The organism is Eisenbergiella sp. OF01-20 (assembly GCF_003478085.1).
Lineage (GTDB): Bacteria > Bacillota > Clostridia > Lachnospirales > Lachnospiraceae > Eisenbergiella.
Genome location: NZ_QUES01000040.1, coordinates 1 through 53,832, shown reverse-complemented (window position 1 = coordinate 53,832; position 53,832 = coordinate 1). Strand labels below are relative to the sequence as shown.

The window sequence follows — 53,832 nt, the reverse complement described above, 5'->3', positions numbered from 1 at the left end:
AATGTGTCAGCCTCATCTGACACATTTGACGCCCCTGGGCTCATCGGAATGCCCGGTCTGATGGACCTGCGAAAATCCTTTTCCGTCCCGGGAGAGGGGCGCCGACAGCGGGCGGAGGGCCGTCTGGTACCTGCGAAGTTAGAATTAATACTATAAGCCCCCTGCCAATACCCTTACCCGAATTTTTCCACCGTATTCATAGCCAGTGCCGCCCACTTTTCCAGCCGCTCCGGTTCATAACGGACTGTGGAGATATCTTTCAGGATCAGTTCCAGGGACACCCCGTTTTTCTGCGCGGCCCTGCAGGTTCTCTCCAGATCACCCGAAACCACATCCGCATCCATGCTTTCCCCTGCCAGAAAAGCAGGGGAAGGCTTGGCTGACATCACGATATCCCCGGGCAGCCTTTCCGCGAACGCCTCCCGGTGGCTCCAGGGGCTGCAGGATATTTTTTTCACATGGGGGATCCTGCTGATAAGGGAAAGACGGTCATCCAGCCTGTCGCAGCAGCCATAATAAATCATGCCGTATTCTTCGGCCAGCCGGGATATATACGGCACCTCAAATTCCTCCGTCACCGCAGGAGATACGGATGTAAAAAGCTGGGCCAGCCCGAAATTCCATGCATTTTTCGTATCTGTCCCCTTTCCCGCTCCGAAATCCGGCAGCTGGCTGTCATTGTAGATAACGGAACAATGACACATATTGGCCGACGTATCCACCAGGCCCATTTCGTTTACCTGACGGATTCCCTCCAACGCGGAATGCGTCATCTTCTCCAGAATGCGGTGGATAAAATCCGGCCGGTCTATCAAATCATAATAAATGGCTTCCACTCCCATCAGCTCCGCCAGCTCATCCCATATCCCGAGACGGATAAAGACACCTCCGGCCTGCCGCACCGGAAGGATGCCGCCAAACACATATTCCGCGGCTTCCCGCCACTCCCGCGAACGGGCTTTATCATGGGTAATGACCATATCCCGTATTTTATCCAAATCCTCTTCCCCGGCCAGCTGATTCCGGAAGGCATGGGAAACCACGGCGTTGTCTTTATCCGTAACCGCGGTCGTTTCCATGACCTTCAGGCCGTATCCGCTGTTTTGTGCCGCAAACGGAATGGTGAGGAAGGGTTCCACCACCATATCCACAGGAAAATGGTTCCACTTATATATGGTGCTGCGCAGGGTAAACTCTATCTCCCGGAAAAAAGGATCCTGCGCCACACAGGCCAATTCCCCGCCTCTGTCCAATTCATTCCAGGGAAGCTGATCGATCAGCACCATAGGACGGGTATTGTCATGTCGGTTAAACGCCTTCCACAGTTCCATTTTTTTCCGCTGCACCGGCAGGGATGCGATTTCCATATAGGTATCTGCCAGTGTCCGCAGCACTTCTGCCTCTTCTTTTTTCAATTCCATTACACCTTGCCCTCCCTTCTCCTTCTGTGCTTATTATACTACGCCGTTTTCCCGTTTCTTCCTATGGCAGATAGCATGGAAAACTTCTCAAAAAGCAACTTTAGCAATTGCCAGGCCGGGCAGCAAAACCTATAATAAAATAAAAAGGCAACCGTTTCATCAAGACGGAACGGTTACACGGAAAGAGGCTTACAAATATGCTTTTACTATATGGCTATGAAACCGTCCCGCAGGACTGGCAGGTAAAAGAAAGCCGCCCGCCTTCTTATTCCAGGGTATATTATGTGCTGTCCGGAGAGGTTCTTTATACGGATGAACACCAGTCCCGTAGGCTCCGTGCCGGTTATCTGTATGTTTTCCCTTCCGCCCTTCCCTACCAAATGTCACAAAACCCGGAAAATCCGCTGTGCTGCCTGTTTCTCCACATCGATATTTTCCCCCATATCCTTCACGAACTCCTGGAAATTCCCATTAAAGAGGATACCTTCCCTGCCCATCTGCTCGCCGCCATGCGTTCCTGGTGTCAGGACAATCCGGCGCATAAAGCCTGCCCGGTCATGGAATCCCTCTCCGGCGCCCTGGAAGCCTTCCTGGACAGCCGCGGACTGCTGCCTTCCGTTCCCCGCAGGCTTGCCTGCACCCTTCAATATATAGCGGATCATGTACAGGAAAAGATCACCGTGGAAATGCTGAGCCGTCTCTGCGGATACCACCCCCAGTATTACATCCGCCTGTTTACCTCTTGTATGGGAATCCCTCCGCACCAGTATCTTATCCATTACCGCATGAAGCTGGGCCTTTCTTCTCTGTTATCCGGGCGAAGCGTTGCGGAAACGGCGGAGCATGTGGGATATCCGGAGGTACGCAATTTTATCCGTGCCTTCCATAAACACTATGGGTATTCTCCTCTTCAGCTGAAAAAGATGATCCATATTCTGCCCTGAATAAGAGACCTGTTCCTGTCATCCTATCCACGGTTTCTCATTTTTCCCGCTATGCTAAACCGGGTCCGGGTTACCGCCAGATCCCTTTAATGATTAGCCAGATTACCAGCAGCCATATAGCGACAACCGGAATGGCATAATACCATTTCTCAGGTTTCCCATCCTTCCACACATCGGCAGATTTCACACGATTCCGTTCCCATACCTCCCCGGGTATGAGTTTTATAGTCAGTGCTATCAGCGCCGGAAGCAGGATTACATCATCCAGATAACCCAAAACAGGTATGAAATCCGGTATCAGGTCAACCGGAGATAATGCATAGCCGACAGTAATGCCGGCTATTATCTTTGCCAAAACCGGCGTATCTTTATCTTTCAATGAAAAAAAGACCGTCGGAATATCCTGTTTCAATTTCTTTGCGCGTTCTTTCAGCTTCACAGCAAGTCCTCTCTTTCACCCATCTATTTCCGCATTTACCATACATCCATAGTCTAAATACAAACCTGGTAAAAGTCAAACTACATAAAAATAAAGCCGTCAAAGCCGCAGAGCTGACCTTTTTCTTCTACACACACATCCCAAAGCTCACCGCAAGAGCCTTGTCCACCTCATACAGAAAACGGTTATCCACTTTTCCTATGTATTCCTTAAGCCTTGTCCGATCAATGGTGCGTATCTGTTCCATCAGGATTATGGAATCCTTACGAAGGCCGTATTTTGATTCCCCAAGGGGTATATGTGTGGGCAGCGGATGTTTGCCGGTCTGGCTGGTAATCGCCGCTATGATTACGGTTGGGCTGTAGCGGTTCCCCGTATCATTCTGTATGACCAGAACCGGACGGATACCTCCCTGTTCCGAACCTACCACGGGACGCAGGTCTGCATAGTACAGATCGCCTTTATTAATATTCATTGTGTTTCCTCCTTACAAGACTGTTTCTTATAGGAGGAGTGTTGACCGGCTTTTTCCCCTTTATTCAATATAATTATACTTTCCGATAAAAATGGCGTTTACCGGGCTGCCGGACCATGATCCTCTTCCGGAACCTTCTTCACCGTCCTGCGGTATTCCACAGGCGTCACACCGAACTTTTCTTTAAACAGCCTGGAAAAATACTGGCTTTTCCGGTAGCCGATGAGTTCCATCACCTCATGGATTTTCAGTTCGGTCTGCTCCAGAAGTTCCGCCGCCTTCTGCATCCTGATATCCGTGATATAACCGGATACATTCCTGTCCGTTACCTCTTTAAATACTTTGGACAGATAAGCCGGATGGAGATGGACGGCTTCCCCCAGCACATCCAGGGAAAGCGGCTGATCGAAGTTTTCATATATGTAATTTTTCACATAGGATATCAGCGCGTTTTTATCACCCGCCAGGCAGATTTTGTCCTCCCCTTTTTTCTTCTCCTTCACAAAATTCTTCTGCAGGATGCGTTCCAGGGTTTCCTCCAGGTCGCCCTTCAGGACGGGTTTTACCAGATATTCCGACACCCCGTAACGCAGCGCCTGTTTGGCATATTCGAATTCACTGTAACCGGATATAATAATCACCTTTGTCGGGTATTTCTTCTCCTCAATGAATGCGGACAAATCAAGCCCTGATATGCGCGGCATTTTAATATCGGTTATCAGAAGCTCCGGCACAAATTCCTGAAGGATATCCCTGGCCATGGAACCGCCGTTTGCGGTGAAAACCTGATCAAATCCGTATTCCTTCCAATCCAACAGCTTTTGTATATATTCCGCCATATATAATTCATCATCAGCAATCAACAGCTTCATTATCCGCCCTCTTCGGTAAAATGGTAAAGGAAACCAGCAGGCCTCCCCAAATGCTCCTGCCGAACCGCAGTCCCGCAGAACCATCATAATAATTAATCAGCCTTTGGTTTACATTCCACAGCCCGACGCTTTCTTCCTCATCCCGGTTCTTTTTATTCAGGTTTTCCAGCAGATGTCCTATCTCCTTTTCGGACATCCCGTCCCCGTCATCTGAAATCTCAAATCGGACGGAGCCGTCCGGCAGCTTATAGATTTTAACAAACAGATACTTGGCATGTTCCCTTTCTTCTATAGCATGTTCGATGGCATTTTCGATGATGGGCTGCAGAATCAGGGGAATGATCGGTGTATCATACAGGGACTCGGAGACATTTATGTTATAGGTTATGCTTTTACGCATAGCCATAATGGACAAATAGGCTTTTGCATAGGAAACCTCTTCCCCGATGCTTGTAATTGCCTTCTTTTTGGTACAGTACCTGTAATAGCCGGCCAGATGGACTGCCATTTCCGTTACGGCCTCCGGTTTATCCGCCACTGTCACGATATAGGAAAGACTGTTATAGAGAAAATGGGGATGGATCTGAAGCTGCAGCTGGCGCAGCTCCGCCTGGTTCCTGAGCTGCTGTTCTTTAATCGTGGATAACACCAAATCGCCGATCCGGGATACCATCTGATTGAATTGCTGGAAAACATAAGAGAATTCATTATCCGGCAGCTCCTCAATCTGGGAGGTGAAGTCGCCGTCCTCCACCTGCCTGAGCTTTTCCGTAATTATTTTGAGCTGCAGCAGGATATTTTTGTAGTATAATACCATAAAAACAAACCCGATAGCAAGAATTACCCCCAGAAGCCTTGCTGTTATCCCCATCATATCCATGATAGGTTTTCTCATTTCATTCAGGGGATAATAGGCGATGAGCTCCAGCCCGTTCCGTACGGCTCCTGATTTGATAATCTGGTACTTTTCGTTGGCAGCAGCCAGTTCAAAGGCTTCCTTATCCTGTTTTTCCGCCAGCCCTGTCAGCAGGGCCTGTTCCATACCGTCGGCGGAAAAAAGGCTTTGCCTGTCGGGAAACACAAGAAGAGTCCCTCCGGTTCCCATGCCTGATGCCATGTTTTTTATCTTATAGAGGTGATCACGCTCCATTTTGATGAAGAGATAGGGTTGTTCTTCCGCCGGTACCCAGTCTGCCGAATAGCGCCTTACGAAATATACCTCTTTTTCCCAGTAAAACCACTTGTTATCCTCCGCCCTGTCCAGCATATTCCGGCTTACATCCGATTTATTCAATGTGGAGATGAGGTAGTTTGGTTCCGGCCAGTACAATATGAATTCCGACATGCCCACATTGCTCCTCTGGCGTCTGTTCAGGTATTCTTTGATATTTTTTACGCCCATGACATAGTCATAGGGATCGTACTCCTCCATGACCATAAGCTGCAGCTCTTTAAAATCATTGCTGTTTAGGATGCCATCCGCTTCTATCTCTATTTCATTGATTTTCTGTTCCAGAAGGGCCCTGGCATATTCCATCTGGATCTGCGCCACGCGCATAAGGGATTCCCTGAGGCTGACGGCACTATACTGGTATAAAATCAAAAAGCTCGCAATTATCATAATGAGAAAAAAACCAAATATAATAAAAATTGACTTTATTTTTTTCATACCCCACCCTATTACCGGATCCTCCGTCCGCCTTCGTCTTATCCCAAAGAATTATACCAGGAATTCCTTATTTTTACTATAGATGCAGGGACTGTCAGCTTCTGACAGTCCCGCGTATAACCAACTATTTAACGGATTGATACCATTCATTCACTTCCTGGGTTATCTGGTCGCCGCCCTGGTTTTTCCATTCTTCCACAAATTTGTCGAAGGCGTCCACAGGCTCCTTCCCATAGATAATGTTGGTATAGATTTGTTTTTCCATGGTCTGCAGCTGTTCCCATTTTTTCTTCATGGTTGCCGTAGGCTCCCCGTTAAACAGGTTCGGGAACAGCTCGTCCTTATGTTCACCTGCCACCACATATCCTTCGGCCATATCCGGCGAAGCCTTAAAATCGGCCGCGGCCTTGATCTGGGCGCTGGTTTCCGGTGTCATTCCCGTACTGACATCCATATAGGGCTGCATGGTATCGATAGAAGGCGTATTTTTGAGAACGGTTGATTTTCCCGGCATAAACGGATCGGTTACCGGGGGATCAAACAATTGGGAATCATAAACAACGGTGTCCCCTACAATATCATAATCGTACCCCTCCAGATAGCCGTATTTGAAGTCTCCTGTCCCGAATGCCGCGTCATAAATCCAGTCATAATAGGTAAAGAAGGCCTCCATATTATTGAAATCCTTATTGAACATCAGCCAGCCGTCGTTGATCTGGGCCGACTGGTAAGATGGCTCCCCGTTATCCTGCAGAATATTGGGATATGCTTTGATCACCGCTTCCGGACAAACCGTTTCCACATCTCTGACCGAACCGATCGCCCATGGCCTTCCGATAAAAATTCCCGCTTTCCCTTCGGTAAACTGCATCATGGCATCCCATGCGCCGGTTGCTGCGGCTTCCTGGAACATCCATCCGTTTGCGTGCCACTGCGCCATCCGTTCCAGCGTCTTTTTGTTTCCTTCATGTATGGAGCCGTATACCAGCTGACCGTTTTCATCCTCCTGCCAGCTTCCCGGAAAATGCTTTCCCGCATTCGCGGAGAAAAGGATAACGGGATCCGCAACCCACCCGGTATTGTAGATACTGTCGCCTGCATAAGTAAAACCATAGGTATCCTTTTTCCCGTTCCCGTCCGGATCCTGCTCCGTAAATGCCCTGATAACCTCTTCGAATTCATCCATTGTGGCAGGCGCCTTCAGGCCCAGCTTATCCAGCCAGTCCTGCCGGATTATCATGACCTGGCCTTCTGTCAGAAAAGGGGTACAGGCAATGCCGTAGGTCTTTCCATCTTTGATGACCGGATAAAAGGTCTGGGGGTACTTATCATAGATTTCCTTCAGCCTGTCCGGCATGTACTTCTCGATATCCTCATCAATTGCTTTCACTTTCCCGGACTCAATCATATCGGCTATCATCTGTGTCCCGTAAACCGGGAAAACATCCGGAAGCTCTTCTGAACCGGTAAGCGCCAGGCGGAGCTTTGTATCATAATTGCCCGCATCTCCTCCAAGTAAAATAGTTTCCATCTTAATTCCCAGCTTTTCCGCCGCCAGATCCACCATGGAGTTTTTGTTGATGTCCTCCCCCTCCCCATATCTTCCTGTGTTTTCGTCCAGCTGCTTTGCGATGCGGATTGTCAGGACCGGATCGTACCTGCCTTCCGCATTTTTTGTGCTGACCGCCTCCGTCCCTGTGCTGTCCTTTCCGCATCCTGTAAGGACAGCCGCCGCCATCAGGGCCAGGGAAATCGCTTTTACCATTTTCTTCATTAATACCTTCCTCCTTCTGAAATTATTATCCTATGCTTTTCAGTCCGGGCAAGCCCGACCGCCGGCATAAGCCTTCTTACCAAACTATTTTCTATGTTTCCTGTCCTTTATTCCTTAACCGCCCCCATAACAATACCCTTTACAAAATATTTCTGCAGGAACGGATACACCATCAATATGGGAAGCGCCCCTATAAATACCTGCGCCGCCTTGATGGTTCGTTCCGACATGGCTGCCGCCGACGTGGGATCCAGCGCCAAATCCTGCTGGTTTCCCTGTACAACGATAACCTGCAGAAAGGAAGCGAGAGGATAATTTTTGGTATCCGACATATAAAGAATCCCGGTAAACCATTCATTCCAGTTTCCCACCATAATAAAAAGTGCCACCGTGGCAAGCCCTGCCTTGGACAGGGGAAGATAAATCTTCCTCAATACCGTAAAGAAGCCCGCTCCGTCAATCAATGCCGCTTCCTCCAGGGATTTGGGGATGGAACGGAAAAAATTCATAATCAGTATCAGATTATAACAGCTGAATGCGCCCGGCAGCACATAGATAAGGAAATTATTTTTCAGCCCCAGGGTGGAATTGACCAGATAGGAGGGGATCAAACCTCCGCTGAAGAGCATGGTAAATACAAAAAACCACATAAGAGGCGTTCTCCCTTTGAAATCCTTGGAAAGTGCATAGCCGGCCGTAGTGATTACACACATGCTGAGAGCCGTACCGATGCCTGTCCTGAGAAAGGAGATCAGGAGGGAACGGATAAAATTGTTATTCTGAAAGGTTTTCTCATAGGCAAGCAAGGTAAAATCTACCGGCCAGAAGGTAACGGCACCGCTGTTTGCCGCACTTTTTCCGCTGAGCGACAAGGCGAACAGATTCACAAGCGGCAGTAAGCACAGCAGGGCTACGGAAACCAAAAAAACCGTATTTACGAGCAGAAATATCTTTCTGCTGACAGATGTCCGACGCATATTCCTCTCCCTCCCTTTCTAAAAAATCCGGTAGCCCGCAAACCGGTAGGCTATCTTGTAGGCGGCCACGGTAAGGACCAGCCCGATCCCGGATTTAAACAGCCCTACCGCTGTACCGAAGCTGTACTGTCCGTTCACAAGCGATTGCCTGTATACATAAGTGTCGATAATATCGCCCGTGCTGTAGGTAAGGGGGGAATACAGATTGAATATCTGGTCGAAGCCCGCATTCAGTACATTTCCAAGGCTGAGCGTCGCCATGACAATTACCATGGGCATAATACCCGGCAGCGTGATATAAAGCGTCTGCTGCCACTTATTTGCGCCGTCCATTTCCGCGGCTTCATACAGGTTCTGGTCAATATTGGAAATCGCTGCCAGATATACTATCATCCCGAAGCCAAACCCTTTCCAGAGATCCGACAGTACGGCAATCTGGCGGAACAGCCCCGCTTCTCCCAGAAAAAAAACCGGTTTCATACCGATTTTCTGCAGAAAAGCATTGACAATACCGTCAAGTCCCAGAATGTCCCGCAACATGCCCGCTACGGTAACCCAGGAAAGGAAATGGGGCAGGTAAACCAGTGTCTGGATGCTTTTTTTCAATCCCAGCTGCTTTACCTCATTTAACAGCAAAGCCATAATAACCGGTACAATCAGGCCCAATATAATCTTGCTCACAGCAATAATGAGCGTATTGATAATCGCCTGATAGGATTCCCGAAATTCAAAAATCTGCCGGAAATTATCCAGCCCTGCAAATTCCGAACCAAAGATCCCCAGCCAGGGCTTATAATTCTGAAAAGCCATGATAAGCCCTGCCATGGGGATGTAGCAAAAGATTACGGCAAGTATGACCGCCGGCAGCACAAGCATGTACAGAGGCCAGCTACGGCTGAATTCTCGTTTCCAGCTTATCCCGGCGCCGCCCGCAACCCCCCGGGGTTTTTCCGTCTTGTTTATCCGCTTCAAATCCCTATCACCTCGTTTTCGTATTTATGGATTTATTATATATGATTGAATATCCACAAAAAACACCTCGATTTTAAGATCATGTACCCAATTTTAACCATTTTCCCGCCGGGATTCAGGAGAGAGCCGGGAATGAAAGGGGATGCATTCCGATCAAAAAAAGAAAATCCTTTTTATCGGATTTTCCCTTTACATGCCCTGACGGGCCGTTCATGTATGCTCTTCCCGGTACCGTTTCCTTTTTACTTAATAACTACTTTACACAGTTTCTTAAAAAAGGCAATTCCATATACATAGAACGTATGATATCCTTCCAACCTTAATTCCATATCATATTTTTTTTCCTCAATCTGTCTCAATGCCTTTTGTGCTGCCTTTTCCAGCTCTGCATATGTGTCTGCCACTTTTATTTCAATAATAATTGCAATACCGTCATAAGGCGCCGAAAGCAGCAGCAGATCGCTTCGTCCCAACCCGCTTTCCCGGTTAGACTTAACCGTGAAGTCTTTATTTGTTTTTAACAAACCTCCAAGGAACCCGTGGTAGTAAGCTTCTTTGTAATCATAGAAACTGATAGTTTCCATAAGGTTCTCAGAAATCTGTCTTTCCAAAGAATCCGTATTTTTTTCCAATAATGCCTTAAACAGATCTGTAAAATTCTTTTTTTCGTTTCTCTGATCAAACCATGTCAGAATAGTATTTTGATAAATACTGGTCACTTCTTCGTTTGGTATCGCCAGTGTCACATATATGGTGCGATTTTCAAACCGCTCACTCACTTTCTTCAGATACCCCGTGAAAAACAAGAAATTCCACAGATTATCTCTGGTCTTATGAACCTCATCATAAGTGATTTCTTCGTGTACCGGTTTTTCTGTGGTACCGCCTGCTATCAGTGTTTCTATCTCCTGTTTTACACTGCTGTCCGCCTGTTCAATCAGCTCACGGACAATTGTATTGGAGGAAGTGTTGGCCCAATATGGCTTGGGGAAAGCCCCGTTTTCTGCTGCTTTTGTATAATTGAGCAGACTCCAGGGATTATAGACCTCCGTGTTTCCAAAAAGATATCCGTCATACCACCGTTTGACTTCCTCCCGTTTTTCTGTAATTCCGTAATCACTAAGCAAGCTTTCCACCTCCGGCTGTGTAAAGCCGAAGTGTTCCGCATAGGTCTGGTCAAGTATGCTTATCATATCCAGATTGTTCAGACCGGTGAAGATACTCTCTTTTGAAATTCGCAGACAGCCTGTCACCACCGCAAACTCCAGATTTGGGTTCGTCTTCATTGCCGACTCAAACAGAGAACGGATAAAGTCTGTCATCTGCTCATAAAATCCCCTGAAATGTGCATTCTCCAATGGTACATCATATTCATCTATGAGAATAATAACCGGTTTTCCCGATGTTTCTTTCAAGATTCGGGACAGGAATGTGAGTGCATCCAAATACTGCCCTTCTTCTCCTGTTTCATTGATGATAGACAGATATCTGGCCCGATCGCCTTCATCCATAATGCTGTCTATAACAAAACGATGTCTGCGGAACTCGTCAGCAATCTGACGTTTTATCATAACAAAGGCTTTATCAAAATCCGGCTGTTTTGCCGACTTTAAAGAAAGACTTATAACCGGATACTGTCCCATATGCGCAGTATAAGTCTTTCCTGCTTCCATAATTTTTAAGTTTTCAAAGAGATATCTGTTATCAATCCGGCAGCCGTTCTGGTCACAGGTTCTTTCAAAAAAGTATTTTAACATGCTTAAACCAAGCGTTTTCCCAAACCGGCGCGGTCTCATAAATAAGCTCACTTCACTTCTGTTGTCGATCAGTTCTTTGATAAAAAGTGACTTATCTACATAATAGTATCCATTTTCCCTGATTTTTTTAAAATCATCGACACCAATCGGCAACGGTCTCATGCTACACCTCATTTTCTTACCCTTCTGTATCACGCTAACTATAGTAAGATTATACCCTTTTTATTTCATTTAAGCAATGAACAGCAGTTTCTGTCATGTATGCTCTTCCCGGTACTGCCCCGGCGTTTTGCCCGTATATTTCTTAAATCTCCTGGTAAACACATGATCGTCCTCATACCCCACCGACCTGCTGATTTCCCGTATCAGCATATCGGTGGATACCAGAAGCTCCCTTGCCCGCTCCATGCGCAGGTTCGCCAGATAGTCCGACGGACGGATCCCCATTTTATTCTTGAACTCCACCGCCAGGGTAACCGAACTGATATGCAGGTAGTCCGCCAGCGAACTCATGGTCAGCTCCGATTTGGAGAAATTCTCCTTCATATACAGAACCGCTTCCTCCACCACCCGGGAACGGTCCACGTTTTCTTCCGGTTTTGTTTCAATGATGAGACTGCAGGCTTCACACAGCAGATCATTAAAGTCCTGGATCGTGAGGCACTGGGACAGGGTAAATACGTTATAGATGCTTTCCAGGCCCGTATTTTCCGCCTTCCATTCGGATATCAGCACATGGATGATATCATTGTACAGAAGCCGGAACATGGGAAGGGAAGGGCTTTTTTGGGTCATCCGCATACAGATATCCTCCACCGCCTGCTCCACAGCCGCCTTATCCCGGCTCCGCAGGGCCTGCCGCAGCTTCTGCAGATACGAATCCGGCAGCACGTTTCCCACATCCCCAAGGGATACCTCCTCAAACCGGAGGATTTTATTGTTGTCCTGCAGAAACCGGTTGTCAAAGGCGGTATCCGCTTCCAGATACGCAGCGGAACCTTCCGTAAGGTCACTGTGGTAACCGCTCACCGACATAACAAATTCCTCATAGCAGTCCTTGCCGATGGAAAAAAGCATGTCCAGTGTCTCTTCTATCCGTTCTCTGGCTTCGGAAAAAAGAACGAACAGGCTCTGGCTGCTGCTGACCAGATGGATGCCATAGCCGTCCAGCTGCGTTTCTTTGGCGATCACCTCCAGCATTTCCGTATGCGCCCTGTTTTCATTGCTGTCGCTGCGTTCTCCCAATAAAACCGCCACATACATGCCGTTCCCGATTTCCAGGGAAGCCGTTTTCGACGCCTGAAGCACCTCTTCCGGATCTTTGAAGTCATTGCGGACAAAATTCCGGATAAAACGTGTTTTTTTCAGCTGGAGATTTTCCTTTTCCTTCAGTTCATTGGCCTCCACCAGCAGTTGGATCCCGCTTTCGATACTGTTCAGGTTATAATTGGTTTCTTCCTGGGAATCCAGCAGCTGGTTCATTTTCCGCACCTTGGCCGCCATCCTTCTGGAAAGCACCATAATAAACAGGGCCGTGGGAATGGCGCAGACGATAAGCAGGCCGATAATTCCCCACTGTCCGGTTACAATTTTGTTATAAAAAATATCCATGGACTGCAGGGAGCAGTAGGTCAGCCCGCTCGTTCCCTGCAAAACGCTCAGCAGATACTTTTCCCCGTCCAGCCTGACCTGCCTCTGCGCCTGTGTCCCCTTTACCAGCTCCAGCAGCGCGGCAGGATCCGTTTCCCGGCTTTCTCTGGAAACGATGACCTGATCTTTGTACAGTATAAAATCCGAGCGCATATCCTCCGCATCGTTCCTCAGAAGGGAATCATAGTAGGAATCGGGTACAAAAAACAAAAGAGTTTCCTGAAATCCGGGAGGGATCGCCTGCATATACAGCACCACCCTGGAAACACCGATATAACTCTGCACCCAAAGGCCGGTAACAGACTGCTCCGGAAACACGCGCAGTTCTTTTGCAGGGGCATACAGCTCCTCCAATACCGTCTGTGCGTCCATACTCTCCAACACACAGCCCTGTCTGGCAAAATAATCGGAAGAGACGGAGGTCGTGCTGCTGTAGAGGTAGTCATCCTCATGATACTGATAAAGCAGAAGCTGGAAAAACTGGCTTACCGTAGTATATTGAAACAGATGCTTCTCCAGCTGGGTCGCCGCCAGAGGTTTTTCCGAAAGCTTGAATTTCGTCACCTCGCCCGCCAGGCCCATCTGGTAAACAATATCGTTTACAATCTGCATGTCATTTTCATGTCTGCTCATTTCCGACCTGAGATGCTCTTCGTTGGAAATGAGAAAGTCGGAATAGATCGTCCTGTAATAAAACCGGTACAAATAGCTTCCAAGCACGGTAATTATCAGTATCACCGTGATGCTGAATGCAGCAATATAGTAAAAAACATTCTGTGATTTTAATTCCTTCCAGATTTTTTTCACCTGTAAGCCCCCCGCTTTCCCCTTCAATGATAACACACAAACGGCTCTGCCGCCAACCGGCAGCAGAGCAATCTGTATTTTTTTACGGCTGATCCGCAAGCATTCAGACAGATGTGAACGGTTACGTTTATTCCAGCCCCATGGTATCCACCGCATCCTGGTACATCTGCACATAATCTGCGATCCCCATTCCGTCAAACATGGAAACAAAGGAATTCCAGCTGTCATCCGTCACGCCGGCGGTAACGAAGGCCGCAATATTTTCCACAACCGCATTGTTGATATCCGTTTCTTTCAGCGTGCTGTCCTGAAGCTGTTCCGAGGTCAGCGGCGCCATATCCAGATAATCATTGGAATATTTCTGAATAATGCCGGCTGCATCATACGTTTCACAGTATTCGGTCTTTTCGGTCCGCTGTTCCGGCATATTGAAGGTTTCGCTGAGATATTTGCCGGGTGCGAAGAACAAGGTATTACAGTCTATGTAATTTTTCACTTCCGCACTTCCATCATTGGTAACGGTGATTTTATTGTTTTCATCATATATCCAGCCAAGGCCCTCTCCGGCATCCTGCTCCCCGTAATAGAGGGAAAACATCATATCGGTTTCCAGCAGGGCATCCAGCCAGCGCATGGTGGCGGGTACATTTTGGTTGGAGCTGGTAACAAAGGCGCCGGGCCTGCAAAGCTCAAGATAGCGGTAAAGGCTGGCACTGCTGTCGGGCATCCAGAGTACGGAGTTGGATGCAACGCCTTCATCATAAGCCATCGCCACAAGTCTCCATGCGGTGAAGAAGCCGACATTGCCTTCTTTCAGCTTTGTTTCCACAGTATTGAAATCCTGGGAAACGATTTCCGGATCCACAAGCCCTTCCTCGTAAAGCATGTGCAGCCATTCCATACAATCGCGGAAGCCGTCCTGGGTGGCTATGAACTGCACCTTCTTGTCGTCGTCGATATAGATCCACTTGTCAGGATCGCAGGGAAGCCCGAACAGAGGGAGCATGTAGCGGATGCCGTTAAAGCCGATATCCAGTCCCATTTCCAGGGGAATCTCATCCGCTTCCCCGTTGCCGTTAGGATCGCCTGTTTTGAATGCACGCAGGACCTCCGTCAGCTCCTCCACATTGGCGGGTGTTTCCAGATTCAGGGCATCCAGCCATTCCTGATTGATGAAATAATGCTGGTTTGTGTTAATATTCTGTCCCACCAGATAGCCGACGGAATAAATCTTTCCATCGGAAGCCACAAGGCTGGTAGTGGGATCATTGTCTTCCGCATCCCGTCTTTCCACGAAATTGGGCATATACTGGTCAATCAAATCGTCCAGCGGGATCACGATCCCCTGAGTCACACCATATTCTTCATCATCCAGCTGGCCTTCTCCGTTGGTCGCCAGAATGACATCCGGATATTCACCGGAAGCAAATGCCAGATTCAGCTTTGTTTTCCAGTCGGAGCCTTTGATTACCTCCCATTCCGCATGGATACCGGTCTCCTCCTCCAGACGCTTCACGCCGGGCATCTCGTCAAAATCCGTAAGGGAATCGGAATCCCGGATCGCTATCATCACCTTTAACGTAATGGGTTCCTTCACGATAGGATAACCGGTTTCATTAAAATTGCCGTCCGCCTGCGCCGCCGCGGTATCCCCCGCCGCTCCGCTTTCCGCTGCCGTTTCACCGGAAGCCGTCCCCGTTGCCGATGTCGTTTTGGAAGAGCTTCCGCAGCCTGCCAGGGCCGATACCGCCAGCGCCGCTGCCATCATAAGTGCCAGTGCTTTCTTCTTCATAAAGAAAAACCTCCTTTTTCTATTACAACACATTTTGTGCTGATACCTTTACCTGTGCCGGGCGTCATCCTTTTAAGGAACCAATCATGACACCCTTTTCAAAATATTTCTGCATCAGGGCGTATAATAATACCACAGGCCCCGTCGCCACCACAATAATACAATATTTGGATACATTGGCAATACGCATCGCTTCCTGCATAGATGCCGAGCTGTCCGCCATAGACATCATGTAGTCGCCGGATTTGTCCACCTGCAGGGTTGCCAGGATTTCCCGCAGCACCGTCTGGAGAGGGAGCAGGTTCCTGTCACGCAGATACACAAGCCCGTTAAAATAATCATTCCATTTCGCCACGCCGTAGTAAACAGCCAGAACCGCAATTATGGTCTTGCTCAGAGGCAGAACCACTTTGGAAAAATACTGGAAATGGGTGGCTCCGTCCAGCATGGCGGCTTCATAAAGTTCTCCCGGAATGTTGGTCTGTATGTAGGTCCGGGCAACCATCAGGTTCCAGACACTCACGCAGCCCATCAGGATAATAATCGCTCTTGTATTATATAAACCGATATTCTTCATCACCAGGAAGGTGGGGATCAGCCCGCCGTTAAAAAACATGGTGAATACGAAGAAAAAATTAAGGAACCCCTTGCCTGCAAATTTGGGCCTGGACAGCGCATAAGCTGCCGACAGCGTCACCAGGATACTGATCACCACACTGACAAAGGTGTAAAACAGGGAGTTCCCATAAGACGACCACAGCTCCTTGTATTTAAAAACCGCTTCATAGCCCATCAGGGAAAAATCCACCGGATGCAGCAGGACTTCTCCTTTTACAATAGCATCCGGATCCGATACGGATGCGATACACACCAGGTAAAGCGGATATAATATAATCAGCATAACCACAACCCAGAATAAAGAATTAAAGATATGGAACATGCGGTTGCTGAAGCCCATCTGCTTTCTTGCCTTTTTTCTCATATTATAAACCTCTCTGTCATTTTACTGAAACCTAACTGACCGGTACCTTCACCGCTGTTTTAAAACAATCCCACGTCCGTCATACGCTTCGACAGCCGGTTCACAGATACAATCAGGATAAAATTGATAATATTGATAAACAGGCCGATTGCTGCCGTATAAGAGAACTGCCCGCTCCCCAGGCCGACATTGTACACATATACGCCGATGATATCCGAGGTGGGAATATTTCCCGGCGTCTGCATGACCAGCGCTTTATTTGTATCGGAGGCAAGCATCTTGCCGCAGTCCAGGATAAACACCATCATTGCTGTGGGAATCAGGCTTGGGATATCTATGTACCGTATTTTCTGCCAGATGCTGGCCCCGTCAATTTCCGCCGCTTCATATAAAGATAAATCAATGCCGGTCAATGTGGCGATATAAAGGATTGTCCCGTAGCCGGCCGCCTGCCAGATTCCTGATATGATATAAATGGAACGGAAGGCAGAGGCATCCGACATGAAATCAACAGCCTTCAGGCCGAGGGCCGTTCTGGCAAAATTCAGGATACCGCTTGTCGGGGAGAGGAAAATGTAAAGCATACCTGCAAGCACGACGGTAGATATAAAGTAGGGAATATAAATGCTTGTCTGGATAAACCTCTTTTTCTTTGTTCCCCGGATCTGATTCAGCAGTATGGCCAGAATCAGCGGCACCGGAAAACTCCACAACAGATAATACACATTCAACAGTAAGGTGTTTGACAACAGCCTCTTAAAATAGTAAGCGTTGAAGAAATTCTTAAAATGCTTCAACCCCACCCATGCGCTGCCTGCAATCCCGTCCACCGCCTTATAGTCTTTAAAGGCTATCTGGATTCCGTACAGCGGCAGATAATTGAAAACCACAAAATAAATGACTGCCGGAAGCACCAACAGATACAGCTGCCAGTTATTCTTCCAAACGGCTTTAAAACCCAGTCTCTTTTTCATGGTCTTCGGTTTTTCCCATACTTTCACTAAAAACCGCTCCCTTCTTTTTTGTAACTTTCATGCATTTCGCATAGTAAAATCATACGTAATATTCAGCATATTTTCAACGTTATAAATTTTATCCCCTCCATTTTCACTCAAATTGACCATTTTTGCAGGTTTATAAGCTAGTTTATAAGCAGTATTTACAATCATTTGAAAGAAGGAAGTCCTCCGGCTTTGCACCCGTAAAATTTCGTACCCTCTAAAATTTATAACCTTTGGGGCGCAGCTGCCGATAGCCGTCTGCTGTTTCATCTCTTCCGGCAAACGGCCCCTTTGTTATTCCGCCGCCTAAAAAGCAGGGTTTCCGTTTTCTATAAAAAAACGGAAACCCTGCTTTGGATTCTAACCTTATTTTATTTTTTTCTCAGGTACCCGGAACGTCAAATCTGTAAATAAGAAAGGATCTCATTGACAGATTTTTGCCGCTATGATATTTTTCGTATAAGCAGCCGTTTACGAAAGGAGATGCTATGTATAAAAAACTTATTTTTGAACACGATGTATTGACTGCATACACACATCACCTCGCTGCCCCGGAACATGTCCATGTAAATTGTGAGTTTGTTTTGGTCACAAACGGCAAGGCGCGCAACACGGTGGACGGTGTATCGGAAACCATTGTCAACGGTGACGTCTTTTTCCTGAATCACCTTCCTCAGCACAGCATAACCAACATAAGTGACGATCATGAACATATTGATCTGTATATCACCTGCCAGCAGCTCAAACAGGTCTGTCTGAAGCTGTTTAACGAAGAATTATATGACTTCCTGATGAAGGATGCTTCCGAAAAAAAATGCAATATCACTTATGATGAATTCACTGTGATTGTTAAAAAAGTACGGAAACTGGAAGTGAATTACATCCTCGCCAAAGATGATGCCATGCGGGAAACCTACAAAAAATGTGTCCTCTCCGTTATCATTGAAATATTAGGCGTGCTGTTTGATAACCTGTATACCCGGCAGTTTAACTGTCCCCCCTGGCTTGAGTCCTTTTTACAGGAAATCCAGCGTCCTGAAATATTTTCCATGTCGGTGAATGAAATCATCAATTTATCGTTTTATTCGCATACTTTTTTCTGCCAGACATTCAAAAAATGTTTCCAGCGCAGCTTCAAGTCCTACATTGATGAATTACGTTTTAATCATGCCAAAAACCTGTTAGCCACCACCCATTTATCCATACTGGATATTTCGCTGTCCGTCGGCTACAACAGTTCTTCGCATTTCATCCACAAATTTAAGCAGTTATCCGGTATAACGCCCCTGCAGTTCAGGAATATCATACAGAACCGCAGGCCGTGAGGCACGCGGTATCTGTCCGGGGCAGGATTACTCTGTCTCTGCGGCCTTACCTGGATCCCAGAGCTTATAAGCCGTCTCATAGTCCCCTGCCCCCAGGTAACAGACCTGATCCCGCACACATGCAAAAATGGGATTCCCGGTATACGTGAATACCTCTTTCGGGGCCTTCGGCAGATACAGGACGGCCTCACATCCGAACGGGACCGAAAACGACAGTTTTATATGATTTCCTTCCCTGATCTCCCATGCCGATTTCCATAATCCGGAGGCCGAATTATACTCACATCTGACCTGTCCCACACGGGGATCGATAACCGGCGCAAGGATCCCTTTTTGGAATCCGACGGAGTCTTCCGCCTGTCGGATACCCGCCATATAAGCATACATCCATTCCACAACAGAACCATATGCATAGTGATTCAGGCTGTTCATCCCTGTGGACGAAATACTGCCGTCCGCCAAAACACTGTTCCACCGTTCCCATATGGTCGTAGCCCCAAGGATAACCTCATACAGCCACCCGGGATACTCTTCATTTACTAAAAGGTGATACGCCAGATCGCTCATCCCCGCTTTCGTAAGCTCCTCCAGAAGAATCGGCGTTCCCACAAAACCTGTCTGCAGCCGGTTTCCATTGGATTCAAACAGCTTTCGCAAAGCCAGGCCGATCCGTTCCCGATCCCGGCATAATCCATAACGTAAGGCCAGCAGATATCCCGTTTGGGTATTTACGCCGCTCTGCCCATTCCGGAAATCATATTCCTTCCAGATTTCTTCCAGGAGCTCGTCCGACAAAGCCTCATACGTTTCGGCCTCTTCCGTTTTACCGAGAATCCGTGCCGTTTTTGCTACCAGCTGCGCGCTTACCCTATAATATACGCCCGCAATCAATCCATCATCCGTGCCGCCTTTTACGCCATCCGTACCGCCGGCCCCGTCGAGTGCCAGCCAGTCCCCGTAATGTACCGCCCTGCGCCACCCGTCCTTTTTGCCGTCTGCGGTATTGTTCACCGCTGTTATATAATCAACCCATGCCTTCATACTGCTGTAATGCTTCTCCAATATGCCGGAATCTCCGTAAAAACGGTACATATTCCAGGGTATGATTGTTGTTGCGTCCCCCCAGACAGCGGAAGCAGCGTCCACATCAAATGCCGGCACCACATTCGGTACCATTCCCCCGCGGCTGTTTTGCTCCGTTTCCATGTCTGCTATATATTTGTAATAGAAGGAATAACAGTCTCTGATATAACATGCCGTCGCGGAAAACACCTGCGCATCTCCGGTCCATCCCATCCGTTCATCTCTTTGGGGACAGTCTGTGGGCACATCCACAAAATTATCCTTCTGTCCCCATTCCGTATTCGCTATCAGCCGGTTCAATAAAGGGTTTCCGGTAACCAGCTTTCCCGTTCTCGGCAGCTCGGAATAAACAGCAAGGCCGACAAAGTTATCTTTTACGGTATCCGGCATCGGCGTATAGATAACCTCCCCTTTTTCTCCTCTCATTACCGCATAGGCTTCCGCCGGCTCGTCACAAAGAAGCTTTTCCACTTTCACATAACGGTACCCGTAAAAAGTGAAATGAGGGATAATCGTCTGCTGCGTCCCATCGGAAACATAAAAGTACTCCGAGCGCGCCGACCGCAGATTGTCCCGGTAAAAATTCCCCTGCTGCAGGATTTCACCTGTCTGTACATGGATTACCGTCCCCTTTGGCTCTTTTACACGCAGTGAAAAAATTCCGGTTATATTCTGTCCCAGATCCAGTACGGTTTCGCCGGCCGGTGTATGGATCAGGTTTTCAACCGGAAATTCTGTCCTCACCTTTACCGGTGTGCTGAGCCTGGCCGCCGGCTTTCCTTTTGGCGCCTGTACATATACTGCGTTTCCGGCCTCTTGCGTTTCCCTTGTATCATCTCTCCATTCCCCGTCATAAATATTCGAGAAAACAATGTTGGATGTCCTTACTTTCCAGCTGTCATCCGTACCGATGACCTGTTCCGATCCATCCTCATATTCGATACGAAGTTCGGACAACAGTTGGAATCCATCGCCGTAATACCCTTTTTCCCTGTCACCTGAAAAACCAAATCTTCCTTTATACCAGCCCGTCCCCAGCATTACAGACAATGTCCCGCTCTGCCGGATCCTATCCGTCACATCAAAGGTCTGGTATTGAACCCAGCTGTTATAATTATTACAATAGGGCGTCAGCAGCTCTTCCCCGATTTTAACCCCGTCCCACATGGCCTCATACAGCCCAAGTCCTGTTATGTACAGACGTGCCCGGCTGACCCTTCCGGTAATTTCTATTTCCTTATAAAACACAGGGCTTGCCAGATCTTTCGCCGGGCAGCCGATCCACTTTCCTTCCCAGCTCTCATCTTTCTTTGCACTTTCAAACCAGTGTACGTCACTGACTGCCTCTTCCCCTGCATCCGTGCGGACATATACCTTCCAGTAATACCTTGTTCTCGGTTCCATTTCCATCTCTACCGGCGCCGCCAGAGGACTGCTATCCGGCTGATATCCGGTGTCCCGGATAAGAGCCGTCATAAGTTCATCCTTTGCTATCAGAATTCTTGCCGCCGTCATCTTTTTCCCTTTTGCCTGAACCACTTTCCAGGAAAATACCGGACTTTCAAAACCATATCCCAAAGGATTGTTATAATGATTCGTTTTACATTCTGTAATTTTCATATATGTAAGCTTTCCCCTAACCTTTGACGGATCCGACGGTCATGCCTTTCACAAAATATTTCTGTGCAAACGGATAGATAAGCATGATCGGAATGAGCGAAATGAATATTTGTGCGCAGCGGATGGTCCTGTCATCCACAACAGAAAGCAGCTTTATCTCATCGATACTTAACAGACTCAAGTCTCTTTTCACAACAACCGTATATAAATAAGAGGCCAAAGGATAGCTGGACGGGAAATTTGAAAAAATCAGTCCGTCAAAATAGCTGTTCCACTGTGTTATGAAGGAAAACAAAGTCAATGTGGCAATCGATGGTTTGGCACACGGAACATATACGCGGAAGCATGTGGTAAATTGGCCGGCCCCGTCAATAATCGCCGCTTCTTCTAATTCTTTTGGTATGCCGCGGAAGAAATTGATCATAAGTACAATATTATAAACCGACAGAATCGTAGGCAGGATCAATGCCCATATGGTATCCATTAAATGAAGGTTGGTTATCAGCAGGTACCCCGGTATCAGCCCGCCGGAAAACAGCATGGTAAAGAAAAACAGCCATACATAAATTCCCCTGGCCTGAAGCTGCTCCTTCTCCTTTGACAGCGGATAGGCAATGAGGATCGTAAGAATCATCGACATCGGCACCCCTATCAAGACACGCTCCGCACTTTTTAACAGGGATGTCCAGAATTCCTTTTTTTCAATAACATATTGATATGCCATTGTGGTAAATTCTACCGGCCAAAGTGTAACCTTTCCTGCGGCTACCGCTGTTGCGCTGGAAAAAGACATTGCCAAAATAGTCAGCAGAGGCAGTACACATACTAATGCCAGTATCGATAAAACCATATAATTGATAACGCAGAAAACTGCGCGGCTCTTTTTTATTTTTTTCATATATATACCCTTTGACCGCTTCCGCGGACATTCATTCAATATTCGGAAGGCGCTTCCTTCCCTTCTCTCTCATTAAAAAATACGGTAATTTGAAAATTTATATGCCAGGTAATACGAGGTTGAAATAAAAATGGTTGAAATAATCGATTTGAATAACCCCACCGCCGTGGCAGCACCATATTGTGCATCAATAAGGCCCAACCGGTAAATAAAGGTATCCAGAATATCCCCGCTCTCATAAACGGCTTTGGTATACAAATTGAATACCTGGTCAAAACCTGCATTCAAAACATTACCAAGACTCAATACCATCATAAGTACAACAATCCCCCGGATTCCGGGAAGGGTAATATGCCATATTTGCTGCCAGCGGTTGGCCCCGTCCGTTTCCGCCGCTTCGTATAAACTGGTATCCACACCCACAATAGCCGCCAGATATACAATTGCATTATAGCCGAAGGTTTTCCATACATCCGTAACAATTAAAGTCCCTTTAAAATATCTGTTATCCCCCAGAAAAAAGATACTTTCCCCTCCCAGGGAGGTTATGATGCCATTTACGATTCCCGATCCCGGAGACAGCAAATCTATGAAAATCCCTCCCAAAACCACCCAGGATAAAAAATACGGCAGATATACAATGGTCTGGATGGTCTTTTTGAATCGCATATGACGGACTTCATTTAACAACAAGGCAAAAACAACAGGAACCAACAGGCCGAGCACTATTTTCCAGGCAGCAATAATAACGGTATTCCCCATCGCCTGTTTAAAACCCGGCAGGGAAAACACATAAGTAAAGTTATCGAACCCTATCCATTCCTGCTTTCCGAACATCCCTTTGCTGGGAATGAATTTTTGAAAAGCAATCACAAGACCCGCCATGGGAACATAATTAAAGATAAGAATCAGAAGGATCCCGGGAAAAAGCATTACATGCAGGGGGAGTTCTTTTCTGAATTTGGATAAGGAGTATTTATTTCTTTTCTGGTTCACGTTGCCACCTCTTTATTTATTGGCAGAATACCATTCATTAACCTCTGCCGTCATATCATTACCGCCTGCGGTTTTCCATTCCTCAACCACTTTATCAAATGCATCTATCGTTTCCTGTCCGGAAATAATCTTGATAAAAGTCTGATCCAGCATATCGTCCAAAGTGGACTTTCTGGCAGTCATAATTTCCCCGGGTGCTGAAACGAATTTATTATAGACAGGAGCTGCTTTTTCCGGGTCCTGATACTGCAGCAGGATACTCTGACCGCCCTCTTCCCCAAATACGCCGAGCCATCCCCACATACTGTCATCACCCTGCAGCGCCTTATAGCAGTATTCCCACATGGAATATTGTTCTCCTGTTAAGTCTCCGGGTTCTCCTGTTTTTAACGGCTCCGCAATCGCTTTGGTTGTGGCCTGGTTTTTGTCCGGCGTGCTCGTTATCCCAACCGGTGCGAGTTTCCATACCCCTTCCACGCCGTTTCCGGGATTTGCATACACTGTATATTCATTCTTTTCCGGATCAAATACTTTTTCACAATACAGATTCATTAATTGGATTAACGCTTCCGGGTGCTCACAGTTTTTGCTGACCACATACCAGCTTGTGGTTGCCATTTCAATGCCGGGCGCAGCTTTTTCGCCGGTCTCCTCCATCGGTATCATGAACGGCTTCCAGTCCGCTTCCGGGATGGCATTTTTAACCGTCTGCAGAAAATCCAGAGGGGTTGCATGAAAACCATACATGGCTCCGCACTTACCGTTCACAAGCGCTTCCGCCGCTTTCTGGTTATCATTGACATAAAATTCCGGATCGATTAATCCGTCCGCGTAAAGCTCTGCCAAAACGCCCAGCGCCTGCTTCATCTCCGGTGTCGTACTGCCGTAAACCAGGCTGCCTTCCTCATTTTCTACCCAATAGGTGGGGTATGCATGGTATGCGTTGCAAATCCCCTTTATATCAAACTGGTTCCCATACAGATCGTTCCCCATTTCAAGCCCTACGCCGCCTTCCCCTGCATAGTCCTTGAATGCACGCAGCACTTCCTTTAATTCCTCCATAGTTTCCGGTGCACGCAGATTTAAGGCATCCAGCCAGTCCTGGCGAAGCCACAGAATCTGCGCCCTCTCAATATCGCAGTCGGAAATAGGCAGGCCATAGACCGCTCCATTATAGGTAACTGCATCAAAGGCGCTCTCCCCCACATTTTCATACAGTTGTTTTACATAATCGCTTGCATATTCATCAATATAGGGTTTTAAATCCACAATCAGTCCCGCATCCACCAACCTTTTCAGGTCTTCTTTTCCCACGCTCGCTATGTCCGGGATTTCGCCGCTTGAAATTGCCGCATTGAATTTTTGTTTATAGAGATCCCCATCCGATGCGATCCAAAGATAGGAAACATCATATCCTAATGTGTCTGCGATTAACTCTGTCCAGATATTATCTTCGTATGTACTACCTTCCATTTTTGCAAAAACACTGGATTCTATTGTGGAATCCTGTGCCCTGACAAAGGTAACCGGAATAAGGCCTTCCGCCTGAGCAGTACCGCTTTCCCCTGCATTCAGGCTCTCCTGCGTCTTTTCCGTTTCCCCGCTTGCCGCGGTACTGCCGCAGCCCCCAAGCGCAGCGGCCGCCAGCATAATACTCATACAAATTGCAACTGTTTTCCTTTTCATTTTAACCTCTCCTTTTTTATATTCAGCTGTGGCATCCCATCCCCTTGCGGGACAACAACAACTGTTTCCTCTGTCTTTCGCTTCGTTTTTACAATCTAACCTTACTACGAAATTATTTTTTTATCTGTCGTATTTTTTTCCAATAATATCGTTTTTTGACGTAAGCGTTCCGTGTTGGACGTTCTGTCTTGAAACAGGAATGGGAGCATGTATCCATTCCCCAATGGTTACAGGAAAGCACAAAAAAACAGCAAGCCTTTATGAAAGACTTACTGCTTGATGAGCTGCAACGGGGAATATGGAATTGTCATTTGCATGTTGTGACAATGGCTTATAAATGCCCCTGAATCGTTTTATAATAATGAAGGTTTTTTATGATCCAATCAGATTTCCACCAATTCTTACTGATGCTCCATTCCTCCGGATAATCTGCCCACGACCAGGTTATGGCCCAGGTTCCATCCGGCTCCTGCGAATTTTCAAGGAACGAACACTCATACTCACATAGCAACCTGTTCTCCTCATAGAAATCGCTTCCTTTCGAACGGATAAAAAGGGACGGCTTGCATACATAATCCGTGGCCCATTTATCGGTATCGTAAGTTATTACATGCTGCAGCTGCTTTTGCAGCATGTCTTTGAATATCTCCAAATCTATAAGTGTGTCTGTAGAGCTTTCCTTCAGATAGTCATACAATTTTACAAAACAGAAAACTGTATGGGCGGATTCCATTGGAAAATGCGCTTTAAAATAATCATAAGCCTCTTTTGCAAGATTACAGGCTACTGTATAGAGTTGGCTCTCCCAATCTGCAAATTTCAAAATAAAGGCAATGAGACACGCGGTTGGGTTATAGGACGGTTCCGCGGCCGGGGCATACTCCCACCACGGCGCATGAGGAGCGTCGTTATTAGATATTATGGTGTTGGCCCAGGTATGGCCGTCAAAATCCTTTCCTGAGGATAAATAACGAAGAATGCCCTGCACGACAGGATGCCTTTTATCCTCAAGCCCGATCTCCCGGATGATTTCCGTTGCAACCCATGTCTGGATTGGAGAAGAATCCGGATTCCAGCAATCAGGTTCCAGGGCATGGCCAAAGCCGCCATCGTCATTTTGATATACCTCCAATGCGGATAAAATATCTTCTTTACTACCGCCTTCAAATAAATACTTCCATCGGGCAATATCCAACGGCCTCGCATTTTTATAAATAAAGTTTCTGGCTTTCTTATAGTTCACAATATATTCCTTTCTCACCAACAGTATAGGACGGATTGTTTTCATTGCTGCTTCCTCAACTCTATCGTCTATACTCTGTTACACTTGCCGGCAGACATGAATTAAACTGGTTACCTCTTCTTACATTTATTATATACTTTTATTCCCAATCCGATAATTAAGTAGATTATAATACCATCAATCAGAAGTGCTAAAGGATTTAAATGCATTGACATCAACGGATTTATTCCCATACTCCCATTATGAATCGAAAGAAATGATATCGGAAATCCAACTTTATATTGAGAACCGTTATGGACAGTAAAAGGTAAAATATAAGACAAAACAATCTCTATCCAAAATGCACAATTAAAAATATTCCAATTAATTCTTTTCATTTAGCCCTCCTTGATAACTCCCCATAAGTCGTTCTGCTTATCTTCCCGGCAAATAAGAAGCTGCGTGCCGGGTATTACATCTGATAATATCGGCAATTATCGTGCAACGTCTTTCTCTGAACTTCCCCGGAACAGGCAGCCAAGCTGCCAACCAGCGCGAATACTGCAATTGTAGGTCAAATACCCCGCAGCAAGCTAACGGGGCATCAAACTTGTTACGCAGCGAGCGCAACGAACTAAAGTTCGTGGGTATTTGACCCTCGCGGCAGTCGCCAAGTGGATGCACGAGTGCATCCGTTTGGCTCGTTGCCCGCGGGAATAAAGAATCTTGTCATGTATCCCTCCTGTTTTACCAAATATTTACAGCTTTACGCCGGCGCCCGGCTTTCTCACACTTTGATCTGCCGCATATAAATAAAATTCCATATCCACATTCCTAAAACTTTTACTGTCTTTATCGATAATATTCATACCATTTCGAACGGCAACATTTTGAGAGGCTGTATTTGTGTTCCTGATAATGGAATAAACCGTACTTGCTTTTAGAACTGAAAAAGCATATTCCCTGCAAGCAATTGCCGCTTCCGTTGCATACCCTTTGTGCCAATACGCTTTTTGGAACAAATATCCTATTTCCAAAATTTCTTTTTCTCTCCAACCCTGCATGGTTAAACCGCACTGACCAATCATTTCGTTCGTTTCTTTTAATACAACAGCCCAGAGTCCAAAACCATATTCTTCATATCTTTTAAACTGTCTGTTAAGCCAATTCTGTGCTTCTTCCAAGCTGAAGGCACTTTCATAAGCAACACGCATTACTTCCTCATCACACATTATCCTGCATAATGCATCATAATCTGCCTGCGTCATTTCCCGAATAAAAAGACGCTTTGTTTCTATCAGGAATTCTCCGTCTTCCACCTTTTTATCAGACATTTGCACGGCCTCCTTATCTTCCGCTTTGCCGCCCCGTTCAACTCCTTTTATCCCTTTGCACCGCCAAAAGGAATTATCCTTACGGATTCAACCGGAATTCTATCTGCCTTGATTATAGCACCCGGCTGCCCATGCTGCTACATCTTTCCTCTTTAGTTTCCGGATATGCAATGCCGGTTTTACTTAAAATAACCGCTTTCCGTCAGAAATGTCAATGCCAAGCTCTTTTGCCCTGCCGGTCTGCTTATATGGATTTATTTTTTCCACGATTCCGTCATGCCTGAAAAATGAGCCTGTATTTTTAAACCAAAAAGTCACATCCGCTTTTACGCATTGCCCACGGATATCCAGCACCCAGTCATAATCACACACTCGCGCATCCCTTCCCGTCTCACCGCCAACGGTAACATGGTTCACCCCATGGAGAAACGGAGTTAAATCCATGGCTTCCAGAAGCGGGGCGCAGGCTATAAACCGCCGTTTGATGGGATAGGATAAAAACAGGGGCAGCCGGTAATCCGCCGATGCCTGGTTTTCAACCGTACAGCCAATATTCACATTATCGTAACCCGCACCCCAATCAGAGGGAAGCGATATGGGAAAACGGTCGATACGTTTTGTCAGGATCAAAAAATCAATATCCGTCCGTTCCCGGATCATAGCCCAGGCTTCTTTCCTCCACGCATCCGCTTCCGGCAGGAAAAAATCGGTCGCAAAGCAGGTCGCAAGGATTTTGTTCCCTTTCATGTTATACTCGCCCTTCGTATTTTTCCTGACCGGCCAATCAAATTTATCCGTCTTTTGAATGGTATTCTGACCATAGCGTTTTGCATGCGGTCCATAAAAATAGCAGTTCGTACAACCGTCGCTAATCTTGTAACAGCCTGTCCACGGTTCCCAGTTCATAAGCATCCTCCTGTATCGATGCAGATATTTCTTACCTGCATTCCTTGTCCGGGGAAATTATATAATACATCTCCTTCCTATTATAGTAAAAATGCGACAGGTTTACTCATGGAATGGAAAACGCTGTCCCGGCCCGTATGACTTTGAACATACAGAATTTCAGGCACCTGTTTCTCATGTGCTATCATAACAAAATATTATCCGAATATTAAAATAGATAATTTTTATTTTTAGTTTATCTGCGGTATAATTTTTTCAGGAAAGCAGGAAACGCCCCGGAACAGGTAAGCCTCCCGGCGCTTTGCCTGCAGGCAAAAATCAATTCGGAAAGGAATGGAATATCATGTACGATATCATTATCATCGGCGGAGGCCCCGCCGGAATCAGCGCGGGAATCTATGCGGTCAGCCGCGGAAAAAAGACACTTATCCTGGAAAAAGCCCAGATAGGAGGAATCATCGGTAAGGTCTCCACCGTTACCCATTATTCCGCTATTATCGAAAATGAATCCGGCATGACCTTTGCCGAACGCCTCAAAAGGCAGGCACTTCATGCAGGGGTTGAGATACGCTATGAAAATGTGGTGAACACCGTTCTTACGGGAGATATTAAGAGCGTCCTCACAGAAAACGGAAGCTATCAGGCCCGTAAGCTTATCCTGGCAAACGGAAGCACACCCCGAAAGCTGGGTATCCCGGGTGAAGATGCCCTCGCAGGCAAAGGGATGGGTTTGAACGCCGCAAGGGACGGCGCGGTTTATGCCGGCAAAAATATGTACGTAATAGGCGGCGCCGACGGTGCGGTAAAAGAAGCCCTTTACCTCTCCCAATTTGCCAGAACCGTAACTATCCTCCATTTTGAAGAACAGCTGGGCTGCATTGCGGAATTTAAAGATAAAATACAAAAAAGCAGCAATATCACCCTGCGCCTTTCCTCACGCCTTCAGGCTGTCCGCGGCAGGGAACAGGTGGAAGCCCTGGAAATAGCAGATGAAAAGACCGGAAGCCTGGAACTGCTCACTGACCCTGGCTGCGGCATATTCGTTTACGCAGGAACCGTCCCCAATACCGATATTTATACCGAACTTTCTCTGGAAAACGGATATATCCCGGTAAACGAAAAGATGGAAACGGCAATCCCCGGTGTCTATGCCGCCGGAGATATCCGCGTCAAGCAGGTTCGCCAGGTCGCTACCGCGGTTTCGGACGGGGCGGTCGCAGCTATCAACGCGGCGTGTTAACCGCAGGGCACGGCGGTATATAAAATCAATATGCCGCCATGCTGACAGAGAATACCTTCTATCCATTGTAATGGAGATCGAAAGCCAATTATTCCATTCTTTCTATTTTAGAAAAAGCTTCTTCCGTCTTTACCACCGGACAGATAAAATCCTTTACCATTGCCGTATATTTTTCCTGTTCCTGCCTGAAGAATCCGGTCAATGACCCATAATCCCCATTCTGCTGCGCACGGTTGAGACACTCATAGTATTCTGCTTTTCTGTCGTCCCCGATAATAAATGGCATAACATTACTCCTTAAGCACTCTTTGAACAGGATGAGCCGGCCCGTCCTCCCATTGCCGTCCTGAAAGGGGTGGATTTGACGATGTTGTGATGTCGGAAACCATGTTCCTTCTGTTTTTATATTCCCCAATGGGGTAGCCATTTGCGATGTCCTCAAACACTCCTGCTTTTAAGCGGTAATGATATGCCTTGATCAGTTCCTGGCTCAGCTGTTCCTCACAAGTGTCCAGCATATAGCTAAACATGGTAAAATGCCCGGTCATCTCTTCCACATCTTTAGCCCGAAAGATGCTGCCGTCTGCCCGGATGGTACCTGTCTCAAAAATGGATGCCGTCTGCTTTTCTGTCAGCGTACTTCCTTCGATCCGGTTGGAATTATATGCCAGCTTCCTCTGTGTAAGCGCGTAGACTCCGCTCCTGTCATGTCTCTTTGCTTCAATATGAAGCCTGTCTTTTAACAGGTGAATCATTTTATTTTGTTCCATTCTGCCTGCTCCTTTATAAACGGCATCCTTTTCGCCTTTTAATCTATTTCTTATTATATCGCAACAGGTTCTGAGTAAGCAACCGGAACCTCTGCCCTCCGTACCGCTATTACCACAAAACGCTGCTGTTCACTCCGTGATCCGTAATATGGATATACCTATCAGTGATGTTCTTCCCCGTCCTCATGCCCATGATGATCCATACTCTCCTGATCCGGCTTATGGCTCTCATCTTCTCCGGCGCTGTCCTCCTTTGCAGCATTGCCGGCATCTGTGCCATTTTCTTCATGATGGCCGCCGCAATGCTCCTCCGTAAGCTCTTTGATTTCACTTATGGAATGCTCCGCGCACTGTTCATAAGACGCCGTGGGATCCACCTCCTGCAATTGTGTAATGGCAAGATATTTAGCCGGGCTGAGATTGTAGTCATGGGCACTGTCCCTGACCTCCCTGGATACTGCAAAAACATCTGCGGAAGCCGTGGAATGATGGGAATCCAGCAGCGTATCCACCGATTCCCGGATCTCTCCCAGCATTCTCTGTTCCGTATTTCCATTGCCGGTCTGTACGGTAACGGATACCAGGCCGTCCGGAGCCAGATATCCCTGACGGATCATTTCATCCAAAAGCAGATGGACTGCCTGTTCCCAGGATTGGCAGCGGACATCCATATTCTGCAGGATCGCCGCGCCGTCGTCATTATAGGGAGCAGCTTTCAGAACAAAGCCATAACGGTTCAGCGTAAGCGCGATAGACGGATTCACATCCATATCCACATAGGCACTGGGAGTGAAAAAGGAAAAGCCCCCTATGAGCAGGAAAACGGCAAAAGCGGCGCAAACAGCTGCCAACCGCTGCCGGTAAATCCGGCGGGGACGGTTTCTCTTGCGTGCTTCCGCCTTCAGATAGTCTGCCGTTTTTTCCTTCAGGCTGTCTCCGGCCTGGATTTTGTCAAAGGCATTGCGAAGCTTATTTTCCATTCCACTCACCTCCCAGCTGTTTCCTAAGCTCTTTTCTCGCCCGATCAAGCCATGTATAGATTGTATTTTCACTCCGTTTCAATATGCCGGCTATTTCGACCGCCGTGTAGCCTTCATAATAAAACAGATAGATGACATTCCTGTACTTGGGAGGAAGCTGCAGAACTACCTCCAGTAATTCTTTTTCCTCCTCCTGCATATAGAATGGCTCGGTATTTATTTCCTCAAGAGAACGAACCCTTCTGCGGAAAAAGCTCTTCAGCACATCCTTGCATACATTGATGGCAACACGAATAAGCCATGCCTTTTCATGGGCATCGCTTTCAAAAGATGAGGGATGGAGAAGGTACTTAAGGAACACTTCCTGAAATACATCCTCCACATCCGCATCGTTTTTCAGATACATAAAACAGATACGGCGGACCGTGTCCGCATAAAGTTCAAGGGCACGGTTCACCTCAGCTTCCTTGCGCATGGCATCTCCCGCTTGCTTATCAGAGAGGGGAATTTCCTGTTACTTAATGATGGGTTCCGTTATGATGGGAAGCATTGCTGCAGCTGCCGCCGTTCGTATTATGAGGCAGGCAGACGGTTCCGTTGTGGTCATGTGATCCGGTTTCCGTACAGCCCTCCGCCGTACAGGCCTGGTGATAATCGTGTCCGTCTCCCAGATAATGTCCGGCATAGGTAGTCCCGTCATGCTGATGGTTCCCGGTAGTATTGCAGTCTGCTGTATTACACAGGGAATAACCTGTGACTGCCGGCAGACTTCCGCCGTTGTTATGTCCGTGACCATGTGCCAATGCCGTTAAGGGCATGGCGATAACCAGGATGGCAGACAGGGTAAGAGCAGCGATTGTTTTTTTCATGATTGGTTCCTCCATTTTTCTTTGTTCTGATAGATATACGAATGGGAGGAGGATATCCTTTCAAAAAAACAATAAATTTTAAAAATATTTTATATCCTGTCTGAATGAAAAGCAAGACTCTTATATCCCTATGCAATTTTATTCTATCACGACTGATGGCTGACGCCATTCCTCCAGCGCAGCCCGATATGCATCATTCATAATCCTGCTGCCGTCCTGCAGGCATAATTGATAATGCCCCGGTAAAATGATATCGCACTCAAATTTTGAAAAACGTCTGATCGAATCAAAAAATATATCTCTATTATAATCGATACCACCTTCCCAGCCTAATGTTGCTCCTGTACAATCGGGTGCAACATTCAGTACATCTCCCGTAAAGTAAATAACCTTCCCTTCCAGTTCGAGACGATAGAATACGGAGCCGTCCGTATGGCCGGGTACCTCTGTAACTTCAAAACAGAGATTTCCTGCCTTTATACTATCGCCATCTTTTACTTTTATGTCAACAGGGCATGGAACATATTGCTTTTTTTTAGGAAAAGGAGCATAATCACAGATTTCTGTAATGATTCCTTTCTCAACCGCATCCGCATCCCTGACCCCCGCCACAATCTTTGCCCCCATCTCCCTGAATCTGTATGCATTCCCAATATGATTAAGATGCTTATGGCTTAAGAGAACATAGGATATCGGGTATTTCTCCAGTCCCCAATATCTCATATTCTCAAGAATCAGTTCATACTCTTCTTCCGTTTCAGCGGAATCAATAAGAACTAACCCATTATCCGTCTTTACTGCAAAAATATTGGCAATATTGGCATAGGCTCCGCCCAGCACCTGATATACGTTATTCATTATCTGCATGGCTTACCCCTCTCTCTTAACTGCTTCCTGACTATCGAAACATAGAAGCCGTATTTATGTTCACATGAGGCTGCGTCGTAAAAAGAAGCCTCGCTCTTAAAAATGTCCCATTCAGCAGGCGTCCGCCGTCTTTCATACATACTTCCCCATGCCCGGGCAGCACAACATCGGCCTCCATGTCCGCCAGCCTTTTAAGGCTATCCATATATTGGTGCTCCTCATAATCTGTCCCACCTGTCCACCCCACCATACCTTCCCGGCATAATTTATCTGCCAGTACGGTATCACCGGTAAACAAAACTGTTTTATCTTCCATATGTAGTTTGTAAATAACCGACCCGGCGGAGTGCCCCGGCGTATGTAGTACCTCAAAATCATATTCACCCGCCTTTATATGCTCTCCATCGTTGACAGAAATACATGTCTGTACCGGTTGATACGGTTCACATCCAAAAAACCGGTATTCTGCAATTCTGTCGCTTCCTTTTCTGATTGCCTCTGACTCCGCAGCATGGATATAAATATCTGCCTTTTCTGCTTCAAATCTGTAACAATTCCCGGAATGCTCGTAATGGCAATGCGTTAATAACACTTTATGTATTCGTTGTTGGTCCAACCCCCAATAGCTCAGGTTCCTGCGGATAACATAATATGTTTCCCTATGCAATCCCGTATCTATTAAAACAATTCCTTCCTCCGTACGTATGGCATATATATTTTCATGAACCCCATACATACATCCTGCAACCTGATATAAATCCTTCAATAATCTCATCTGTTTTCACCCCTTCACAGCTCCGGCAGTCATTCCTCCTATAACCTGTTCCTGAAAAATAACAAAGAATGCCATCATCGGAATAATCGCTATCATAAGTCCCGCACATAAAGTAGCATAGTCTGTATAATATCGTCCTTTAAGAGCAAATATACCCTGGGTAATTGTCTTGATTTTCTCATTCGCCAGCATAATATAGGCAAACAGATATTCATTCCAGCAGTTAAGCAATGTTAATGTGCCTATTGTCGCTAAGCCAGGTTTTGCTAAAGGAAACGCAATCTTATAAAACATTTTGAAATAACTACAGCCATCCATATAAGCAGCTTCGTCCAATTCAACCGGAATGCCTTTCATAAAGCTGGTAAGAATAAATATAGCCAGTGACAGATTGCTTGCCGCAATTAAAATGATAAATCCCTGCCTGGTATTATAAATATTCAAATGCTTCATAATTATAAAAGTGGGAATCAAAATCGCGTGAATTGGAATCATGATGCCCAGGGTAAAATAGCCATACAGCATCTTTGAAGGAAGAACCCTGGTAATAACAAAAGCCACCATTGAACTCAGCAGCACAATTAATACCACGCCGCAGATGGAATAAATAACACTATTTAAGAAATTTACCCCGATTTTAACATCCGTCCATGCTCCAACATAACTGGAAAAGCTTATGGATTCAGGAAGTGCGAGAGGATTTGCCGTTATATCGATATTCTCTTTAAAAGAACTCATTAACACCCAAAAGAACGGATAAAAGTCAACTACGGCAAATGCGATCAGCACAATATATTTTGTAATAGCGCCTATTTTCAGTTTCTTCATCTTTTTTTTATTCATATGCTTTTATTCCTTTTCATCCCGATTGAATCTCTTAATAAAGGCCGACAACGCTATGGAGTAAATCATGATTGTGACGGTAACGCAACTCCCCAGCCCGAACTTGTTCTGGACAAATGCAGTCTTATACATAAAGACTGCAAGAAAGGAAGATGCATTCCCAGGGCCTCCCTGTGTTAACGCCCAGGAATAATCAAATGATTTCAAGGATCCCGTAACTACCAGAATGATTGCAACAACGATTGCATCACGACACATCGGGACAACAATATGTATAAATATCTGAAATGCGTCCGCACCATCTATATCCGCACTTTCCAGCATTTCATTGTCAATGGACTTCATAGCCGCAAAAATAATGACAAGGGAATATCCTATATATTGCCATATCTGAGGGAAAATAACAGAATTAACCACTACGTTCACATCCGAAAGCCAATTCTGTTTTAAACACGATAAGTGTATCAGGTCCAGAAGTTTATTGATTGGCCCCACATCCCCATTGTAAAAAAGAGAGAACATGATTCCGATTGCAATAGGCGCCACAACCACCGGAATGAAGTAAAAAGTCCGGAAAAATTTATATCCCTTTGTTTTTCGCAACAACAGGAACGACAGGATCGTCGCTATGGGAATCTGGATAAATACGGAAGCTCCCACCAGCTTTATCGTATTGAACAGTACCTTCCAATAATCCTTCATGGCAAACATTTTTATATAATTCTGTATACCGTTCATCTTTGGTGTCCCGATCCCGTCCCATGATGTAAAACTGTAACAGATGGAGAAGAATACCGGTGCAACAATAAAAATTGTATAAACAAGAAAGGCCGGCAATACAAAAACAACTGCAAACAGATATTTCTTTTTCTTCATGATTCCCCCCATTCTTTCTGAAACAAAGGGCCGGCCCTATACCAGCCCCTATAATTCCAGCGTTGTGTTTATTCCGCATTATCAAAAGCTTCCTGAACCTTCCGGATGAACTCCTTATCATCAATAGCTCCCGCGAACATCTCATCCAGCCCGTCTGAATATGTGGTCGCTGTATCCGTAGTAGGCATTAGGAACCAAAGGGGCTGGTAAGTAGGTAAATCATTTGTATACTCGATAGCTTTTGCCATCCAGGGATCTAATTCAGAAGCATCCAAAGTAATATTTTTAGCCGGCATTGTAGCTGTCTTACCTAAAGCACTGAAAATTTCATCTGATAAAAGGAAGTCCACGAAATCAATAACAGCAGACTTCTTGGCGGGATCCTGGAAAGCTTCTGTTGTAATGCAAAGCCCTTCGGAAATTGCTCCCATATTAAATTCTGTAGGAGAAACCGCTGCGTCCGGCATTTCCGGGAATGGCGCAATCACTGTCGTATCAAGTACGTCCGCACTGATTGATGCAAATAACCAGGGAGCGCACATCATCATTGCTGCTTTGGACTGGGTATAGAGCAATGCTGCATTTTCGCCTCCGCCATTTGCAATGGTATCATCCGGATACATACCGAGATCACGCATCTGTGTAATATACATGGCTGCATCCGATGTCGCCTGCACCGCAAACTCCCGGTCAATTGTCAGATCCCTGGTATCTTCAATTCCTCCGTCCAGTTGATAAAGCACCTCATTATAAAGGATATGTCCGTAGTCTCCGCCTTTTGATCCCACATCAATTGTTGTAATCCCATTTGCTTGAAAGACTTCGTTGCATTCTTTTAGTTCATCATACGTAGCAGGGATTTTTAATCCATATTCATCAAATAATGCCTGATTATAAATACAGAACCATTTAAAGCTTTCAACCGGAAACATGAATTCTTTTCCATCAAGCGTGGAGTTTAAAAAGGTACTTTCATCCCATTGCTCCCTTGCAATATTTTTACTTTCCGCACAATACGCATCCACATCCACCAGCAGGCCATTTTCCACCATGGAACCTAAATTTGATTCGCCGCCCCAGTACATAAATACATCCGGCAAATCCCCGGCGGCCAGATCGACCTTGATTTTGTCCTGAAGATCCATACCGCTGGCTGTTTCAAGAACAATATTGACGGAATCCTTATGTTCCTCCACATAGTCCATAATCATCTTCTCATAGGTTGCATTCTTAGGATCCGCCGTTCCGGTCCAGTTATATGCAAATCGAATGGTGGGAACGGAAACGTCTGATGTTGTTTTTGTGTTTTCCGCTGTTTCGGCTGTTTTAATCTCATCCCCGTTTTCTCCTCCACTTTGTGAAGAATCCGCAGACGTACAGCCTCCCAAAGCTGCTATAAGCAGCGATGCCGTTACTAACGCGCATATTGTTTTCTTTTTCATACCCCTAACCTCCTGTTTTTTATATAGTATTTACTATGCTTTAATAGTAATGAACAAACAGCGGCATGTAAATTGAACTTTTTTTGGAAACATAAACTTATTTTAACAATCTGCTCCTTTCATCATTGGGCAAATAACACAAATAAGTCCAAAATCCACGAAGGATTCAGGACTCTCTGCACACAAGAAGGCTATCCAATTACTAACGTCCGCACTGGCTTTCTCTATATTCAGAAGGCGTAACCCCAATATATTTCTTAAAAATACGGTTAAAGTAAACGATATTATTATATCCAACCATATTCGCAACTTCATTTACCTTCAGAAACGGCTGCTGCAACAGTAACTTTGCATTTTCCAGGCGCAGACTATTCACATAATCATTAAAGCCGCTGCCGGTTTCCTTTTTAAACAGCTGCGAAAAATAGGCCGGATTGACAAAAACTTTCCCGGCAATTGTTTCCAGACTGATATCTTCATTATAATGGTTCCGGATATAATCCACCGCCAGCCGGACCGATTCTTTTCCATTCACTGCATGATCCGCTTCTATCTCCTGGCCATTGGATAATTTGACAATCTCTTTTCTAAGTTTGGAAACGTACTGGGAACCCTTTTCCCTTTTAAGAACAGTCTCTTTAGCCCGTTTAAGAATGTTGAATATTTCCGCTTCATCCAATGGCTTCAGCACATAATCAAAGGCCCCCATCCTGATAGCCTCCCTGGCATATTGAAATTCATCATAACCGCTGATAAAAATAACAATCGTATCTTTCGTTTTTCTGTTCTTTCTGAGAGTTTCCACCATCTGCAGCCCGCTTATCCCCGGCATGCAGATATCCGTTATTACAATTTCCGGATTCAGCCTGTCAATCATTCTAAGGCCGTCTTCGCCGTCATAAGCTTCTCCTGCCAGTGTTATATCCAGTTCTTTCCAGGGAATGATCCGTTTCAACAATGAACATATCGGTTTCTCGTCATCTAATATCACTGCTTTTATCATCCAAAACCTCCTCCGTATAAGGCATCCTGACCGTCACCTGTGTTCCTTCTCCCAAATGGCTCTCTACTATGATCCCATATTTTTCTCCATAATGCAGCTTCAGACGCATGTCCACATTAATCAACCCTATGCCTTTGGAGGGCTCGCGTTTATCCGTCAAATCTTCATTTATCCGTTCTATCTGCTCCGAAGTCATTCCCATCCCGTTATCAATGATACGGAATTCGATTTCTCTCTGCTTTTTGCTTCCAATAATTGTTATAACCCCTTTCCCTCTTTTGGGTTCAATCCCATGGCTGATCGCATTTTCTATCATAGGCTGGAGGATAAATTTTACAATTCTGCAATTCATGATTGCGTCGTCAACATAATACATGATGGATAATCGGTCTCCATACCGATAATGCTGTATTTGCGCATAGTTTTTAATGTGATTGATTTCTTCTCTTACTGTAACAATATTCTCTTTACTGATACAGTATCTGAAAATCTTTGCCAGAGCTTTTGTCATCTCACTGATACTTATGACACCATATTCTAATGCGATACTTCTTATATCCTCCAGGGTATTGTACAGAAAATGAGGATTAATCTGTGCCTGCAGGGCTCGAAGCTGCATGGAGGTTTTTTCTTTTTCCTTTTCTATGGTGATCTGATTCAGCTTATCAATCTGAACAAGCATGTCATCAAACGTATACGATAACACCATAATATCCCGGTTTCTTGTCACAACAGCCGGTGTGCTTTTATCGGCCTCTCCAATTTTCTTCATTTTAGTGATCAAATCATTTATCGGCCTGGTTATGCTTTTCGAGACGAAACAGGAAAAAATAACGGCAAAAAACAGGGTTATCAATAAAATTAAAGCCAGGGAGCGGTTCTGTGCAGAAAAGTCTGCTGTAAGTGCATCCAAATGGATATAGGCATATACATTCCATCCGGGACCGGAAATATAGTTATATATCTGTTCTTTTTCCCTGCTGTCAAAATTACTCAGATAGGAGTACTGGGCGCCGCTTACTTCTTTCCCTATTGTCTGTTCCCATTGGTAATCGCTGTCACTCAAATAATAGATAAGTTTATTAGCATCGTTTATAATAAAAAATTCCATTTCGCCCGGATTATATTTCTCTGCAAAAATATTTTCCAGATCTGAATACTGCAGGTCAATACCGATTGTCTGAAGCGCATTATATCGGTTATAATTCTGAATATCCGTAAGAAAAGGGATTACCCTTACACTTACAACATTTGAATAATAATCCGCATCGAAAGGAACTCCATTTTCTTCTTCTCCAATCCGGTGTAACAGCCTGTCGGCATTCAGCGTATTTAAATTACTGAAAATACTGTTATCCGTCCCTATATAATAGGTTCCCGCATGGTAAGAAACAGAAAAAACAATACTCTGCATCATGCGCTGTAAGCTTTTCACCGTACTCAGTTTTTCACTGGGAGTTTTCTCATTATAATTTTTATACATATCTGAAGACACAGACATTGCTATTAATTGGCGAGTCGTCACATTAATCTGATCAACTAATGATTGTACATCATCTGCAGACTGCTGTACAATTTCCTTCTGATAGGATAAAAGCTGGGTTCGCGTGGATTTATTCAGTTGCTGATAGTAAAACAGATTAATCAGAATCGTTGGGATTAAAACCGAAACCATCATGGAAATGATTAATTGTATCCGTGTCGTAGTAAATACTTTCCGCATTTCTTCCTGTCCCCCGTTTACAGATAAAGTTCCGGCCTTTCCCTGGACTTTCCCATTACAGACTACCGGGCTAATACTTTATTCCCGCGCTTTATTATACAATAGGGAAACAGACAAATGTATAGTAAATTTATATTTTATATTACCATTTATTTCCGCGGGTAACGATCCACCTATATGCGCTTGCGTGTATAGCTGGCGACAGCCGCGAGGACCAAATACCCTGGATAATCTCAGCTGCCTGCTAAAAAACAGGAAAGAGGGATGAGCTAATTCTCCCCCCCTGCATTCCTCTACAAAAAATTTGTTTTTCCGTCCGGACCGTTACGCTTCATCAAAATAAGCAGCAAGTCCCCTATAGATCCGTTTCACCGTCTCATAAGACAGCTTTGGCCTTCTGTACTCATCCACTATCCCTTTATTGTTCATCGTTCTCGGACGCGTTCCAAACCAGCTGTCGCATACCCGTCCGTCACAGAACTGCCAGATATAGACACCGCTGCAGCCTTCCTGGCCAAATACTGCTGCCAGCTGTTTTTCAATCGCCGCGGCCTGGTATTCCTCAGACCATTTCACTTTTGCCGGCGTACGGTAACCATAAACCGCACCGGCGCCTATCTCTGTTACGAGAAAGGGTTTCCCCGCCCCTTCCGTTTCCTCCTGGACCCAGTGATACAGATCCTTCAGGTACACATCTGCCGGCGTATCATGATACCAGAGAGGATAAATATTATAAGATACGATCTCCGGCATTCCAAAACAGATATCGGTCTTAAACTGACAGCTGGCGGAAGAGCGCGGACGGCTTTGATCAAGCTCCCGGATAAGGTTATACTGTTTCCGGTAGCATTCCCGTCCGTATTCCGTATGGCTGGCGCATTCATTTAGAATCCCCCATATGTAAATGGAAGGATGGTTGTAATGTGCCTCTATCATTTCACGGATGCATTCCTCACATTGGTTTTCAAAATTCGGATTGCGCATATGTTCTTCGGACAGCCCCCTGGCATGGTTTTCCTCCCAGACCAATACTCCCGTCTCATCGCATAAATCCAGAAATAATTCATCGTTGGGATAATGAACGGTACGTACGGAATTAGCCCCCAAGTCCTTTATCAGCATCAGATCCTGCTGCATGGCCTGAAAAGGGATGGCGCAGCCAAACTGCGGATGATCTTCATGCCTGCAGAAGCCCTTTATCCTTATTTTTCGTCCGTTCAGGAGGATATCTTTTCCTTCTATACGGATCTCCCGGAAGCCTACCCTGTCAATCTGATCATCCACAGCCTTCCCGCTGCTGTCCTGCAAAACCGCGCTCAGTACATACAATGCCGGATTATCCGGCGACCATTCATCCACCTGCCCGCAGCAAAGATTTTCTGCTGTAAATGCCGCCGCACTGTCCGGTTCTGCTGTCACGGGCATTGTATGGAGTATCTGCTCCCCCAGGTACAGGACCAGTTTTCCGCTAAAGGCCGTTTCCGAAAGATTCTGCAGTTCCCCTTCCACCGAAGCATACCATTCCCCATCTTTCCGGACAGGGGTAATATGCAGGCGCGACAGATACACATCAGGTATCTCCTCCAGCACCACCGGACGGGTGATCCCTCCGTAGGACTGGTAATCATTGGGGATATGCAGGGCGGACTGCGGGCCGAAAGAATTATCTGCGATTACCTTCAGATGATGTTTCCCTTCCGCCAATCCCTTGACGACGGCGGAAAAGGGAGTATAAGCATTATAATGGGATGCGATTTCCCTGTCGTCCAGCCAGACCTGCGCCGTATGGCTCACTCCTTTAAATTCGATTCGCACATTTCCGGAACAGATAATATCTCTTTCATAGCAGCCCCTGCCCCGGTATGTCTGCGTATCCGGACAGCTTTCCCAGCAGCCGGGTACCGCAGCCCTGTATCTGACAGGATCTCCTTTCCCCTTTTCCGGCAACGTGCTAAAATCCCAAAGACAGGAGGAAATCTCCTGCGTTTTTCTGATTTTATGTGTAGCAAATGTTCTTATCATATTTACCGCCCTTTCTTTTCCGGGTTCCTCTATTCTTTCACTGCCCCAATCATGACACCTTTCACAAAATGCTTTTGTATAAAAGGGTAAATACAGAGTATCGGTACGGTGGAGACTATGATTGTGGCATATTTTATCGTCTGGCCCACATCCTCCACATCTGTCTGGCCCGTCATGGCCCCGAGCTGGCTTCTCGTCAGGATATCACGCAGGAAGATCTGAATGGGCATCTTTTGTGCATCCCGCAGATAAATCATAGCGTTAAACCAGGAATTCCAGTGGCCCACTGCATAGTAGAGCAAAATAACCATTATGGTTGGCTTCGCCAGAGGCATTATAATACGGAACAGTATCGTCCAGTCACCCGCTCCGTCAATTCGCGCGGATTCCTCCAGGGATTGGGGAATCCCTTCAAAGCCGGTAATCATTATCATGAGGTTAAAGGTACTTACCGCCCCCGGAAGAATCAGGGACAGCCGGCTGTTAATCAATCCTAAATCCTTAATCAGCAGATAGCTGGGAATCAGGCCCCCATTGAAATACATGGTAAAAATAAACAGAATGGTGAGAAAACGGCGGAGCATAAACTGTTTCCTGGATAATACATACGCCGCCATACAGGTAGCCAGAATATTAATCATTGTTCCTGCGGTCACATAAAAAATGGTATTCAGGTAACCGCTGTAAATGGAGGGGTTAACAAATACTTTTTTGTACGCATTCAGCGAAAACCCTAGTGGCTTCAGCAAAAGGCCGGAATTTCCCATCAGCTTAACCGGATCACTGAAAGATGCGAAGATAACGTATAAAAAAGGATATAAAGTCATCAGCGCAACCAGCCCCAGTACAGCTGCGTTTACCAGCCGGAAGCCCCATCCCCGGATATTTTTCTTTTTCATTTAGGTTCTCCTACCATAGACTGTGTTCTGTTAATCGTTTGCATATCTTATTTGCACAAAAGAGCAGTGTCAGATTGATCACGGAATTAAACAGGCCTACAGCTGTGGAAAAGCTGTAGCTTTGATCCACCAGACCTTTCCGGTAAACATAGGTGGATATGACATCTGCGGTTTCATAGATCGAGGAATTATAAAGGAGGATTATTTTTTCAAAGCCCAGATTCATCATATTCCCCACACGAAGAATGAACATGGTGATTATGGTGGGCAGAATCCCCGGAAGCGTTACGTGTAACATTTGTTTAAAGCGCCCCGCCCCATCCATTCTTGCCGCTTCATACAGCTCCGAATTAATTCCCGCAATTGCGGCTATGTAAATAATGGATCCCCACCCGATTCCCTGCCAGATATCGGATATGACATAGATTGGCTGAAAAAGGGATGGATTTAACATCATATTCTGCTTCGGATAACCAAACCGTGTCATAATCTGTGTCAAAAATCCATCCGTAGCCGTAAATTGAAGCACCATTCCCGCAACAACCACCGTAGAAATAAAATGGGGCATATAACTCACCGTCTGGACAAACTTTTTATATTTATGGCTGCGTACCTCATTCAGCAGCAGGGCAAACAGAATCGGGGCCGGAAAGCCAAAAATAAGGTTTTTTAAATTAATGGAAAAGGTATTGCGGATAAGCCGTTCAAAATATACACTTTTGAAAAATTCACTGAAATGCTTTAAGCCTGCCCATGGGCTGTGAAACACTCCCAGCTTCGGCGTATAATCCCGGAACGCTATCTGTGCGCCGTACATGGGATAATAGCAAAATACCAGATAAAAGGCCACCACCGGCAAAATCATGAGGTAAAGCCCTTTATGCTTTTTCATATTCTGCCATAGTCTGGCAGAAAAACTGACCTTCTTCATAAAATGCTCCTTTAATGCAGGCCCGCAATCCGGTAATTCCGGCCGGCGGACCTGCCGTTTACCTTGTTATCTTGCCAGATACCTGTCGTATTCCGCCTGCCTGATTGCAATCGCCCTGTCGATGTTCATATTTTTAATATTTTCCACGAACTGAGGGAAATTTTCCAGTGGTTCCGTTCCCAGAATGAATTTAAGTTTAAATTCATCCAGATAAGTCTGGATATCCGTCATGATGGAATTGTATTCCTGAACCTCTTCATTCGTCATGGTCTGGGGCGGCATATCCTTTATGGGTGCGTCGGGAGTTGCCCATACCTCCAGGGATTTTTTCTGTACCTCATAAGCATAACCGCCCAGCATATAATCCTTTTCTACCAAGAACGGCTTATTGTTGCAGCCGGCATAAACCGAAAGCGCTTTTTCAATAGAAAGCCCGTCGGGATTATGTAGGACAAAGTCCGTAAACACAGGCTTTCCGTCCACCATCTCATAGGTAACCCCTTCTTTGCCGTAATTGGCCAGCATATTTCCCTCTTCGCCATAGGTATAGTCAAGTACCCTCGCCGCCGCTTCCGGATTGCTGCAGGCAGCGGAAATCACACCGCCTATGTTGTTGATACGGTAGCTGCTCTGGTCCACAAGGAACTGATCCCCTTTGTTCAGAACCGGATTGGGGGCCGGCTGGTAGTTCATTTCTTTATTTTCTTCCTGCATGGTCTGGATTTTTCCCAGTGTGCCTCCGGTGTATCCCCATACCAGTCCTGTCCTCTCACCGGCAATCTTGGCAAAAAAAGCGTCCGCATCCTGTGTAAAAGCGTCGGGATCCAGAATTCCCATATTCATCCAGCGGTTAAATAAAGTAAGGAAATCCAGGTATTCCTCTTCCACGGCTCCGAAGTGGACTTTGTTCTCTGCGTCCACGTACATGCCTTCACGGATTCCAAAGCTGTTTACCATAATATTGTAGTTGCCGTATATGAAGGAAAAAGCCGCATCACAGCCCTTCTGCTCTTTAAATGCAACGAGCACATCCTCCATCTCCTGCACTGTTTCGGGCAAATCGAAGCCCAATTCATCCAGCCAGTCCTGACGGATCATATTCCCATTGAATACAAGCGGGGAATCCGGCTTGCGGATCATAGGTGTCCATGCGTACAGGCCTTCGTTATTTTTACAAAGCTTATCCACCTCGGGGTCCGATTCCAGATACGCTTTAAAGTTAGGAAGCTTTCCCTTATCCATCAGATCATTTAAAGAAATGATGGAGCCGTCCAGAAGCATTTTCTGAACACCGCCGGGGAAGGTGGTATCATATTCAATGATAATATCCGGAAGGTCATCGGTGCCTGCAAGCAGGGATAAGGCATCCTTTCCCCCGGTGCTGTCAAGGAATTCCAAATCCACATTACATGCTTCTTCTATTGCCTGCCAGTATTCCCAGTCCCCCTGATCGCTGTAAAGATCACCGTTCGTCCAATACGCCCACACACTGAGCACCGGTTTTTCCCCGTCCTCTGCCGTCTGCCCGCTTCCGGCTTCCGTTTCTTTATTATGGGAAGCAGCCGGTGCTTCCCCGCTGCCGCCGCAGCCTGTAAGTACAGTTGACAGCAGCATGGCACCTGCCAATGTGACAGAACAGATTCTATTTCTCAAATTCTTTCTCATGTTTAAACTCCCATCTGCGTGACCCTGCACGCGTCCTTTGTTTCTGTTATGAAAAGATACTGCTTTACTACCCGAACCGGCGCGCTTTCGTTTCGATGTACGACCAATATACCCCTGTCCGCCTCAGACGTAAATCTCACAAAAGCACACTCATATGTTTCTGCGGAAAAATGCAAGAAAAATAAGATTGGTTTAGAAATATCATACTGGAATTTTACCTGCTTATGATATACTTATTATACAGTATCGTTATAAAGGGTGAGGGGTTATATGAATCGGATATTCCATAAACGCATAAAGAAAAAAAGAACCGGCTTATTCTGGAGGACTCTGGTTTCTTATGCCATTGTTCTTCTGCTGCCTATATTAATCTGCTCCTTTTATTATTTCCACAGCTATCATGCCCTGAAGGAACGCAACCGGACAAACCAGCACCTGATTCTGGAAAATTTTGCGGAACAGATAAATTCCGCCTTCCGGGACGCAGTTAATTTAGGATCCCATCTTCAGCTGAATAAATACGTGGCGGCCCTGTCCAACAATAAAAGTACGATGAACTCCACTCCGCCTATGGACAGATACTATCTGAAAAAGGACCTGGCTTCCCTGCAGGTATCCAATTCCTTAATCCAGCGGATTAATCTGTATTTTCCCGGTTCGGAATATGTGGTGAATTCCGCTTCCACGTTTTCCACCACCCTGTTTCCATTTATGGAGTCTAAAAGCTACAGCCTGTCCGGAAACGACTGGGCTTCTATCCTGGACGGCCTGCAGACGGAGCGTATCCTATGCTATGGCGCCGGGGATAAGAACTTTATTACCGTTGCCGAGGAACTTCTGACGGATATATCCGGCCGGCCCCTTTCCATACTGGCTATCCAAATTGATAAAAAGAATCTGCAGAACCGCCTTCAAAACAGTCTCCTTCTGGAGTCCCCCTGTTCCTTTGCCCTGATCAGCGGCGACGGGCCTCTTCTGTCCACGGGAACAACTGATATCCGCCTGTCCGGGCTTCCTTTTGAAGAACTTGCCGCCGCCGGACCGGAATCCTCCGTTTATGAAATCCAGGCTGAAGAGGAACTGATCATTGATTATTATCCCCTGCAGATACCCGGAACCGCCCTGATTTCCGTTACCAGAAAAGCGGACTATCAGGCCCAGACGGCGCAGCTGCTGAAACTCATGCTGCTCACCATTTTGTTCTGTGTCCTTATCGGAATTGTAGTTATCATGTATTACTCAAGGAAAAATTACGAACCCGTATCCCAAATCCTGCAGTTCATAAAGGACACGGATGAGAGCATGGAACCGGAGAAAAACGAATTCCATTTTATAATGAAAATCCTGTCCCAAAGCCGGAACGAGATAGAACGGCAGCGAAAGCTGCTGAAGAATAATTACATGCAGAAGATATTTTCCGGAGAAATTGTTTTTGACCAAATCCCCGAACAGGTGGCGGAGCAATTTTCCCTCAACCTCACGTATTCCTCCGTATGTGTTGTCCTGTTCCATGTAGATAAGACAGGAAGCTTTAACGAACCGGATAATGTTCTGGATCTGACCACCTTTACCGTTGAAAATGTTTTTCAGGAGCTGTTGTCCGAACGATTTCCCGATACCTGGTTCAGCAACCGGGGCGCGAAAATTTCCGTGCTCATCCATATCCCCGAACAAACTGCACATCCGCTTGAACAAATTGAACAGCTGACCAGACAGCTGCTGGAATTTCTGAAGGATTCCTTCCAATTATCCCTGCGTGCCGGCATCAGCTCCATACAGCAGCAAAAAGAAATACCGGACGCCTATCTGCAGGCGGATACCGCCCTGGAATATCAGCGGTTATTCGAAACAGGAAGCATCTGCTGCTATGAAACGATCCCCCAAAAGCAGCTGATAGGTTCCATTCCGCTGAATACCAGCGAATATGTCATCAATCTGGTAGTTGCCGGAAACCAGGCGCAGATAACGGACTATTTCCGGATGCTGGATAAAAATATGGAGAAATGCATTCTATCCTGGGCCGACGCCCAAAGCTGTTTTTATTTCTTTTACCAGGCTACCGCAAAGCTGCAGCTCTACTGCCAGACCCATTATGGCCTTCAGCTGGACGCGCTTGCTTTTCTGGATGAGGATTTTTTCTCACAATCCCTGCCCAAAGCGCTTGCCCGGACGCAGCAGGCCTATCTGGCTGCAAGCGAAGAGCTGGCGGAAAAAAGTAAAAACCCATCCTACGACCACTGGGGAAAAGATATCTGCCGCTTTATCGAAAACAATTATTTTGACGCCAATATTAATCTGAATACGGTTGCAGAGTATTTTCATATCTCACCGGCATACCTTTCCAAAAAATTCCGGGATCAGTATCAGAAAAGCCTGATTGACTATCTCTATGAAGTGCGGATATCCAATTCCGTTGCCCTGCTGAAGGAAACAGACCTGAAAATAGCCGATATTGCCCAGATGACCGGCTTTGTGGACAGTAATGCTTTTATACGGATATTCAAGAAGCTAAAGGGGACCACACCGGGGAAGTATAAAGGAAGCGGAAACTGAAACCGGCGCTACGGCATCCGGCGGTTCTGTTTCATCTGCGCCTCAAACCGCAGTCTCTCCGTATCCATATCCACATTCACTTCCGGATTCTCCCCGGGAAGCTTCATGCTTTTGTCAGCCCTGCGCTCCGGACGTTTTCCTTCGATTTGACGTTTGAAATCCCATTTACGAAACAGGCCCGCCGTCACGGAACCTAAAACCGGCACAAGAATCACAATTGCCAATACCAACAGCAGCCACTGTACGTTAGTCATAATAACACCCTCCCGTCGTTTTGCGCGAATTGAGTACCGTTGTACGGTCGTATTCCTTATACTGCTATTTTAGCATAGCAAGGCAATGACGGAAAGAAGGGATTATAAAAAAGAGAGAAAAGGGCAGGTGGCGGTTACAATCCGAAGCCGCACGGTGGAGGTTACTATAAAACCGGAACCCAATACGCAATCCTGCTCCTGCCGTCCTCCTCCGTTTTCTCACCGTACCGCACAAAATCATACCGCGCATCCTCATTCAGCCGGCAGGTTGACTGCGGAAACCATTCTTTGTATATATAATCTGCCGCCGGCTGCATGCTGTCCTCTCTTTTTCCCCTGAAACTAAACACAATGTATTTTGCGGCAGGAAGCTCCCTGCCCACCATGCCTTTCGGAAGGACGCCGATCCGCTCCACCTCCGATGCTGCATAATAAGAAAAGGCCGGCTGCTTTTCCGCATCCGCATCCCATCGTGCATAATCGTTCAGGCCAATGAGAAAATCCGTATTTATCCGGTTGGGTATCCCCGCCTTCCCGGCGTGCATTTTTTTCCAACATTGTCCGATTACAAAGAAACCCAAGCGGGTATTTTTCTGATACCCGGCCAACAATATTCTGCCGCTTTCCACCATTTGAACATCCGTAATCATGTCTCCTTTAAGCTTCCCGGATCCGTCCACAGTCAATGTAAGCTGTAAGGGACAGAACTCCCTTTTGCGCCGGTAAGCCAGCGGACTGCATTTATACATGGCCTTAAAACCGACTGTAAAAGACTGCTGTGTTTCATATCCGGCAAGCAGGGCAATCTCCATAACCGGCTTATCCGTAAATACCAGCAGCCGGGCCGCCTCCGTCAGCCGCCTTCTCCGGATATACGTATGCACGGAAAAACCGGCAACTGCCGAGAACATCCGGCTTAAATGATAGCGGGAATAACCTGCCACACGGCATAGGCTGTCCAAATCCAGACGTTCTTCCAAATGCCCTTCCATATAAAACACTATATCCTGAATTGTTTCCAAATTTGTTTTCATTGGCCGTACCTCCTTGTGAATACTATACACTTTCCGCAGCGGATGTTTTTCACATTTTTTGCTTTGTTTCATCTCTTTCACAGACAGCCTGCTCCGTTTTTACAATCTTTCTATAAACTACCGCTGTTTTCTTTTGTCGTGCAAACTTATTTATGCTCTGCTATAATGATTCCGACACCGCTGTTATTATGAAAGGATCCGTTTTATCTTTCAGGGGGATACACAATGAAAAAAAAGAATTTAAAAAGAATTTATACCGTGTTTATGTTTACGGCTGTACTTATCGTACCGGTTATCTTACTCTTTTTCTTTCCCGGAAGCGGATCCGCCTCCGGTATCAGGACTTACGGGACAGATGAATACCTGAAAGCAATGGATAAGGAAGAGCTGTCAGAATTGTTTGTAAATACAGGCGGCAGGTATGATATTGCCTGTGTTCTGCGGTATACTGAGGAAGGTGATATCGGCTTTCCGGCTTCTGCTTATTATGCAGTATATGTTCCAGGTGCCGGTGATTCTTCAGCCATCGGACTGGAAACCTCCGGCCCTGTGTTCCGCCGTTATCTCAAGCTGAATCTTGATTCCGGCGGACAGTCCGGCAATTCCGTTTTCTGCCTTACATTTCATTCGGATAAGGAGATGGATTTCCGGGTCTATTTAGATGGGAAGAAGATTGATACTGCGATCATGGATGTTGCTTTTAACCCGGTGCCCTTTTTTGAATAAATATCTGTGTAAAAATCACAGCGCCGGCATTATCCGACAGACCATCCCTGGCCTGCCGGATCCTGTTTCAACCGTGTTGCTCAGTTAAAATAGGTTGCCAGAATGGTGACTAGGTTAGCAGTGCCGCTGTCAAGATGCCGGAATATACAATCCCTGCTTAAATAATGGCTCCACGTCTTTAACTATAAAATCTATAATATCCTTCGCGCTTGGCTTGAACAGCGCGGCTACGGAAATAACCAGATTTTCCGACGGATTGACATAAATCACATTTCCGCTGTTTCCCATAGCCGCATATCCGTTCCCGATCCCTGTCCACCACAAATATCCGTAAGACAGATTTTCTTTTTTCCATCGGCTGTGCTCCGTTAAGCTTTCCGTAACCCATGCACCGGATACGATTTGTCTGCCTTCCCATTTTCCGCCGTCCAAATATAACTGCCCGATTTTTGCCATATCCATGGCAGTCAAAGTAAGGCCCCAGCCCGCCGTATTGGTTCCGCATTCATCGGCGACCCAGCCGCTGGCGTTATTCGTTTTGACAAACGCAACATGCTCTTTGGCCGTATCCAGAATGATAGGGGATTTTACGGCAATACCAAGCGGGGAGAACAGCGCTTCCTGTGCAAAATCAAGTACGGAACAACTGCAGGCCTTTACAAGAATCCCCGACAAAATGTCCGGTCCTACCATTTCCATATACCGGAATTCGCCGGCAGGCTTTCTTCCGCCCAGCAAATCAAGGGAAGCCTTCACCCAGTCTGTGCTGGAAAAAAATCTGGTATACGGCGCCGAACGGAATTTATATGGTGCCGTCATGGTCAGCAGGTTCCTGATGGTGATGGTCTGAATGGTTTTCTCTCCCCTCTTAACCGTGTAATCAGGGAAAAAATCCAGCACTTTCTGATCAACGCTCTTAATATATCCCCTGTCAGCCGCAATGCCCGCCAATGTCGAAATAATGCTTTTTGTTACCGAGAATACATGAACGGTATCTGCTGGCGTATATCCGTTAAAATAATTCTCAAATTGCTTTTCCCCGTTTTTTAAGATAACAATACCCGCTATATTGTTATATTTACTGCTGATTGTCTTTTCAAGTCCTCTTATTTTCTCTTGAGGCATATGTGATTTCTCCTTTGATATTATTAGAGGATGCATCCTTACAATAAACAGTAACCCCATTAAAAATGCAATTCAAGTACTATTTTTCAGAAGAAAAATAAATATTGTTTTCACTGGAAATAAATGCGTTCAGACATCCCTCACACATCCCAAACCACTCACTTAAGACCCACCACATGTTTAAATTTCCCGCTTTCCGGATGGATCTGCGGCAATTCCTCTCCTGCACAAATAGTCACATGCACACCGTTTGTCACGAAAAAATCCTGCAGAATCCTCTCTGCCTTTTGATAAACCGTGCGTGGATCCCCGGCGAGGATCCGCAGTTCAAGGAGATTACGTTCTTTTTGTACCAACTGAAAACGCTTAAGCCCGGGGACTTCTTTCAGTTGGGCATACACTGCCAGCGGCTGGATCCGCACGCCTTCCTCAAATCGCAGAATATCATCCCTGCGGCCTTCTATTTCCAGCCACGGGGCCTGGCAGCCGCAGCCGCACGCTTCATGATGCATAACAATACGGTCGGTCACCTCATATCGGATGAAGGGCTGCACCTTATTTGCAAGATTGGTAAGCAGGATTTTCGCGGACATCGTTCCATCGGGCACAGGGTGGTTTTCTTCATCCACCGCCTCTATCATAATCCATTCCTCATTCAGATGCAGGTGCCGGTTAACGCATTCATGACACATGATCCCGCCTTCCGTGCAGGAATAATTGGTCTGCACAAACCCGCCGAAGGCTTTTGTCAGTTTCTCCCTCACATCATCCCGCAGAAGTTCGCCGCCGGTCATTGTGACAGCCGGCGCAATATGCAGGCGCCCTGCCTCCTGCTCCTCTGCCAGCAGTTCCAGCCCACTGGGATATCCTCCCAGCATGACCGGTGAAAAACGGTTAAGCTGCTCCACTATGTCCGTTATCGGCATCCTCACATCCAGATTTTTCATCAGACCTTTTTTCCATGGCATCCGGCGCAACTGGTATGCAATAGAACCGCTGCCCAGATAGAAGCCCTCGGCAAAAATACTGGCCGTACGCTTCCCATTCTTAATAAATGCGGCCATATCTTCTTTTCTGGCATAGGATCGGATTACGGACAGCGCCGAAGATATATTCATACAGGTTTTATCATAAAGAACCGTCAGCGGAAATCCGGTGGATCCGGATGTTGTAAACACCAGATACCTTCCGTTCATGCATTTCCCCATATTGGATTTATCCTCTATGAAAAGAGCTGTTTCTTCCTCCGATACGCTGCGATCAGTCAGCCACTGATCAAAGCCGGCCATTAAATCCGGTTTATTCACAGGAGGCAGATCGGTAAGCTCCCATTTCTCCGGAAGTCCTTTATACAAGTTACTGTAATATGGGCTGTTTTGCCTGGCATATGCCACCAGCTTCCTCAGCCGCTCCTCTGCAAGCTTCTGCCGTCCGGCGGGTGTCATCCTGTCCGCTTGAACGGTCATAAGCAGCGCTTTCGCTAATCCGCTCTCTTCCATCTTCCTTTTCTTCATTTCTCCCCTCCATCCCCCAAGCTCTGCCTTCTCCGGGCCCCTTCAACCATATCCGCCACCGTACGTTTCACCATGTCGGCCGCCTGTTCATCGGAAAAATCCATGTGATTTGTAGCGATCATTGTGGCAATCCCATGCAGAAGAAGATACCCCCGTAAAAAAATATCTTTACATTCCGCCTCCGTCAGACCATAGTGATCCTGAAAAACAGCCGCCATTTCACGGTTGGTCTCATATCCCATCATCACCTCCCACAGATTCTGCCCCTGGAAGCTGTCTGAGAGGTATAACAGATGGAACAGGTTCGGCTCCCTGCGCGCCAGATTCAAAACCCACTTGTTGGTACAGGCGATAAAATCCGGTCTATCCTTATTTTTCATAATCTCATTTGTAAAACGCCGGCAGGCATAGGAAAAGACTGCCTGGTGCAGCGCTTCCATCGTAGCAAACTGGCTGAAAACCGGCTGGATGGAACAGCCTGCCGCCTCCGCCACACTTCTTGCCGTGACGGCGGAAAATCCTTCCCTTCTCGTTATTTCAAAGGCTGCTTCTAACAGCTGCTCCTTTGTGATTTTCTGTTTCGGCGCCATATCTCTCACTTCCTTTATATATCAATTGTTATATATCATATGATATATTATGTCTTACACTTCGTCAAGCGGAAACTGATTTAAGAGGAAACTAATCATTCCTCCGACATACCAAACCGCGTTTCTGCCGACGGTATCCATCAACGATCGTTCCGTCTACCAATTATGTTTTTCCATATAATTAGGCGTATCCAGGGCGAACCGAGATTATCCGTTTTTCATCTCTTCCTCCGAAACTGCTTATGGTGAACCGCATCCTTCAGCATCTCTCAATCCGGTATTCCTTGTATAACCTGTCCCGATACTCTTTATTTTTGATCGCTGCCCGTAAATCCTCCATACGGAAATCGGCAAGAAGCTTTTCCGACAATGCGGCGAAACAATCTTCTCCCAGTACCAGCCCCTGATTCACTCCATCATTATATAAATCATCCAAAGCCTTACACATATTACAAGTTTCCTCCTTTACAGGCAGTGTTGTCAAAAGCCGCGTCCCTTTGGCGGCAGCCGCCAGGAAAAGAGCAGCGTC

Annotated in this window: 48 protein-coding genes and 1 pseudogene; 5 read left to right on the top strand and 44 right to left on the bottom strand. The window is 46.2% G+C overall.

All coding sequences use genetic code 11. The features are described 5' to 3' along the window. Positions 1-173 precede the first annotated feature (173 nt). On the bottom strand, positions 174-1,421 hold the full coding sequence (locus DXA36_RS28105; protein ID WP_118682582.1) for a hypothetical protein: 1,248 nt from the start codon (positions 1,419-1,421) through the stop codon (positions 174-176). Positions 1,422-1,618: 197 nt separating this feature from the next. On the opposite strand from DXA36_RS28105, the gene DXA36_RS28100 reads away from it, so the two are divergent. Continuing rightward, the gene (locus DXA36_RS28100; protein ID WP_118682581.1) at positions 1,619-2,365 is read left to right on the top strand and encodes a helix-turn-helix transcriptional regulator; all 747 of its coding nucleotides are present in this window, start codon (positions 1,619-1,621) and stop codon (positions 2,363-2,365) included. A gap of 70 nt (positions 2,366-2,435) precedes the next feature. Here DXA36_RS28100 and DXA36_RS28095 read toward each other — a convergent pair whose 3' ends face one another. From DXA36_RS28095 to DXA36_RS28035, 13 genes are all read right to left on the bottom strand, one after another. Continuing rightward, positions 2,436-2,804, bottom strand: a complete 369-nt coding sequence (locus DXA36_RS28095; RefSeq protein WP_118682580.1) for a YkvA family protein — start codon at positions 2,802-2,804, stop codon at positions 2,436-2,438. Positions 2,805-2,931: 127 nt separating this feature from the next. After that, positions 2,932-3,279: a type II toxin-antitoxin system PemK/MazF family toxin gene (locus DXA36_RS28090; protein ID WP_118682579.1), complete on the bottom strand. Its 348-nt coding sequence runs from the start codon at positions 3,277-3,279 to the stop codon at positions 2,932-2,934. 98 nt (positions 3,280-3,377) lie between these two features. Continuing rightward, complete coding sequence (locus DXA36_RS28085) at positions 3,378-4,151, bottom strand: response regulator transcription factor (protein ID WP_182479293.1); 774 nt, start codon at positions 4,149-4,151, stop codon at positions 3,378-3,380. Then, on the bottom strand, positions 4,132-5,820 hold the full coding sequence (locus DXA36_RS28080) for a sensor histidine kinase (RefSeq protein ID WP_118682577.1): 1,689 nt from the start codon (positions 5,818-5,820) through the stop codon (positions 4,132-4,134). The genes DXA36_RS28085 and DXA36_RS28080 overlap by 20 nt, the downstream gene beginning before the upstream one ends. Before the next feature lie 124 nt (positions 5,821-5,944). Continuing rightward, positions 5,945-7,594, bottom strand: a complete 1,650-nt coding sequence (locus DXA36_RS28075; protein ID WP_118682576.1) for an extracellular solute-binding protein — start codon at positions 7,592-7,594, stop codon at positions 5,945-5,947. A 107-nt stretch (positions 7,595-7,701) separates the two neighbouring features. Further along, positions 7,702-8,571 (bottom strand): carbohydrate ABC transporter permease, encoded by an 870-nt coding sequence (locus DXA36_RS28070; RefSeq protein ID WP_118682575.1) that lies wholly within the window; start codon positions 8,569-8,571, stop codon positions 7,702-7,704. An 18-nt stretch (positions 8,572-8,589) separates the two neighbouring features. Then, on the bottom strand, positions 8,590-9,543 hold the full coding sequence (locus DXA36_RS28065) for an ABC transporter permease (RefSeq protein ID WP_118682574.1): 954 nt from the start codon (positions 9,541-9,543) through the stop codon (positions 8,590-8,592). A gap of 242 nt (positions 9,544-9,785) precedes the next feature. After that, positions 9,786-11,462 carry an AAA family ATPase gene (locus DXA36_RS28060; protein ID WP_118682573.1) on the bottom strand — a complete coding sequence of 559 codons (1,677 nt, stop codon included), beginning with the start codon at positions 11,460-11,462 and terminating at the stop codon, positions 9,786-9,788. 93 nt (positions 11,463-11,555) lie between these two features. Then, a complete protein-coding gene (locus DXA36_RS28055) occupies positions 11,556-13,757 on the bottom strand; it encodes a helix-turn-helix transcriptional regulator (RefSeq protein WP_182479292.1) in 2,202 nt (733 codons plus the stop codon). A 127-nt stretch (positions 13,758-13,884) separates the two neighbouring features. Next, the gene (locus tag DXA36_RS28050; protein WP_182479291.1) at positions 13,885-15,549 is read right to left on the bottom strand and encodes an extracellular solute-binding protein; all 1,665 of its coding nucleotides are present in this window, start codon (positions 15,547-15,549) and stop codon (positions 13,885-13,887) included. Positions 15,550-15,613: 64 nt separating this feature from the next. Next, complete coding sequence (locus tag DXA36_RS28045) at positions 15,614-16,531, bottom strand: carbohydrate ABC transporter permease (protein ID WP_118682570.1); 918 nt, start codon at positions 16,529-16,531, stop codon at positions 15,614-15,616. A 59-nt stretch (positions 16,532-16,590) separates the two neighbouring features. After that, a complete protein-coding gene (locus DXA36_RS28040) occupies positions 16,591-17,505 on the bottom strand; it encodes an ABC transporter permease (protein WP_243114761.1) in 915 nt (304 codons plus the stop codon). Positions 17,506-17,562: 57 nt separating this feature from the next. Beyond that, entirely contained in the window at positions 17,563-17,814 is a 252-nt protein-coding gene (locus DXA36_RS28035) for a hypothetical protein (protein ID WP_118682568.1), read from the bottom strand. 206 nt (positions 17,815-18,020) lie between these two features. Here DXA36_RS28035 and DXA36_RS28030 point away from each other — a divergent pair, with 206 nt between their 5' ends. Beyond that, positions 18,021-18,857 (top strand): AraC family transcriptional regulator, encoded by an 837-nt coding sequence (locus tag DXA36_RS28030; protein ID WP_118682567.1) that lies wholly within the window; start codon positions 18,021-18,023, stop codon positions 18,855-18,857. A gap of 27 nt (positions 18,858-18,884) precedes the next feature. On the opposite strand, the gene DXA36_RS28025 is transcribed toward DXA36_RS28030, so the two are convergent. From DXA36_RS28025 to DXA36_RS27990, 8 genes are all read right to left on the bottom strand, one after another. Continuing rightward, positions 18,885-21,560, bottom strand: coding sequence for an alpha-L-rhamnosidase (locus DXA36_RS28025; protein WP_118682566.1), 2,676 nt, complete (start codon positions 21,558-21,560; stop codon positions 18,885-18,887). 16 nt (positions 21,561-21,576) lie between these two features. Then, positions 21,577-22,458: a carbohydrate ABC transporter permease gene (locus DXA36_RS28020; protein ID WP_118682565.1), complete on the bottom strand. Its 882-nt coding sequence runs from the start codon at positions 22,456-22,458 to the stop codon at positions 21,577-21,579. 72 nt (positions 22,459-22,530) lie between these two features. Continuing rightward, positions 22,531-23,454 (bottom strand): ABC transporter permease, encoded by a 924-nt coding sequence (locus DXA36_RS28015; protein ID WP_330425115.1) that lies wholly within the window; start codon positions 23,452-23,454, stop codon positions 22,531-22,533. 12 nt (positions 23,455-23,466) lie between these two features. Beyond that, on the bottom strand, positions 23,467-25,140 hold the full coding sequence (locus DXA36_RS28010; RefSeq protein ID WP_118682564.1) for an extracellular solute-binding protein: 1,674 nt from the start codon (positions 25,138-25,140) through the stop codon (positions 23,467-23,469). Positions 25,141-25,471: 331 nt separating this feature from the next. After that, the gene (locus DXA36_RS28005) at positions 25,472-26,428 is read right to left on the bottom strand and encodes a hypothetical protein (protein WP_243114760.1); all 957 of its coding nucleotides are present in this window, start codon (positions 26,426-26,428) and stop codon (positions 25,472-25,474) included. A gap of 65 nt (positions 26,429-26,493) precedes the next feature. Continuing rightward, positions 26,494-26,760 carry a hypothetical protein gene (locus tag DXA36_RS28000; protein ID WP_118682563.1) on the bottom strand — a complete coding sequence of 89 codons (267 nt, stop codon included), beginning with the start codon at positions 26,758-26,760 and terminating at the stop codon, positions 26,494-26,496. 360 nt (positions 26,761-27,120) lie between these two features. After that, positions 27,121-27,696 carry a GNAT family N-acetyltransferase gene (locus DXA36_RS27995; protein ID WP_118682562.1) on the bottom strand — a complete coding sequence of 192 codons (576 nt, stop codon included), beginning with the start codon at positions 27,694-27,696 and terminating at the stop codon, positions 27,121-27,123. A gap of 183 nt (positions 27,697-27,879) precedes the next feature. Beyond that, complete coding sequence (locus DXA36_RS27990) at positions 27,880-28,602, bottom strand: DUF5131 family protein (protein WP_118682561.1); 723 nt, start codon at positions 28,600-28,602, stop codon at positions 27,880-27,882. Positions 28,603-28,945: 343 nt separating this feature from the next. Here DXA36_RS27990 and DXA36_RS27985 point away from each other — a divergent pair, with 343 nt between their 5' ends. Beyond that, positions 28,946-29,842, top strand: a complete 897-nt coding sequence (locus tag DXA36_RS27985) for an NAD(P)/FAD-dependent oxidoreductase (protein WP_182479290.1) — start codon at positions 28,946-28,948, stop codon at positions 29,840-29,842. A gap of 88 nt (positions 29,843-29,930) precedes the next feature. Here DXA36_RS27985 and DXA36_RS34120 read toward each other — a convergent pair whose 3' ends face one another. The 16 genes from DXA36_RS34120 to DXA36_RS27910 all read right to left on the bottom strand — a co-directional run bounded on the left by DXA36_RS34120 (position 29,931) and on the right by DXA36_RS27910 (position 45,507). Then, positions 29,931-30,203: a hypothetical protein gene (locus tag DXA36_RS34120; RefSeq protein WP_334295109.1), complete on the bottom strand. Its 273-nt coding sequence runs from the start codon at positions 30,201-30,203 to the stop codon at positions 29,931-29,933. Further along, entirely contained in the window at positions 30,133-30,612 is a 480-nt protein-coding gene (locus DXA36_RS27980) for a hypothetical protein (RefSeq protein WP_321012104.1), read from the bottom strand. Before DXA36_RS27980 ends, DXA36_RS34120 begins: the two co-directional genes overlap by 71 nt. 161 nt (positions 30,613-30,773) lie before the next feature. Beyond that, the gene (locus DXA36_RS27975; RefSeq protein WP_118682560.1) at positions 30,774-31,592 is read right to left on the bottom strand and encodes an anti-sigma-I factor RsgI family protein; all 819 of its coding nucleotides are present in this window, start codon (positions 31,590-31,592) and stop codon (positions 30,774-30,776) included. Then, positions 31,582-32,067 carry an RNA polymerase sigma factor gene (locus tag DXA36_RS27970; protein ID WP_118682559.1) on the bottom strand — a complete coding sequence of 162 codons (486 nt, stop codon included), beginning with the start codon at positions 32,065-32,067 and terminating at the stop codon, positions 31,582-31,584. The genes DXA36_RS27975 and DXA36_RS27970 overlap by 11 nt, the downstream gene beginning before the upstream one ends. A 43-nt stretch (positions 32,068-32,110) precedes the next feature. Then, a complete protein-coding gene (locus DXA36_RS27965) occupies positions 32,111-32,461 on the bottom strand; it encodes a hypothetical protein (RefSeq protein ID WP_118682558.1) in 351 nt (116 codons plus the stop codon). Positions 32,462-32,599: 138 nt separating this feature from the next. Further along, positions 32,600-33,328 carry an MBL fold metallo-hydrolase gene (locus DXA36_RS27960; RefSeq protein ID WP_118682557.1) on the bottom strand — a complete coding sequence of 243 codons (729 nt, stop codon included), beginning with the start codon at positions 33,326-33,328 and terminating at the stop codon, positions 32,600-32,602. 31 nt (positions 33,329-33,359) lie between these two features. Continuing rightward, positions 33,360-34,103, bottom strand: coding sequence for an MBL fold metallo-hydrolase (locus tag DXA36_RS27955; protein WP_118682556.1), 744 nt, complete (start codon positions 34,101-34,103; stop codon positions 33,360-33,362). A gap of 6 nt (positions 34,104-34,109) precedes the next feature. Beyond that, positions 34,110-34,946 (bottom strand): carbohydrate ABC transporter permease, encoded by an 837-nt coding sequence (locus DXA36_RS27950; RefSeq protein ID WP_118682555.1) that lies wholly within the window; start codon positions 34,944-34,946, stop codon positions 34,110-34,112. A 6-nt stretch (positions 34,947-34,952) separates the two neighbouring features. Next, positions 34,953-35,822 carry a carbohydrate ABC transporter permease gene (locus DXA36_RS27945; protein WP_182479289.1) on the bottom strand — a complete coding sequence of 290 codons (870 nt, stop codon included), beginning with the start codon at positions 35,820-35,822 and terminating at the stop codon, positions 34,953-34,955. A gap of 68 nt (positions 35,823-35,890) precedes the next feature. After that, positions 35,891-37,264, bottom strand: coding sequence for an ABC transporter substrate-binding protein (locus tag DXA36_RS27940; protein ID WP_118682553.1), 1,374 nt, complete (start codon positions 37,262-37,264; stop codon positions 35,891-35,893). Positions 37,265-37,466: 202 nt separating this feature from the next. Beyond that, positions 37,467-38,267 carry a response regulator transcription factor gene (locus DXA36_RS27935; protein ID WP_118682552.1) on the bottom strand — a complete coding sequence of 267 codons (801 nt, stop codon included), beginning with the start codon at positions 38,265-38,267 and terminating at the stop codon, positions 37,467-37,469. Further along, on the bottom strand, positions 38,242-39,990 hold the full coding sequence (locus DXA36_RS27930) for a sensor histidine kinase (RefSeq protein ID WP_118682551.1): 1,749 nt from the start codon (positions 39,988-39,990) through the stop codon (positions 38,242-38,244). The genes DXA36_RS27935 and DXA36_RS27930 overlap by 26 nt, the downstream gene beginning before the upstream one ends. 324 nt (positions 39,991-40,314) lie before the next feature. Then, complete coding sequence (locus tag DXA36_RS27925) at positions 40,315-42,012, bottom strand: glycoside hydrolase family 2 protein (protein WP_118682550.1); 1,698 nt, start codon at positions 42,010-42,012, stop codon at positions 40,315-40,317. A gap of 29 nt (positions 42,013-42,041) precedes the next feature. Further along, a complete protein-coding gene (locus DXA36_RS27920; protein ID WP_118682549.1) occupies positions 42,042-42,911 on the bottom strand; it encodes a carbohydrate ABC transporter permease in 870 nt (289 codons plus the stop codon). A gap of 10 nt (positions 42,912-42,921) precedes the next feature. Beyond that, a complete protein-coding gene (locus DXA36_RS27915; protein ID WP_118682548.1) occupies positions 42,922-43,842 on the bottom strand; it encodes an ABC transporter permease in 921 nt (306 codons plus the stop codon). A gap of 66 nt (positions 43,843-43,908) precedes the next feature. Further along, positions 43,909-45,507: an extracellular solute-binding protein gene (locus DXA36_RS27910; RefSeq protein WP_118682547.1), complete on the bottom strand. Its 1,599-nt coding sequence runs from the start codon at positions 45,505-45,507 to the stop codon at positions 43,909-43,911. 270 nt (positions 45,508-45,777) lie between these two features. Between DXA36_RS27910 and DXA36_RS27905 the strand changes: the two genes are divergently transcribed. Then, positions 45,778-48,060, top strand: coding sequence for a helix-turn-helix domain-containing protein (locus DXA36_RS27905; protein ID WP_118682546.1), 2,283 nt, complete (start codon positions 45,778-45,780; stop codon positions 48,058-48,060). Positions 48,061-48,068: 8 nt separating this feature from the next. Here the strand turns inward: DXA36_RS27905 and DXA36_RS27900 are convergent, their stop codons facing one another. Next, on the bottom strand, positions 48,069-48,314 hold the full coding sequence (locus DXA36_RS27900) for a hypothetical protein (RefSeq protein ID WP_118682545.1): 246 nt from the start codon (positions 48,312-48,314) through the stop codon (positions 48,069-48,071). A 164-nt stretch (positions 48,315-48,478) separates the two neighbouring features. Next, the gene (locus DXA36_RS27895; protein WP_118682544.1) at positions 48,479-49,348 is read right to left on the bottom strand and encodes an AraC family transcriptional regulator; all 870 of its coding nucleotides are present in this window, start codon (positions 49,346-49,348) and stop codon (positions 48,479-48,481) included. Between the two features lie 225 nt (positions 49,349-49,573). On the opposite strand from DXA36_RS27895, the gene DXA36_RS27890 reads away from it, so the two are divergent. Beyond that, positions 49,574-50,074 carry a hypothetical protein gene (locus tag DXA36_RS27890; protein WP_118682543.1) on the top strand — a complete coding sequence of 167 codons (501 nt, stop codon included), beginning with the start codon at positions 49,574-49,576 and terminating at the stop codon, positions 50,072-50,074. A gap of 129 nt (positions 50,075-50,203) precedes the next feature. Here DXA36_RS27890 and DXA36_RS27885 read toward each other — a convergent pair whose 3' ends face one another. From DXA36_RS27885 to DXA36_RS27870, 4 genes and pseudogenes are all read right to left on the bottom strand, one after another. Continuing rightward, positions 50,204-51,199 (bottom strand): serine hydrolase domain-containing protein, encoded by a 996-nt coding sequence (locus DXA36_RS27885; protein ID WP_118682542.1) that lies wholly within the window; start codon positions 51,197-51,199, stop codon positions 50,204-50,206. A 158-nt stretch (positions 51,200-51,357) separates the two neighbouring features. Further along, on the bottom strand, positions 51,358-52,713 hold the full coding sequence (locus DXA36_RS27880; protein WP_243114759.1) for a phenylacetate--CoA ligase family protein: 1,356 nt from the start codon (positions 52,711-52,713) through the stop codon (positions 51,358-51,360). Then, positions 52,710-53,303 carry a TetR/AcrR family transcriptional regulator gene (locus tag DXA36_RS27875; RefSeq protein WP_118682541.1) on the bottom strand — a complete coding sequence of 198 codons (594 nt, stop codon included), beginning with the start codon at positions 53,301-53,303 and terminating at the stop codon, positions 52,710-52,712. Before DXA36_RS27875 ends, DXA36_RS27880 begins: the two co-directional genes overlap by 4 nt. A gap of 259 nt (positions 53,304-53,562) precedes the next feature. Continuing rightward, positions 53,563-53,832 (bottom strand): annotated as a pseudogene (locus DXA36_RS27870) (hypothetical protein); the annotation flags it as partial.

What these genes read in the sequence shown, in the direction of transcription:
- DXA36_RS27990 (WP_118682561.1), bottom strand. Translation starts at nt 28,602, where the DNA reads ATGAACTGGGAACCGTGGACAGGCTGTTACAAGATTAGCGACGGTTGT.
- DXA36_RS27895 (WP_118682544.1), bottom strand. Translation starts at nt 49,348, where the DNA reads ATGAAAACAAATTTGGAAACAATTCAGGATATAGTGTTTTATATGGAA.
- DXA36_RS27985 (WP_182479290.1), top strand. Translation starts at nt 28,946, where the DNA reads ATGTACGATATCATTATCATCGGCGGAGGCCCCGCCGGAATCAGCGCG.
- DXA36_RS28005 (WP_243114760.1), bottom strand. Translation starts at nt 26,428, where the DNA reads ATGAAAACAATCCGTCCTATACTGTTGGTGAGAAAGGAATATATTGTG.
- DXA36_RS27960 (WP_118682557.1), bottom strand. Translation starts at nt 33,328, where the DNA reads ATGCAGATAATGAATAACGTATATCAGGTGCTGGGCGGAGCCTATGCC.
- DXA36_RS28030 (WP_118682567.1), top strand. Translation starts at nt 18,021, where the DNA reads ATGTATAAAAAACTTATTTTTGAACACGATGTATTGACTGCATACACA.
- DXA36_RS27935 (WP_118682552.1), bottom strand. Translation starts at nt 38,267, where the DNA reads ATGATAAAAGCAGTGATATTAGATGACGAGAAACCGATATGTTCATTG.
- DXA36_RS28080 (WP_118682577.1), bottom strand. Translation starts at nt 5,820, where the DNA reads ATGAAAAAAATAAAGTCAATTTTTATTATATTTGGTTTTTTTCTCATT.
- DXA36_RS27995 (WP_118682562.1), bottom strand. Translation starts at nt 27,696, where the DNA reads ATGTCTGATAAAAAGGTGGAAGACGGAGAATTCCTGATAGAAACAAAG.
- DXA36_RS27970 (WP_118682559.1), bottom strand. Translation starts at nt 32,067, where the DNA reads ATGCGCAAGGAAGCTGAGGTGAACCGTGCCCTTGAACTTTATGCGGAC.
- DXA36_RS27915 (WP_118682548.1), bottom strand. Translation starts at nt 43,842, where the DNA reads ATGAAGAAGGTCAGTTTTTCTGCCAGACTATGGCAGAATATGAAAAAG.
- DXA36_RS27875 (WP_118682541.1), bottom strand. Translation starts at nt 53,303, where the DNA reads ATGGCGCCGAAACAGAAAATCACAAAGGAGCAGCTGTTAGAAGCAGCC.
- DXA36_RS28040 (WP_243114761.1), bottom strand. Translation starts at nt 17,505, where the DNA reads ATGAAAAAGAGACTGGGTTTTAAAGCCGTTTGGAAGAATAACTGGCAG.
- DXA36_RS28020 (WP_118682565.1), bottom strand. Translation starts at nt 22,458, where the DNA reads ATGAAAAAAATAAAAAAGAGCCGCGCAGTTTTCTGCGTTATCAATTAT.
- DXA36_RS28060 (WP_118682573.1), bottom strand. Translation starts at nt 11,462, where the DNA reads ATGAGACCGTTGCCGATTGGTGTCGATGATTTTAAAAAAATCAGGGAA.
- DXA36_RS28025 (WP_118682566.1), bottom strand. Translation starts at nt 21,560, where the DNA reads ATGAAAATTACAGAATGTAAAACGAATCATTATAACAATCCTTTGGGA.
- DXA36_RS28100 (WP_118682581.1), top strand. Translation starts at nt 1,619, where the DNA reads ATGCTTTTACTATATGGCTATGAAACCGTCCCGCAGGACTGGCAGGTA.
- DXA36_RS27880 (WP_243114759.1), bottom strand. Translation starts at nt 52,713, where the DNA reads ATGAAGAAAAGGAAGATGGAAGAGAGCGGATTAGCGAAAGCGCTGCTT.
- DXA36_RS27950 (WP_118682555.1), bottom strand. Translation starts at nt 34,946, where the DNA reads ATGAATAAAAAAAAGATGAAGAAACTGAAAATAGGCGCTATTACAAAA.
- DXA36_RS27900 (WP_118682545.1), bottom strand. Translation starts at nt 48,314, where the DNA reads ATGACTAACGTACAGTGGCTGCTGTTGGTATTGGCAATTGTGATTCTT.
- DXA36_RS27885 (WP_118682542.1), bottom strand. Translation starts at nt 51,199, where the DNA reads ATGCCTCAAGAGAAAATAAGAGGACTTGAAAAGACAATCAGCAGTAAA.
- DXA36_RS27965 (WP_118682558.1), bottom strand. Translation starts at nt 32,461, where the DNA reads ATGAAAAAAACAATCGCTGCTCTTACCCTGTCTGCCATCCTGGTTATC.
- DXA36_RS28000 (WP_118682563.1), bottom strand. Translation starts at nt 26,760, where the DNA reads ATGAAAAGAATTAATTGGAATATTTTTAATTGTGCATTTTGGATAGAG.
- DXA36_RS28105 (WP_118682582.1), bottom strand. Translation starts at nt 1,421, where the DNA reads ATGGAATTGAAAAAAGAAGAGGCAGAAGTGCTGCGGACACTGGCAGAT.
- DXA36_RS27955 (WP_118682556.1), bottom strand. Translation starts at nt 34,103, where the DNA reads ATGAGATTATTGAAGGATTTATATCAGGTTGCAGGATGTATGTATGGG.
- DXA36_RS27910 (WP_118682547.1), bottom strand. Translation starts at nt 45,507, where the DNA reads ATGAGAAAGAATTTGAGAAATAGAATCTGTTCTGTCACATTGGCAGGT.
- DXA36_RS27890 (WP_118682543.1), top strand. Translation starts at nt 49,574, where the DNA reads ATGAAAAAAAAGAATTTAAAAAGAATTTATACCGTGTTTATGTTTACG.
- DXA36_RS28070 (WP_118682575.1), bottom strand. Translation starts at nt 8,571, where the DNA reads ATGCGTCGGACATCTGTCAGCAGAAAGATATTTCTGCTCGTAAATACG.
- DXA36_RS28090 (WP_118682579.1), bottom strand. Translation starts at nt 3,279, where the DNA reads ATGAATATTAATAAAGGCGATCTGTACTATGCAGACCTGCGTCCCGTG.
- DXA36_RS27905 (WP_118682546.1), top strand. Translation starts at nt 45,778, where the DNA reads ATGAATCGGATATTCCATAAACGCATAAAGAAAAAAAGAACCGGCTTA.
- DXA36_RS28010 (WP_118682564.1), bottom strand. Translation starts at nt 25,140, where the DNA reads ATGAAAAGGAAAACAGTTGCAATTTGTATGAGTATTATGCTGGCGGCC.
- DXA36_RS28045 (WP_118682570.1), bottom strand. Translation starts at nt 16,531, where the DNA reads ATGAGAAAAAAGGCAAGAAAGCAGATGGGCTTCAGCAACCGCATGTTC.
- DXA36_RS27925 (WP_118682550.1), bottom strand. Translation starts at nt 42,012, where the DNA reads ATGATAAGAACATTTGCTACACATAAAATCAGAAAAACGCAGGAGATT.
- DXA36_RS27980 (WP_321012104.1), bottom strand. Translation starts at nt 30,612, where the DNA reads ATGGAACAAAATAAAATGATTCACCTGTTAAAAGACAGGCTTCATATT.
- DXA36_RS28085 (WP_182479293.1), bottom strand. Translation starts at nt 4,151, where the DNA reads ATGAAGCTGTTGATTGCTGATGATGAATTATATATGGCGGAATATATA.
- DXA36_RS28050 (WP_182479291.1), bottom strand. Translation starts at nt 15,549, where the DNA reads ATGAAGAAGAAAGCACTGGCACTTATGATGGCAGCGGCGCTGGCGGTA.
- DXA36_RS27920 (WP_118682549.1), bottom strand. Translation starts at nt 42,911, where the DNA reads ATGAAAAAGAAAAATATCCGGGGATGGGGCTTCCGGCTGGTAAACGCA.
- DXA36_RS27975 (WP_118682560.1), bottom strand. Translation starts at nt 31,592, where the DNA reads ATGGAAAATAAGCTTCGCAATGCCTTTGACAAAATCCAGGCCGGAGAC.
- DXA36_RS27940 (WP_118682553.1), bottom strand. Translation starts at nt 37,264, where the DNA reads ATGAAAAAGAAAACAATATGCGCGTTAGTAACGGCATCGCTGCTTATA.
- DXA36_RS27945 (WP_182479289.1), bottom strand. Translation starts at nt 35,822, where the DNA reads ATGAAGAAAAAGAAATATCTGTTTGCAGTTGTTTTTGTATTGCCGGCC.
- DXA36_RS27930 (WP_118682551.1), bottom strand. Translation starts at nt 39,990, where the DNA reads ATGCGGAAAGTATTTACTACGACACGGATACAATTAATCATTTCCATG.
- DXA36_RS28075 (WP_118682576.1), bottom strand. Translation starts at nt 7,594, where the DNA reads ATGAAGAAAATGGTAAAAGCGATTTCCCTGGCCCTGATGGCGGCGGCT.